The following is a 56,557-nucleotide window of genomic DNA, read 5'->3' on the forward strand; positions in this document are numbered from 1 at the left end:
TGCTGGTTGCCGCTGCGCTGATCGTCAGTCTCAGCGGCTGCGTGATCGTGCCGGAACACCGTCATTGCTGCTGGCGTTACTACGGCGCAGTGGACGCGCCCAGCCATGCTGTCATCGGCTAGCTGGCCGCCGCCATGCCCGTCACACGACCTCTCGTCTGCTGCCTCGGCAAGCACTTGACTCCCACCGTCGATCACACGACGCTCTGGGCACTTAGCCATCATTCGAGCCATCCACCATGAGCATCGCCCCTCCGAGCCAGCCCGACAGCGACGTATACCGCACGCTGCTGGAGTCGACCAAGGCCATCCCCTGGCGTATCGACTGGCAGACCATGACCTTCAGCTATATCGGCCCGCAGATCGAAGCGCTGCTGGGCTGGACCCCGCAAAGCTGGGTCAGCGTCGATGACTGGGTCTCGCGCATGCACCCGGACGACCGCGAATACGTGGTGAATTTCTGCGTGTCGCAATCCCGTGCAGGGGTGGACCATGAGGCGGATTACCGGGCGCTGACGGTGAACGGCGACTACGTGTGGATTCGCGACGTGGTGCATGTGGTGCGCAAGGACGGTGAAGTCGAGGCGCTGATCGGCTTTATGTTCGATATCAGCGAACGCAAGAAGACCGAAGAACACCTGGTGCGCCTGCAAAAGCAACTCGAGGAATATTCCTATCAGGACGGCCTCACCGGCATCGCCAACCGGCGCATGTTCGACACCGTGCTGGAGCGCGAATGGGCCAGCGCCCAGCGCAGCCAGTTGCCACTGTCATTGATCATCCTGGATATCGATTTCTTCAAGCAGTACAACGACCACTACGGCCATATCAAGGGTGACGAATGCCTGCGCGAGGTCGCGCGTACCCTATCACTCGCCGCCAACCGGCCCCGGGACTTCATTGCACGTATCGGCGGTGAAGAGTTTGTGTGGTTGCTGCCGGAAACCGATGCAGCCTCGGCCAAACAGGTGGCACAGCGCTGCCTGCACCTGATCTGCCAGCAACAGATCGAACATGGCTTTTCAGCAGTATCCAACCTGTTGACCCTGAGCCTCGGCGTGGGTACGCGCATCGTCAAACCCGACAGCCCGATGCTGGGTTTTGTCGAAGATGTCGACAAGTTGCTCTACCAGGCCAAACGCAACGGGCGAATGCGCGCAGAGTTTGCAGACGGGGAAGTTTGATGCCGGGTCAAATCGCAGGCAAAAAAAATCCCAAGTAGCTGATGGAAACTTGGGATTTAAAAATGCATAAACCGTGGGAGGTGAACGCCCGGCTATAGTAACGAGTGTAAAAAGCTGTAACAAGAAAATTTTATATCCTTTCGTCGGATTAGAAGCGGTGTAAGTCCTTCAATAACCACATGTTTTTTAAGGTAACGAAGTATATAAGTGCCACTTTTTGGTGCAACTACCGCCGTTATTCCCACTTATAAAAAAGGGTTATAAGTTACGGCGGCGTGACACTCTTCGATCCGCCCTCGCTCAATTGCTTGCAGGTATCGCGAAGTTCGAGGCCACCGGATGTGGCCACACTGGCGACCCGCTCAACCTGTCGGCAAAGTGCCAAACGCTCGGCCGCTTCTTCGCGCTGGCGATCCGCCTTGGCGTTGAGTTGCACGAAATAGCCCCCCAGCACTACCGCAACGCACAGCACGCCGACCGCGAGGGAGCGCAAGCTGGTGGACGATGGGCGGGCTGCCGGGCTCATCGGCTTACCCTGCCCTGCTCTTCTGGTAGCGAACGTCGTCACCCTCCACCCGCTCCACCACCGACCAGCCCAAGTGCCGGTAGAAACCGTTGGCGCGGATTTCGTCGCGGCCGTCGGTGATCAGGAACAGCCTGTCATGGTGTTCAAACAGCGCCGCTTCGGCGACCGCCATCAGTTGACGGCCCAACCCGAGGTTCTCGTGACTCGGCAACACGAACATCGCAAATACCTCACCTTCAGCCAGGTCGACCATGGCGAAAGCGACTGGCTGGCCATCCACTTCGGCAATCCATACGCAGGGCGCTTCACGCATGCTATCGGCCAGCAGCTGCGGCGTGATGCCCAGTTCAGCCATCTGCTCAATACTCAAATGGTTTTGGATCACCGATGTGCGGATCTCGAACAGCGTATCGACATCGTCCTGCGTCGCCGCGCGAATTAGCGTTTGCATACCGGCCCCCCCTTAGTGAAGGACGCAATTGTATGCAAATTGAAACACAGTGAATGTCGTGGATTTGTAAGCGACGGCCTACCAGAACCCTGAGCCTGCACTCGCCGGCGTACGCACCTGCGGGGTACGGTCCAGCAGCCTCAATAGCGGCAGGCACGCCGCCTGGATCAGCAACATCCGGATCACCTGCATCGCGGTCACCAGCGTCACCGCCAGGCCCAGGGCCTCGGCGGTCAGGCTCATTTCCGGCGCGCTGCCGGGCATCATGCCCAAGGCCAGCGACAGCCACGGCATGCCCAGCCAGGCGCCAAGTCCCCACGCGGCGAGGGCCGTGGCAATTACCGAACCCGCCAACAACAGCAACACCTTCGACAGAAAACCCGGCGCCCGCAGGAAAAAACCACGGTCAACCGCAACGCCGAGCGCGCAGCCGATCAACAGCTGGCCGGTGCCACTGAGCCAGCCTGGCATGCTCATCGACAGGTTGTTGCAGCCCACTCCCACCGCGCAGATCAGGAACGGCCCGAACGTCCATGGGTTGGGCAGTTTGCAGCGCTGGAAGCCCAGGGCTGCCAGCCCGCTCATCGCCAGGATGAACACCAGCCAGGGCCAGATCACCGGCAACGGCACACGAACAGCCACGTGCGGCATTCCAAAGGTGGCGACGGCGGGCACCGCCAGCAGGATCAGCAGTAACCGAATGCTATGGGCCGCCGCGATAAACGATGTGTCCGCATGACGTTGGCGCCCCAGGTGCACCATCTCAGTGGAATTGGCCGGCATCAACGCGAAGAACGCCGTACCGAATGAAACGCCCCAGCGGTGCAGGATCAGTACCGAACACACGGCCAGCACCAGCGTCAGCATCACTGCCGTTACGATCAGGCCAAGATGGGTCGCCACTTGCTGCATCACCGGCAGGGTGAAATGACAGCCGATGGCCACCGCCACGATCAGTTGCCCGATCCTGCGCCCGTGGGGCACTTCCGGCACCCGCGCGCCGGCGCATCGGCTCAGCATCACGGCGACCAGCGAGCCAATCACCCAGGGCAACGGCCACCCCGCCCAACTGGCAACGCTGCCGCCCAAGGCGCCGATGATGAGGGTCAGGAGCCAATACTGGCGAAGGTTGCGCATTGTGATGAACCCGGCATGGAGAAGAATGCCGACAGGTTATAGACTTGACATCATCACAGAAAATATCCATTTGTTAAGCAAATCATCAACTTTTGTTATGCGATCCCGTATGAACCTGAAAGCCCTGGAATACTGCGTCGAAATCGCCCGCCAAGGCAGCTTCACCAAGGCCGCGCAGGCGCTGCATGTGGCGCAACCGGCATTGAGCATGGCAGTCAGTCGGTTGGAAGAGGAACTGGGTGTCGCCCTGTTCAACCGTGCTACGCGGCAAATCAGCGTGACTGCCGAAGGCCAATTGTTCCTGGCGCGCGCCGAAGCCTGCCTGGAAGGTTTGGCTGGTGCCCGCCGCGAGCTGCAGGACCTGACTCAACTGCACAGCGGCGAGATCCGCATCGGTGTGCCGCCTATGTACGGCATCCGCCATATTCCCGAACTGTTGATGCAATTTCGCGCGCGTTATCCCGGCATTGCCATGCATGTGGTGGAAGGCAGTGCCGATGACATCAGCGAACGCCTGGCCACACGGCAGATTGATGTGGCGCTGCTGGAGTCGCGACGGGTTGACCCGGACTGGGAGTCGGTGCTGCTCGGCAGTGATGAGATGGTGTTGTGCATGCACGAAAGGCATCCGTTGGCAGGGGCACCTTCGATCACGGCGGCGCAATTGCAGGACGAGCCCATGCTGGTCTTCGACAACACCTTCCTGCAACGCCACCTGCTGGATGCCTTTTGCAGCGATGCCCGCGTGCGTTTCAATATTGCCCTGGAAAGTAATTTCGTTCCGCTGGTGATTGCCGCCACCCGCAGCGGCATGGGGGTTTCCACCCTGCTGCGGTCAGTTCAAGAGCAGGAGGTCGGGCTCACGGGTGTGTCTTTCGAGCCTGCACAATTCATGCACTTCAACCTGTGCTGGCGCGCCAGTGAGTATTTGTCCCAGGCCAATCGGCGGTTTATTGAAACGGCAAAGGTGTATTTCCAGGAGGATGCCAGCTCGCCGCTCACACGCTAAGCGGGCTGGCCACTCATTTGCGTGCCACTTTGTAGCGCACGCAATCCTGATAGAAACTCTGGCGAATCGCTTCGGGCTTGAGCCGTGAACGACTGTCATACGTCTGTTCGGTGATGCCCATGGCCATCATGCGCATCCAGGACTTATTGAACTTGATGGTCTGGATCTTCTGCCGCGCGGCGTACAACGACACCCCCGACAGCTTGAGTTCCTGGGCCCTGGCAGCCGTGCCGGCGCCCCAACTGCACATGTACTTGTCACCCTCGCGCAGCTCCCGTGCCTGCACGGCAGCCGCGCCGCCGGCCAGGGAGCAGGCGATCAGCATGATTCCAACAGTGCGCATTTGCTTCCTCACCTAACCACCTGAAAATAAAAGCGATTCTGGCGAGAATTTTGTTACAAAGGGGCCACTAAATTGCCTTATCGGTGAAACCGAATGACAACTGATGGCCCTGTGATGAGCCCGCTTGTTGTGGCGAGCGAGCTTGCTCGCGCTGGGGCGCGAAGCGGCCCCCCCACCAATACACCTATGTGTATCAGAACGCGGTGCCTGGTTTTGGGGCTGCTTCGCAGCCCAGCGCGAGCAAGCTCGCTCACTACACAGGCCCAGGTACTTACCACTGGTAGGTGGCACTCGCCTGCACCGTACGCTGCGAGCCATACCAGCACCATGAGTACGAGTAGCACGACGCGACGTACTCTTTGTTCGCCAGGTTGGTAGCGTTCAGCGCCAGCCGCAGGTTGTCCTTGAGGTTGACGATGTTCTGGATGTCGTAGTGCACCGCCGCATCGAACAAGGTGTAGCCCGGTACTTTCAGCGTGTTAGCCGTGTCGCCCCAAGATGAGCCGACATAACGCGCACCGGCACCGGCCCCGAAGCCCTTGAGGTTGCCATCGTGGAAGGTGTAGTCCGCCCACGCCGACGCGGTGTGACGCGGCACCGCATAAGTGGTGGTGCCTTCGGCATTGATGGCTGGGCCTACGCCGATGTCGCTGATGGGCGCATAGCGCACGGTGTTGTTGGACTTGCTGATGCGGTTATCCAGGTAGGCATAGGCCGCCGTGATGTCCAGGTTGTCGTTGAGGCTGGCCTTGCCTTCGAGCTCAAAACCACGGGATTGCACTTCGCCGTCCTGGCTCTGGCAGCGACCGCTGCCGCACAAGTGGGTGGGGTCCGGGTCGGTGGTGAGGACGTTGGTCTGGCGCAGGTCGAAGATCGCAGCGGTGATAAAGCTGTTGCTGCCCGGCGGCTGGTACTTGATGCCGATTTCATACTGCTTGCCTTCGGTCGGCTTGAACACCGAACCGCCGTAACCGGTGCCCGACTGCGGGTTGAACGACTCCGCATAGCTGGCATACGGCGCCAGGCCGTTATCGAAGAGATAGACCAGGCCAATACGCCCGGTAAAGGCCTTGCTGTCCAGGGAGGACTGGCTCTTGGCCCCGGTGCGCAGGGTCTTGGTGGTGCTGTCGGTGCTGGCCCAGTCATAACGACCGCCCAGCAACAGCACCCATTTGTCCCACTTCATCTGCTCTTGCAGGTAGACCCCGGTCTGTTCGCTGCGCGACGTACCATCGGTGGTGTACGCCGGTACCGGCACGGCCGCGCCATAGACCGGGTTGAAAATATCCAGTGTCGGCCCGGCGGTATACGTCCCTGAGCCCAACAGGGTGTCGGTGCTGGTGTTCTGGTAGTCGAGCCCCATCAGCAGGGTGTGTTGCAGTGGGCCCGTGTCGAATTTGGCCTGCACCTGGTTATCGAGGGTGTAGGCATCCATGTCGACGTCACTGGCAATGGTGGAACGTCGGATGGTGCGGTAATCCGCCAGCAGGTAGTTGCTGTAGAGGCTGCGATAGCGTCCTTCGCTGCGCAGGTAACGCGCGTTCTGGCGCACCGTCCACACATCGTTGACGTGATGCTCGAAGGCCCAGCCGATGGAGTAGTACTCGCGATCGCTTTTCTCGAAGTTCTTTTCGCCGTCGTAGAAGTCCACGTCGATGCTGCGCCCGGTCGGGCTGTGCAATACCGAGCCCCAGGCCGGCACCGAACCGTAGGACGCGCCCTTGGGGTCCTTCTGGAAATGCCCGAGCAAGGTCAGCGAGGTGTCTTCGTCCGGCCGCCAGGTGAACGCGCTGGACAACGACTGGCGACGGGTTTCGGTGTGATCGACCTGGCCATCGGCATCGTCGAACAGCCCCGCGACGCGGTAGGAATACACGCCTTGATCGTCAATCGGCCCGCTCAAATCGAAGGTGGTGCGCTTTTTGTTAAAGGTGCCGTATTCGACGCCCACTTCATGGAACGGCGTATCCAGCGGGCGCTTGCTGACCATATTGATCACCCCGCTCGGCGTGCCCTGCCCGTACAGCACCGACGCCGGACCGCGCAGCACTTCGACGCGCTCCAGGTCGAAGGCATCCTTTTACGGCAAGGCATCACGGCTCGACGGCATGCGCAGGCCGTCCAGGTAAGTGGCCGGGGCAAACCCACGGATGGTCAATTGGTCGAGACGCGACGCCGTGGCGCCGCGGGTTTCCGGGATGACCGCGGCGCTGTAGCGCAGGATCTGGTTGAGGCTCTCGGCGTTCTGTGCGCGCATCTGGTCTTTGGTGACGATGGAGATCGACTGCGGGGTCTCGATCAGCGCGGTATCGGTCTTGGTGCCCGACAAACTGCGCGTAGCCACATAACCGGACACCGGCCCGGTAGGGCTTTCGGCCTGGTACGCGCCGCTGATGGTGGTGGCCTGCAGCTGCATGGCGCCGCCGTTATCCGGGATGGCTTCCAGGCGGTAGCGGTCGGCCGAGAGCTTCAGCGCCTGCAGGCCGCTGCCGGCGAGCAACTGGGTCAGCGCCACGTCGGTGGCGTACTGCCCGCTCAAGCCGTTGCTGCGTTTGCCGCGTGTCAGGCTCGCATCAAACGCCAATACCAGGCCCGCCTGCTCGGCCAGGCTATTGAGCGCCTGGCTCAAGTCACCGGCCGGAATCTGGAAGCCGCGTACAGCGCTGCGGCTTTCTTCGGCGAAGGCGGATTGGACGTTCAGCAACGGCACGGCGGCGAAAGCCAACGCCACTGACAAGGCCAGTGGGTGCAAGGGGCGAGCAAGGCGCGACATGGGAAATCCTGGGTAATAGAGGTTCTATTAACCATGACGGCCAGGTCGGCAAATCGGGCAAGAATGAGAGCAGTTTTTATTTGGGCGGCGTAGATCGGTGTGTTGTGTTTCCCTCATTAACCCCACGCCACCACCAACAACCCCACCCCCAACACCAGGCACAACGGCGAATAGAACCACGTATCCCACCGCGCAAACCGTGACCCGCCGACCTTCTTGAAAAAACCCACCAACTCCGAATCCCCAATCGCCCTGGCAAACATCAGCAGGGCGATCGCGCTGATTCCCCATTGCAGCGCCGCATGGGAGACCGCCGAAAAGTACAGCCCGGCCCGCAGGCACACCAGCAGCGCAATGCCGACCAAGCCCATCGCCACCAGAAAGGTACCCAGCGCCGAGGGCTTGAATGCAGGGCGAGGCCCGCTGGCGAATTCGCCGGGCAGTTGGGGGATGGCGGCGAGGCTGCCGAGTTTGCCGCCGGCAGCCCAGTACAAGTGCACCATGCTGATGCAGGTAAAAACGCCGACGATCCATCGTGCGATGACAAAGCTCATGGCGGGTTCTCCCTGAAAGGTGCGAAACAGGATAGTCGCCCTGGGATTTTTTGCAGGCATTTCGTCGGCGGCTGATGGTAAAGTGCCGCCCCATGAAAATCGCCCGTGCCGACCGCTCGCTCATTGCCTGGATGCTCTATTGCTGCGTCCTGTTCAATGTATTCGCCTGCAGTATCGGTCACGGGCAGATGGTGGGGATGCAGCTCAATGGCATCGGCGGGCAGTTCTGTACCGTCGACCCGCGTACCCAGGCGCCCAAGCCGTCCAACTCCACCGATGAGAGCCTGCCGACGCTGTCCAAGGCGTTTGGTTGCCCGCTGTGCTCCACCGGCGGCATGGGCCCGGCGCTCAGTTCCAACCTGAATGTGGCGGTGGTGCCACAACCCCATGCACCGCCGCCGGCCGTCGTGCTGGCCGCTGATATCCCTGCCCGCTTCACCTGGCCCACGGCTAACCCGCGCGCGCCCCCCGCCTTCGCCTGATCCCTTTGCTTTCCAATCTGCACTGACCACCGGTTCCACACGGAATGACGGACGGTCGTGCGTTGTTTTCAAGCCAAGTTTTTCAGGATTCAACCATGAAACATCTACCCCTGTTGGCGGGCCTGTTCGGCTGCCTGCCTGCCTGCGCCTGGGCCATCGAACTGGCTCCGACCACCATTGATGGCGAATCAACTGCCGAACCCGGCCTCACCCTGGATCAATCCAGCGGCGTGGCGTCGCGTCTGGGACTGAGCGTGCGGGAAACCCCAGCGTCGGTTGCCATTGCCAACCGCAGTGACATCGAGCGCCATGGTGCCAAGACGTTCCGCGATGCCGCCAACACCCTGCCCGGCGTCAACGCCAGTGCGCCGCCGGGTTTTGGCGGGTTTGTCTCTTACCGTGGGTTTACCAGCAGCCAGATCACCCAGATGTTCAACGGTATCAATGTCGCCACCGGCCTGGCCCGCCCCGTGGATGCCTGGATCTATGACCGCGTGGAACTGGTGGGCGGCCCCTCCTCCCTGATCAACGGCGCCGGCTCCGTAGGCGGCTCGCTCAACTATGTGACGAAGCTGGCCACCCGTGAGGAGCAGGCCGCCGAAGGTCAGCTCACCTATGGCAGCTACGACACCACCGGCATGGCATTCGGCGTCAATCACGCGCTGACCGAGCCCGGCGCCGAGGTGCAGCATTACGCGCGCCTGGATGTGAGCCGCAACACCAACCACAGCTACATCGACCGCGACCAGCGTGAGGCCTGGAGCCTGGCGTTTTCCCTGCTCAGCGACCTCACTCCCGACCTGTCCCATACCCTGGCCCTGGAATACCAGGATGAACAGGAAGACAGCCCTTACTGGGGCACGCCGGTGCTCAACCCCAAGGCCGGCGAGCTGAAGATCGACAAACACAACCGTTTCAATAACTACAACGTCGCCGACGGCCGTTACGAGCAGCGCACGATCTGGGCGCGCTCGATCATCGACTACCGGGTCAACGACAGCACGACGCTGAAAAATACGCTCTACCACCTCGATAGCCAGCGTGATTACCGCAACCTCGAAACCTACCAATACAACGCCGACAACAGTGCGGTAAATCGCTCGACCGCCTACCAGGTGCGTCACCAGGGCGAACAGCACGGCAACCAGTTCGAGCTGCGCCATGACGACCGCCTCTTCGGCCTGTCGACCACCTGGTCCGGTGGTTTTGAGTACAAGGTCAACAGCACAACCAACACGCCGCTGAATGTGCCGGGTAACAGCACGGTGGACCCGAACGGCTTCGCCCCCGGGTACTTCTACGACATCCCGCGTACCCGGGAGAACTTTGGCAAGGACAAGACCAATGAGGTCACCACCAAGGCGTTGTTCGTGGAGAACCGCCTGGGCCTTACCGATAAACTCTCGCTGCTGAGCGGCCTGCGTTACGACGCCATCGACCTGGATGTGACCAACCACCGCGAGGTCACGGCCACCAACCCACGGCACTTCAAGCGCCGTTGGGAACCGGTGACCGGTCGCGTCGGCCTGACTTACCAGTTCATCCCATCGGCCAATGTCTACGTGCAATACAGCACCGCCGCCGAGCAACCGAGTACGACCACCCAGGTGTTCGATGTGTCGACCGGCAAACAATGGGAGGTGGGCAGCAAGTTCGACTACCTGGACGGCCGTGGCTCGGCCACCGTTGCTGTCTATAAGATCGAACGCAAGGACTTTGCCGTAACCGACCCGCAGGACCCGACCACGAGCATCCCGGTCGGCGCGCAGTCATCGAAGGGCATCGAGCTGGCCAGTTCATTGCGCATCACGCCCAGGCTGCTGGCGGAAGGCAACATCGCCTGGGTGGATGCCGAATACGATGAGTTCAACGAGAAAATCGCCAGTGGCGCGGTGGTCTCGCGCAAGGGCAATACACCGACCAACGTGCCCAGGCGCATCGGCAACCTGTGGTTGACCTATGACTTTACCGAGGACTGGCAAGGCGGTGTGGATGCACGCTATGTCGCCGAGGTGTATGCGGACAATGCCAACACCCAGACAGTGCCGGCCTACACGCTGTTCGGGACGTTCCTGCGCTACCAGGTGGATTCACACATCTCGGTGACCGGCCGGGTGCGCAACCTGACCAATGAGGTGTATGCCGAGTTTGCCCATGTGTCGCCAGCGTATTACCTGGGAGCGCCACGGACATTCGAGCTGGCGGTGCAAACCAAATTCTGAAGCGACAGTGCAAACAACATGTGGGAGGGGTGTAGCCCCCTCCCACATTATTTTTGATCTCCGCTCGGCAATAAGCGCCGTGTTTACTTCAAGCTGGCTTCGACCTTCTGCGCCACATCCTCGGTCAACCACGCCTTCCACACCTCAGGATGCTCCTTGAGGAACGCCTGGGCCACCTCCCGGGGCGCGGTGTGGTTCTCGCTCATGGTCGCCAGGGCTTTATTCAGCGGCTCGATCGGAAACTCGACCTTCTGGAAAAACCCGGCAATCTGCGGATGTTCCTTCTGGAACGGCGTGGACACGCCAATACTCAGCTTGGACGCCAGCGACCGCGTAGGCTTCGGATCGGGGTTATCCGCATCCGTCAGGGTCTTCCAGGCCTCGGCATCGAACGGTGGCTCCTCCAGCTGGATCAGCTTGTAGCGCCCCATCAACGGCGTCGGTGACCAGTAGTAGAACAACACCGGTTTGCCGCGACGGATGGACGAGGCAATTTCGGCATCCAGTGCAGCTCCCGAACCGCTGCGGAAGTTCACGTAGCTGTCATCCAGGCCATAGGCCTTGAGCTTCTGTTTATTGACCACTTCCGAGGTCCAGCCGATGGGGCTGTTGAGGAAGCGCCCCTTGCCGGGAGACTCCGGGTCCTTGAACACGTCCTTGTAGCGCGCAAGGTCCTTCACGCTCTTGAGGTCCGGCGCCAGGGGCTTGATACCTTTGGCCGGGTCGCCCTTGACCACATACTCCGGCACCCACCACCCCTCGGTGGCCCCCTTGACCGTATCGCCCAGGCCCACCACCTTGCCTTCGGCCTCGGCCTTGACCCACACCGGGCTGCGGCCGGCCCACTCTTCACCGATGACCTGGATGTCGTTCTTGGCCAGGGCGGTTTCCAGGGTGATGGTGGTACCGGGCAAGGTGTCGGTGGGCAAGTCGTAGCCCTTCTCGACGATGACCCGCAGTATTTCGGTGATCAGGCTGCCGCTTTCCCAGTTCAGGTCGGCAAAGTGCACCGGCGCTGGCGCGGCCGAAACTGGCAGTGAAGCCACCGATAGACCCAGGGTCGTCAGCGATGCAGCCAACAGCGTTCTCAATCCTTTCATGCCCATGCACCTCGCGATGTCGCAGCAAACAACGAACGGCTTTGCTGTCTATGCGCGAAGCCTCTGAATAGTTAAGTCAACTCAACTGTAGTAGAGGTTCCGGGAGATAGGAGATGTTCGCAGTATTTACCGATTATTCACTGGCCTTGAACGTCACCAGCTCACCCTTGCGCCATTTGGCGGCCTTGCCGGTCACGGCCTTGAGGGTCTTGGTCAGGCCTTCCTGCAGTTGTTCATGGGCCGCAAACACCAGCATCACACTGTGGCCTTCCTTGAAGACGATGCCCTGGCCCTCGGGCGAGGACACAAAGGCATAGTCGCCCAAACCATACACCGTCAACTTGATGTCGCGGAACTTGAGTTCGAACTTGCCACCTTCGCGACTGGGCAATACCGCAGCACGGAAATGGTCGCCCACCTTGAGTTCCAGACGGGGTTTGTCATCCACAACCATTGCCGCTTCGGTATCGATTTCGGCGATGTAGATGCCTTCCGGCGTCTGCTCGGTGATGTAAACAAAACGGGATTGAAACTGCTTGACCAACTTTGCGCGCAAATCACCCAGCACGAACAACGCGTGCATATCCAGATTACTGACTGCCAAGGAAACGCCCCCACATCGAAATAAAGCACTGACCGCCAGAGCGGGCAGCACAAAGAAACGGCCATCTCGGCACGATCACACAACACATTCATGGAAAAACTGAAGAAGACCCCGTTGCTGCGCCCAAAGCCCCGGACAGGCATGCACGATGGGCCTTGCGCAGGGACATCAGGCATCGCAGGAGATCACAGGTTCAATAACCAGAGAATACCGGTCGACCCGCTTCAGAGAATAACACTATTAAAAACGCAGTTTCCGACAGCTCATACAAACAAAAACACCTCGGCGTGGAACCAGATGCCGACTGCCGACGACAATACTAAAACAGCAACACGGGTCAAAACCACCTGTAACGCCGCTGGTGGGTCAACAAGATCGATCGACAGGAGCTGACCATGCAACGACGCCAATACGACGCTATGTCTCCCCGCACTCGTTCATCATGTCAGGACGAACAGCAATACTACTGCTTACGCAGTCCCAACGGGTACCCCGATTCCGTTCTTTACCAAGTTGTACCCGCCGGAAGAAACTTCTTCCATATCCGCGAAGTCACCAGTGGCAGGATCAAAGGCTTTCGCAGCGACCACATCGAGGCCTGTGAACTGGCCAAGCGGCTGGAGGCCTCACTGCACGGCGGAATCGTTTCGTCACCCGGATGACTTTACTGCGCCGCCGCCCTTCAACAACTGCCATACTGGCCTGTCCATTGGAATTTGCTCCCTCACGGGCCAGGTTTCATCAGTGCTGTTGGTTACCTCGAAGGGAAGGCGATACGTGACGGAATTTGATATTGGCGAATTTTTCATCCATGGCGACGCAAGGGAAGTAGACGGTGAGTTTCAAGCAGTGATCGTGATGCGCGCCAAGCCGCCGTTGACCACCGTCACCACGCACCAGGTCGAAAAAGACCGTTGGTTCAAGACCCTCGACACTGCCGCCAGCGCCGGAAAAGAATCCGCCCAGGCACTCAAGGCCGCAGTGGATTCAGGGGCACTGACCTCCTGACAATCCGATCGAACTCTACCGCGCCACAAGCCTCCCATGCATAACGATCCCGAAACCCGCACGGAGACTGACATGGACGCGCCAATACCGACACTCGAAACCTTATTTGAACAACTGGGCCTGGACTCAACCCCCGAAGCTATCGACGCCTTTATTGTCGCGCACCCGTTGAGTGACGACGTCAAGTTGATCGACGCGCCGTTCTGGACGCCGCAACAGGCACAGTTCCTCAAGGAAGAACTGCGTGAAGACGCCGATTGGGCCATGGCGGTGGATGAGCTGAACCAGCGCCTGCATCAATCGCAGTAACCCACTCAATGCCGGCTGCCTGAGCGCAATAGCGCTTGCCAGGCAGCTGGTATTTCCCCGCCTCACAGACAACAACAATCCCTAGCGCGCAGCCTTCGCCCCCTCCGGCTTATACCCCAGGCGCAAGCCACCCCAATGCCGCCCCCGGACCATGATCGGCACCGACAAGTCGTGCATCAACTCACCGGTATCGCGGGTGTAGGTCTGCAATAACACCGCTTGCTGGTGGCTGCCGCAGCGGATGCCGGTGCGGTCTTCGAACTTGCGCTTGGTGCGGTTCTGCACCGCGTCGATCTGGGCATCGCCGGTCAGCGCCTGGGAAAATGCCTTGTTGTGCGTTGGCACATAGCCCTGGGGCGTGCAGGCAATGGCAAACACCAAGCCTTCATGGCGTGGCAGCAGTGCTTCCTGGATGGCCGGCAGCACCTGGTCGGTGTAGCCATCGAACCGGCTGTGGTACTTGCTCGGGCTGGTGTTGGGGATCAAGGTGTAGCTGCGGTCGAACAAGTCATCCAGGCTGATGCGGTTCTGCTGTACATCGGCTTCGAATTGCGCGGCAATCCGGCTCGCGCCTTCGCGCGCCAGGTCGTAGATGCGTTGGTGATAGTCATCCAGCCCGACTTCCGCCAGGCGCTCACTGATCGTTTCGGCCTGCCCTTCCATCTGCACAGCGGCATCGGCCAACTGGCGGGTCTGCTGGTCGCTCACGATAAGATCGCTGCGCATTTGCTCCACGGCATGGAACAGGCTGTCGAGTTGGGCGCGGTTGGTGTCGGTGCCCTGGGCGATTTCATTGACCTGGCCTTCCACACCCGCCGCCAGGCCGGCAATGTTCTCCAGGTGCTCGCCGGCGTGCTCCACCTGCTCGACACCGGTGTGCAAGTCTGCCGAGAGCTGGCGAATCTGCTCAACCACCTGGGCAGTGCGTTGCTGGATATCCGCCACCATCACCCCGACTTCATCGGTGGCCGTGGCTGTGCGGCCCGCCAGCCCACGCACTTCATCCGCCACCACGGCGAACCCGCGACCGTGCTCACCGGCCCGCGCCGCCTCAATCGCGGCGTTGAGCGCCAACAGGTTGGTCTGGCTGGCGATGGACTGAATCACCAGGGTCACCCGCTGGATTTCTTCACTGCGTTGGCTCAGGGCTTCAATCAACTCCCGACTGGCATTGGCGCGCTGGCTGAGCTGGTGCATACGAATGATCGACTGGGCCAGCACTTCACGGCCTTCAGTGCTGCGCTGATGGGCCTGGCTGGCCGCCTGAAGGGCCTCGCGACTGAGTTGAGAGGTGACCTTTTCAGTGCTGATCATCACTTCGGCACTGCTGACGATCTGCTTGGCCGCGCCCAATTGCGATTGCACTCGAGCCGCCAGTTGCTTGACTGAATAGGCGACGCCGGCAGCGGACAGTGCGTTGTGGCTGGTGGTATAGGACAGATCGCGGGTCAGCTCGCCAATGGCATCGGCAGTGACGGGCGGTGCCGTGCGGGAGGTGCGGTTCATAAGGCCTGGCAGCCAGATCACCAGCAAGGCAATGGGCAGGCAGAGGTATATCGGCAGGCTGGCAAACGCCAGGCCCAGCAGTACCAGCACCAGGGCGGCGCTCTGCAGGAGCGGCATCAACCAGCCGGGCAACACGCGCACCACCGGTTGCGGTGGCACTGCTGCGCCCATCAGAGATCCGTCTCCAGCCATCGTCGTTACCCCACTGTTTGTCATTTTTGTCCCTGCATTAAACGCCACTATCCAGCCATTATCCATGGGCCTTTAGTGGGGTAGCCTGCAGCAGATCAATAGACGGGGCGTAACGGGTCTTTCTCCGGGGAACCGCCCAGGCGATTCCCCAGCTTCAGCGCATCAGGCTTGGCGCTGGTGCTTGTCGATCTGCTCGTGGCGCTCTTGCGCTTCGATGCAGTACTTGGTGGTCGGGCTGATCAGCAGGCGCTTGAGGCCGATAGGCTCGCCGCTGTCATCGCACCAGCCGAAGGAATCTTCCTTGATGCGTTCCAGTGCACGCTCAAGCTGCGGCAGCATGCGCTGGTCGCGGTCGATGGCATTGACCAGCCAGGTGCGCTCTTCTTCAACGGAAGCGGCGTCGGCAGGGTCGGCCGGGGTGTCCAGGCTTTCAATGGCGATGCGGTTCTGCTCAATGCGCTCGTGGTGTTCCACCTTCATGTCCTGCAGCAACTTCTCGAAAAAAGCGTGCTGTTCGGCATTCATGTAGTCATCCGCCGGCATGGCCAGCAACTTTTCCTTTGTCATTGATTTCTCTATAAAAAATACGTGCATTAAGGCGAATAAGGGAGCGTTCCGGTCGACCTCTGCAGGTCTCGGAAAGGCGCCATCCATTCCAAGCGCCACCCGGCACTCAATTTACGAGGGGCGGCAGTCTAAGGCCGACTTGAGGGCACAGCAACTGAAATGACAGGCATTTTTACCGATATAACCCCCAAAGGCACCAGGACGGGCTTGGCGAATGGTCATCGGAGTGCGTTTATAGCAGGAAAGTTCGTAGAGCAGCTATAAGCCGCAGGCTGCAAGCGACAAGCTGTAGAGCTCATCGGACTTGCAGCTTGCAGCTTGAAGCTCAGCGCTTGAGCTTGCGCTTGTTGCGGTACTGGTCGATCACCACCGCCACCACGATGATCAGGCCCTTGATGATGTCCTGGATATACGCATCCACCCCGACAAAGGTAAACCCGCTGGCCATCACTCCGAGGATCAGCGCGCCGATCACGGTGCCGGTGATACGCCCTACCCCGCCAGCCAGGCTGGTGCCGCCGATTACCGCGGCGGCAATCGCATCCAGCTCATAGGACATGCCCATGCCGGCCTGGCCGGTGGCGGCGCGTGCCGAAGCCACCACGCCGGCCAGACCGGCGAGCAACCCGGCAATGCTGTAGACGATGATCAAGTGGCGCTTGACGTTGATCCCCGACGTCCGCGCCGCCTGCATATTGCCGCCGATGGCGTAGGTGTACTTGCCGTACTTGGTGTAGCGCAGGGCGATATGGAAGATCACCGCCACCACCAGGAAAATGATCACCGGCATCGCGCCATGACCGATGGCCGTGTAGGAGTCCGAGAGCATGCTCACCGGCTGGCCTTCGGTGTAGTAACGCGCCAGGCCACGGGCCGAGACCATCATGCCCAGGGTCGCGATAAACGGCGGAATACCCGTGACGGCGATGATGCTGCCGTTGATCGCCCCCGCCAGCAGCCCCACACCCAACCCCATCGCCACCGGAATCCACACCGGCAAGTCCGTCAGCGAAGGGAACACCGCCCGGGAAAAGTCGGAAGTTTGCGCCAAACTGGCGGCAATCATCGCCGACAGCGCCAGCACCGACCCCGAAGACAGGTCGATACCCGTGGTGATGATCACCTGGGTCACCCCGATCGCCAGCAAGCCGATGATGGACACTTGCAGGATCATCAGCACCAGGCGCTGGGAGTTCATCAGGAAGCTCTGGTCTCGCACGATCCAGCCAAACAGCTCAAACACCAGGCCGATGCCGATCAGCACCAGGAAGATGCTCAGCTCGGTGGGCAAGCGCCGACGGTGCTTGACCGGGGCCGTGGCAGGCTTGTTGTCTGTTATTGCGTTCATAGCCAATCACCTTCTTATTCTATGGCGCGGGCCAACCGCAGGCCCGCGCGGCTGTTCGTCAGTGGACTGCGGTCATACCGGAAGCCAGCTGCATGACTTTTTCCTGGGTCGCATCCGCACGGTCCAGGGTGCCCATCAGTTCGCCTTCGTGCATCACCATCACCCGGTCGCTCATGCCCAGCACTTCAGGCAGCTCGGAGGAAATCATGATCACCGCCATGCCTTCGCTGGCGAGGAAGGAGATCAAGCGATAGATCTCGGCCTTGGCGCCTACGTCGATGCCCCGGGTCGGTTCATCGAGGATCAGCAAGCGTGGGTTGGTCATCAACCAGCGCGCCAGCAGGGCTTTCTGCTGGTTGCCGCCGGACAAGGTGTCGATGCACTGCTCCAGGGATGGCGTCTTCACCCGCAGTTTCTTGCACATGTCCTCGCACAGGGCGCGCAGGGCTTTCTGCTGGATAAAACCGTTGCCCGAATAGTGCGGCAGCACGGCCATTTCCATGTTTTCCAGCACCGACAGGCAGGGGAACAGGCCACTGAGCTTGCGGTCCTCGGTCAACAGCGCAAAGCCTTTTTCGATGGCCATGTGCGGGTCACTGATGCGCACCGCCTCGCCATCCAGGGTGATCTGCCCACCGCTGCTGGGGGTGATGCCGAAAATGGTTTCCGCCACATTGGTGCGCCCCGAGCCCATCAGCCCGGCGATGCCGAGGATCTCACCGGCATGCAGGTCGAACGACACGCCCTGGAACACCCCGTCCAGGCGCAGGTCGCGCACCGACAGCAGCAGTTCGCCGATGGGCGTCTCGCGCACCGGGAACAACTGGCTCAGCTCGCGACCCACCATCATCGAGATCAGGCTGTCGCTGTTCATGCTGTCGGCGCGTTGCAGGCCGATGTACTGGCCGTCGCGGAACACCGCCACTTCATCGGCAATGGCGAACACTTCGTTCATTTTGTGCGTGATGTAGACAATGCCTTTGCCCTGGGCCTTGAGGTCGGCAATGATCGAAAACAGGTGGGCCACTTCCTTCTCGGTAATGGCCGATGTCGGTTCATCCATGATCAGGATGTCGGAGTCGTAGGACACAGCCTTGGCAATTTCGACCATCTGCCGCTCGGCGATGCTCAGGTTACCCACGTGTTCCTCGGGGTCCAGGTTGATGCGCAGGCGCGCCAGCAACTCGGCGGTGCAGCGGTGCATTTCGCGGTGGTTGACCATGTGCAGGCTGTTGAGCTGCTCGCGGCCGATCCAGATATTCTCGGCGATGCTCATGTGCGGCATCAGGTTGAGCTCCTGGTGGATCATCGCAATCCCGGCCTTCTGCGCCGCCAGCGGCGTGTCAAACACGATGGGCTTGCCGCGCAGGCGGATTTCACCGGCGTCGGGCTGGTAGATGCCGGCGATGATTTTCATCAAGGTCGACTTGCCCGCACCGTTCTCGCCCATCAGCGCCAGCACCGTACCGGGGCGTACACGCAGTTGTACGTCGGCCAGGGCCACGACGCCGGGAAAGCCTTTGCTGATGTTGACGATTTCCAACAGGTAGGGTTCGTCCAGCGGCAACGGCTGGATACCGGGAGGCTGCGAGACAGCGGCTTGAGCGAGCATAAGACGGTACTCCATCAGCAGGGCGGGCACGACCGCCCTGCCGGTTCATTGTTGTTATGTCAGGGCTACTTGAACGTGGCGACGTTTTCCGGGGTGATCAGCTGGAACGGGATGATCACGTTCTGCTCGACCGGTTCCTTCTTGGCCATCTTGCGCGCCGCTTCCACCGAGCCCACTGCCTGGCCCTTGGCGTCCTGGAACGCGGAGGCGGCCATGTCACCCTTGGTGATCGCATTCAAGCCATCCGGCGTACCGTCGACCCCCGCGATCAGCACACTGCCCTTTTCCTTGCCGGCCGATTTCAGCGCCATGGACGCGCCGATGGCCATCTCATCGTTGTTGGCCAGTACCGCATTGAACTCGCGGCCCTGGGTCAGCCAATCGTTGACCAGGGTCATGCCCTTGTCCCGCAGCCAGATACCGGTCTGTTCCTGTTCGATCTTGATGTCCGGGTACTTGGCCAACACTTCCTTCACACCCTTGGTGCGGTTGGTGGTGGAGTTGTTCGCCAGGTCGCCCAGCAGGATCACGATCTTGCCCTTGCCGCCGAGCTTCTCAGCGATGTATTGCATTTGCAGCTTGCCGGCCTCGACGTCATCGGAGGTCACGGCCACCACGTCCTTGGGCAAGTCCTTCTGGTCGGGACGGCGGTTGACGAACACCAGCGGGATGCCGGCCTTGGTCGCGGCATTGATGATGTTCTTGGTAGAGGCTGTGTCGACCGGGTTGACGATAATGGCGTCAACTTTCTGGCTGATGAAGTTCTCCACCTGGCTCAGTTGCTTGACCACATCGGCGCGGGCATCTTCGAACTGCAGCTGCACGCCGTCACCCTTGGGATAGGACTTGGCCTGCTTGTCCATGTCTTCGCGCAGGTAAGTGAGGAAGGTGTCATCGAAGGCGGACATGCTCACGCCGACCTTGATGTCGGCGGCACTGGCAACACCGCTGGCCAGCAGCATGGATAAAGCCAGCGCGGTAAAACGGATCGGGGTCTTCATGAACGGTCTGTCTCCACTTTCTTGTTGGTTTTTTGGACGTTGCGTTTATCAGAGCTCGGCAGGCACGCGTACGACCGGTGCGCCTGGAATGCAGCAGACCAGCGCGCCCTGGTTTTCGACGCACAGCACATTAAGGAAGGAGAAGTAGAACGGCCGGGCGCGGGGCAGGCCGCGGGGCGTGTGGGCAGGGCGTAAAACTCGCAGTACAGCGTTGAAGATTTTCATCTGACGGTACCTGGTTGTTTTTGATCTTGTTTTTGTTGAGTCGTGCGAATCGAGTCCGAACGTACTTTATGCAACCTGGAAAAGACTTTATTGGAAAATAATTTCCATATCAACCTGTTTTAGAATTTTATTCTATTTTTGTTGAAACCACCTGCTGGCGCTCGGCGCTGAGGCGTGCGGCGTCCAATATACGCGTGGTTTCCAGCGCGTCATAAGCGTCCACGGGCAACGGGCCCTGCCCGTTTACCGCCGCTTGCAACTGGCGATAGAACTGGGTCCAGCAGCCCTTCTCCGACGGCACTCGCTCACGTTCCGGCCCCTGTTCGAACCAGCCCCAGCGGCGATGTTCTTCTGCGCCCCAGTGTTCGCCTTCGGTTTTCGGTGACTTGCCGGCCATCAGCGCTTCTTCCTGGCCGTCCAGTCCGTCCACGGTGTAGCAACCCAAGGTGCCACTGACGCGAAAACGCGGAGCCTGGCTGTTCTGCAGGGCGTTGCCCCACAAATGGGAAACCACCCCGTTGGCGTGGGTCAGGGAGACGAAGAAGCCGTGGTCGACAGTGGGGTATTCAGGGGTGAACTGTAACTGCGCAAAGACCCGCTCCACCGGACCGAACAGTTGCAGCGCCTGGTCCACCAGGTGGCTGCCCAGGTCGCGCAACCAGCCGCCGCCGCTGGCATTGCCCACGGCCTGCGGGCTGTAGCGCTCGACGCGGGATTCAAAGCGGGTGATCTCGCCCAGGGCACCGGCGTCGATCAATTTGCGCAGGGTCAGGTAGTCCGAGTCCCAGCGCCGGTTCTGGTAGACGCTGAGCAACACCTCATGGCGCTCGGCGGCCGTGATCAGCGCCTGGGCCTGTTCAGCGTTGGCGGCAAAGGGTTTGTCGCTGACCACCGCCACGCCGTGCTCGATGGCTTCCAGCACCAGCGCCGGACGGCCCTTGAGGGTGGTGGAAATCACCAGGGCATCGACGCCGGCTTCGACGATCTGGCCGATGCTGTCAAAGGCCTTCACACCTGGAAGATCGGTACTTAATTGCTGGCGGCGCTCGGGTGAGCGCGTCACCACGCCGACAAACGTCGCCCCCGGCAAAGTTGCAATCAGCGGCGCATGAAAAAAGCGCCCTCCGTGGCCGTAGCCGACTAGTCCGATTCTCATGATCAACTCCTGAATTGAATTGGAAACCAATCAACTGTGGGAGGGGGCTTGCCCCCGATAGCGGTGGGTCAGATAACAACTGGTTGACTGACACACTGCCATCGGGGGCAAGCCCCCTCCCACATTTTTAACAGAGTTCCTTCAGTGATTTAGCCGTAGAAGTGTGGGCGATCCGGCAGGCTGACCTTCACAATCTGCTCACTGCCCTGGGCCTCGATACACGCATCCGCCGCCACCGCCGCCGCAAAGCCATCCCACGCCGACGGCCCACCGACCTGACCAGCACGCACGCTATCGATGAAGGCCTGCAACTCCACGTCATAGGCCCCGATAAAACGGTCCTTCCAATCCATCAGGATCGCATTCGACAGCTTGGCATCGCTGCGCAGCTGTACCTGGGACGGCTCCGGCAATTTGGCGATGCCGGTCTCCCCCACCACTTCGCACTGGATGTCGTAGCCGTACTGGCAGTTCACAAACACTTCCACGTCGATACGAGTGCCCTTGGCGGTTTCCAGCAGCACGATCTGCGGGTCGCGCAGATGGGCCAGGGCCTTGCTGGTCTTGCGCGGGAACACCACCTGCACCGACACGTAGTCGTCGTTGAGCAGCCAGCGCAGGACATCCAGCTCGTGGATCAGGGTGTCGGTGATCGCCATGTCGGTCTTGTAGTTCTCGCCCACCGTCGGGTTACGGTGCGCGCAGTGCAGCATCAACGGCTCGCCGATCTGGCCGCTGTCGATCACCGCCTTGAGGGCGCGATAACCTTCGTCATAGGGGCGCATAAAGCCCACTTGCACCAGGCGCTTGCCGTAGGCCACTTCGGCGTCGACGATCTTGCGGCAGCCTTCGGCCGTCACCGCCAGGGGCTTCTCGCAGAACACCGGTTTGCCGGCGGCGATGGCGGCGAGCACGAACTCCTCGTGGCTCGGGCCCCAGGACGTGACCAGGATCGCCTCGACCTGCGGCGAGTTGATCAGCCCATGGCCGTCCGCGTACACCTCGGCGTCCAGCTTCAACTCCGCGACCACCTTGGCGGCCTGCTCAAGGTTGATGTCGGTCACCGCCACCACCTGGCTGTTGAGCAGGGTCTGGCTGCACCGACGAATATGATCGCGGCCAATGGCGCCGGTACCGATTACACCAAGCTTCAAAGACATACAAACGCTCCTCTAGTTATTAGTACTGCCGGGCCTTGGCCAGGTGTTCATTGAGTTTTTTCGCCGCCGCGTTGGTGCGCTCGCTGGTGGACACCTGCGCCACCCCCACCCGCCACCACGACAGGTAGCCGTGGACCATGGTCTTGGGCAGGACCTTGATGTCGATCAGGGTCGAGACGCTTTGCGTGCGCGCATCGGCCAGGGCCGCCTCCAGCTGCTCCACCGTGCTGACCTTGTAGGTCTTGCAGCCATAGGCCGCCGCACTCATGGCGAAGTCCACCGGCACCAGGCCGCCGTCGAGCTTGCCGCTCTCGGGGTTGCGGTAGCGGAACTCGGTGCCGAAGCTGTCCATGCCGTTGCCGATCTGCAGGTTGTTGATGCAACCGAATGCCATGTTGTCGAGCAGCACCACGTTGATCTTGCGGCGTTCCTGGATCGAGGTGGCCAGCTCCGAGTGCAGCATCATGTAGGAGCCATCGCCGACCAGCGCATAGACCTCCTTGGAGGGCTCGGCGAGCTTCACGCCGAGGGCGGCATTGATCTCATAGCCCATGCACGAATAACCGTACTCGACGTGGTAGGTGTTGACGCCCTTGCTGCGCCAGGCGCGCTGCAAGTCGCCGGGCAGGCTGCCGGCGGCAGCGACGATGATCGCGTCGTCTGCCAGGCGCTCGTTGAGTACGCCGAGCACCCGGCTCTGGGTCAGGCACGAGCCGGTCAGTTCGATGAATTCACGCAGCACGGCGCGGTCGAGGTGGTCGTCGACTTCCGGCACAAAATCATCGCCGTGGTATTCGACCTGATGGACACGGTCCACTTCGGCGTCCAGTTGCGCCTTGGCGTCGGCGATCTGCTCGCCCCAGCCGGAACGGTAATCACCGAGGGCATCGGCCAGCGCTTCGAGGGCGACCTTCGCGTCGGCCAGCACCTGCACGCCGTCGAGTTTCAAGGCGTCGCAGGGGCTGATATTGAGGTTGAGAAACTTCACCTCGGCATGCTTGAACAGCGATTTCGACGAGGTGGTGAAGTCGGTGTAACGGGTGCCGATGCCGATGATCAGGTCAGCCTCGGGCGCCAGCAGGTTGGCAGCCAAACAGCCGGTTTCGCCGATGCCGCCCACGTTCAGCGGATGGCTGGAGACCACGGCACTCTTGCCTGCCTGGGTTTCGGCGAAGGGAATATCAAAACGCTCGGCAAAGGCTTGCAGCGCGGCATTCGCACCGGAGTACTTCACGCCGCCACCGCAGATGATCAGCGGTTTGCGCTTGCCCCGGAAGGCGGCCAACCCATCGCCGATCATCGCGGCGGTGGCCGGGCGGCGGTCGATACGGTGCACCCGTTTTTGCAGGAAGTAGTCGGGGTAGTCCCAGGCTTCGGCCTGCACGTCCTGGGGCAGCGCCAGGGTCACCGCGCCGGTTTCGGCGGGATCGGTGAGCACGCGCATGGCATGAATCGCCGCCGTCATCAGTTGCTCGGGGCGGTTGATGCGGTCCCAGTATTTGCTCACGGAACGGAAGGCATCGTTGGTGCTGATGCTGAGGTCGTGGAACTGCTCGATCTGTTGCAGCACCGGGTCGGGCTGGCGGCTGGCGTAGACATCGCCGGGCAGCAACAGCAACGGGATACGGTTGGCAGTGGCGGTCGCCGCAGCGGTGAGCATATTCGCCGCACCTGGGCCGACAGAGGCGGTGCAGGCGTAGATCTTGCGGCGCAAGTGCTGCTTGGCAAAACCGATGGCGGCATGGGCCATGCCCTGCTCGTTACGGCCCTGATGCACCACCAGGCCGCCGCTGTCCTGTTCCAGGGCCTGACCCAGGCCCAGCACGTTGCCGTGGCCGAAAATAGTGAACACGCCGGCGACGAACTTGCTCTGCACGCCATCGACTTCGATGTACTGGTTATCCAAAAACTTCACCAGGGCCTGGGCCATGGTCAGTCGGGTGGTGGTCATGTCGCGCCCCTTATCGTTTCTGCAGGTGGGCGATGCTTGCCCCCAATGCCTGCTGGATATCCGCCAGCTCGTGCACGCTTGTCGCAAACGGTTCGAACGACAGGTAGCCGCTGTAACCGCTGCTGAGCAAGGTGTCGATCTGCGCGGTATTGCCGAGGATATCGCCCTCGCCCACCAGCACGCGGTGGCCGTCGCGGATCGAATTGAGCGGCGCCTCGGCATCTTCCACGCCGGAGATATGCACCAGCCCGGTCAGTTCCGGGAAGAACTCATGCTCGCTGGCCAGGTGGTGGTGGAAGGTGTCGTGCACCAGGCGGAATACATCCAGGCCGCCGATGGACTGGATCGCATCCACCGCCACGCGCTTGCGGCGCATGGCACATTCTTCAAAGCCCAGGGGCTCGATAAACCCGAGAATCCCGTACTCGCGCAGGATCGGCGCCAGTTGGCTCAACGCGGTGCGCAAACCGGCGGCGCGCTGGGCTTCGTTGCGGGTGTCGCCGGGTTCATTGAACGGGCACATCACCAAGCCTTGCGCACCACATTCGCGGGCATAGGTGGCGAGCGCTATCGCCTGGGCGCGGCGCTCGTCATTCCACACATCAAAGGGGTACAGCGCGTTGATCGACAGCACCGTGATGCCCTGGGCCGCGCACAATTCGCGCACGCGGCCGGCCGGGGTGCCGTATTCGATCTGGCGATCCTTGAGGTCGTTGCGAATCTCGATGGCATCGCATTTCAAGGCCACGGCCAGCTGGATGAAATCCGGCAGGGACAGGTTGGGCGCGACCATACGGTTGAGGGCAAAGCGTAGAGGCGACTTCATTGTTGTTCTCCGTCCAACACCGTTTAAAGGTCCAGCAGCCAGCTGTGCTGCGGGTCGTTGTGGAAATGCCAGGCGCGCTTGGGGCCCGCCATCACGTTCAGGTAGTAAGACTCGTAGCCATACGGCACGCTGACCGGGTGATAGCCCTTGGGCACCACCACCAGATCACTGTTTTCCACGGCCATGGCCTGGTCGATGCTGCGGTCGTCGGTGTACACCCGCTGGAACACGAAGCCCTGGGGCGGGTTGATCTGGTGGTAGTAGGTCTCTTCAAGAAAGCTCTGGTGCGGCAGGTCGTCGGTGTCGTGCTTGTGCGGCGGGTAGCTCGACGAATGCCCGGACGGCGTGCGCACTTCCACCACCAGCAGCGAATGGGCCGGGTCGGTATCCGGCAGGATGTCGCACACGTAGCGGGTATTGGCGCCTTTGCCGCGTACGCTGCGCTTGCACTGTTCAGGACGGATCAGGCGTGGCTCGAAACCCGGAGCACCCGGTGCGGCGCACACGGCAATCTGCACGTCGCTCAACGCCGTGACCTGGGCATCGGTACCCGGCGGCAGATAGGCGGCGAACGGCGATTTGTCCTCGAACACCGACTGGCGATCACCGAGGTTCTGCCAGTTGAAGCCCTCGCCTTCGATATTGACCCGACCGCTGAGCAGCACCAGGCACAGCTCCTGATCGCCGGCAGTCACCGGCAATGTTTCGCCAAGGCTCAGGCGGTAGGCGGCAAAGCCTACGTATTCCAGGCGGCCCTCTTCCAGGGCGACCATGGTTTGTCCGCGTTTACTGCTCTTTACCAGCAAGCTCATGGTTGGGTCCTCTCATCGAGAAGCGCACGCAATGTGTCATAGCCCTTTTTCGCATAGACGTAGCTGGGCGCCACGGCCGGATCCTGCTCGGCTTCTACCACCAGCCAGCCCGCGTATTTCGCGGCCATCAGCACATCGAGCAACTCGGCAAAATCGATATCGCCATCCCCGGGCACGGTGAAGGTGCCGTTGACGATGCAATCGGGGAAGCTCCACATCTGGTTGCGCGCCAGTTGCACCACGGCTTTGCGCACGTCCTTGAAATGCACGTGGCAGACGCGGTCGATATGCGTGCGCAACACCTCGATGGGTTCGCCGCCGCCCATGTAGCAGTGGCCCGAATCGAACAGCAGGCCGACTTCCGGCCCGGTACGGCCCATCAACTGATCGATGTCTTCAGGCGATTCGACATACGCGCCCATATGATGGTGGTACGCCAGGCGCACGCCCTGGGACAGGGTGAAACGCGCCAGCTCCGTGAGTTTGTCGGCGTAGTCCTGCCAGGCCTGTTCACTCTGAAACCGAGGACGCTCGATCAGGCGAATGCGCGAGCCCTGGATCGAATCGGCCACCTCGCCGTACACCAGCACCTTGGCGCCGTTTTGTTTCAGCAGTTCGACGTGGCCGGCGATGGCTTCGATTTCTTCGGCCACCGAGCGACGGGCCAGGCGACTGGAGTACCAGCCGGAGACCAGCGCCAGGTCATAGGGGCGCAGGACGTCGCCGACGCCCTTGGCGTCCTTGGGGAATTTGCCGTTGAGCTCGAAACCTTCGTAGCCGATTTCCTTGCCTTCGCTCAGGGCGGTGCTCAGCGGGGTTTCACCGCCGAGGGCCGGAAGGTCGTCGTTGCTCCAGGAGATCGGGTTGATGCCAATTCGGATTGCGGGCATGGCTGCACCTTTATTATTTTCTGGTATCACTGAGATCTGCTTTCTGTGGGAGGGGGCAAGCCCCTCCCACATTGGATTGCATTTCAAATTAAGAACTTGGTTCAGCCTCGGGCACTGCGCCAGGCGTTGATCAACTGCTCAAAGGTCGCCTGGACCTGCTGGATCAACGTCTCATCATCGATCTCCCCCGCCATCCACAAACGGCTCGGCTCCTGGAAAATCGTGCGGCCCACGGCAAACCCGCGGCAGGTGCTGCTCTGGCTGGCTTGCTGGAAGCCGGCGGACAGGCATTCGGCCGAGGCGTTCAGGCCCAGCAACACCACGCCACGGCAGTACGGGTCGCGTTCCTGGATCAGTTCGTCGAGCTTTGTCCAGTCCTCGGCCGACTGTGCCTCGATTTTCCACCACGCCGGGTAGATACCCAGGTTGTACAGGCGCTTGAGGCTGCGATAGAGCACGTCCGGGTAAGTGGACGGATGATCCTTGGGCGGGATGACTTCCAGCAGCAGCTCATGGCCGCTGGTCACCGACGCCTCGTACACCGCCTTGAGCTGCGCTTCCTGTTCCAGGCGCAACATGGGCTCGTCGTCGGGGTGGTATTGCACCAGGCACTTGATGATCTGTTCCTGGGGCCAGGCAATCAGGTTGCTGCCGATCGAGCGGCCATGTTCGAACGCCAGGGGCCGCGAGTTCTGCACCTCCACCGGACGCGCGATCCACCAGCCGCGACCGCTGGCGGCATTGAGCGCGTCCTGGCCGAAGCGCTGGTCGGCCAACAGGCCCACATCGGCCTCGACGCCCTGCTCGGCGAGCTTTTTCTCCACGCGTTCGATGGCCTGGATAAACAGCTGCTTGATCTCGCTGATCCGGGTCAGGTCCTGGCCGCCGCGTTGCGCCAGTTCCACCAGTTGCCAGCGGTGATCGAAGGCAAAGATGAACAGCTGCTTCCAGGCCTTGCGCGGCACGGTGACGCGGTGCAGGCGTTGCAGGGTCGCGTCCTGGTCAGGCCGGGTGATCGGCACCGGGCTGTTGAACAGGTAATCCAGTTCGGCCGGGGTCGGCATGGCCGGCGCACAGGCGTGGCGCGAGACCACGAGACCACCGCAGGCATTGGCCAACTGGCTGCAACGCTCATCGCTGGCGTCATTGATCCAGCCGCTGAGGAAGCCCGACATAAAGGCATCGCCGGCGCCCAGCACGTTAAGCACTTCAACACGCACGCCAGGGTAGATGGCGCCCTCTTCCAGGCGCGCCGGGATTGCACCGTGGATCACCGTGCAGCCTTGCGGGCCGAGCTTGACCACCAGGGTCGCCGGGGTCAGTTCACGCACGGTGCGCAAGGCGGTGAGCAGATCTTCGCTGCCGCCGGCAATCAAAAACTCTTCTTCGGTGCCGACGATCAGGTCGAAACGCGGCAGGATTTTCTGCACATGCTGGCTGACGTTCTGGTCGGCGACAAACCGGGTTTCGCCGTCGGCCTTGCCCGCCAGGCCCCACAACACGGGGCGGTAGTCGATATCCAGCACGCGCTTGACGTTGTGCTTGGCCGCATAGTCCAGGGCCTGGATGCTGGCCTTGTACACGCCGTCGGTGGAGAAATGCGTGCCGGTGATCAACAAGGCTTTGCTCGAGGCAATAAAGGCTTCGTTGACGTCTTCGGCGCGCAGGGCCATGTCGGCGCAGTTTTCGCGGTAGAACACCAGCGGGAAGGTTTCGCGGTCCTTGAGGCCCAGCAGCACCATGGCGGTGAGGCGTTCCGGGTCGACCTTGATGCCGCTGACATCGCAGCCTTCGCGGGCCAGGGATTCCATCAGGAAACGGCCCATATGGTCGTCCCCCACCCGGCTCAACATTGCCGACTTGAGCCCCAGCCTGGCAGTGCCGAACGCGATATTGGCGGAGGAACCGCCGAGGTATTTGGCGAAGCTGGACACGTCCTCAAGCCGCGCACCTACTTGCTGTGCGTAGAGGTCGACGCCCAGGCGCCCGAGGCAAATCAGATCCAATTGACGCCCACTGGCAAAACGAGTCTGGCCCATGCTGGCTCCTGTTATTTTTATCAGCCTGCGTTGTGCCGTCGTGGCGACGGCAAACGCTCTTGGTGGGAGCAGACTAGAACGTCCGGCGGCGGCAATCAATATTTATTCCAGAATTATTTTTAGTGGAATATTTTTTCCAATACGTCAGCATAGGGGCATGCCAGCTGCCGTGCATCGTTTCAGCAGGCCACGCGGGCCGTGATGCCGGGGTATTTTTTTACGCCTACCCTGTAGACTTGCGCCACCCACCAGCGCATCAGAAGAACACGCCAGAAGGATTGCCCATGTCCCGCACCGATCCCGAGACCACCCTGGAAGACACCATCGCCAGCCCTCCGATCAATGCCGAACGCCTGTTGCAGCTGATCACCGACGAGTACGAAAGCCTGCCGCGCCAGCTCAAGCGCATCGCCAGCTACATGAGCCAGCAGAGCGACCGGATCATGGTCGACCGCATCAGCGACATCGCCCGCGAATGCGAAGTGCACCCCTCGGCGATCGTGCGGTTTTCCCAGCGTTTCGGCTTCAGTGGGTTCAGTGAGATGCAGGCGCTGTTTCGCGAGGCCTACACCCACAAGACCACACCGGTGCAGAACTACCAGCAGCGCATCCGCAGCATGATCGCCAACAAGTCGCAGAAAGCCAGCGGCGGCGACCTGGCCCGCGAGTGCGTCAACGCGACCCTCTCGGGTATCGAGCGCCTGGGGCTGGAACTGGATGATGTGGCCTTCGACAAGGCCGTCGACCTGGTGGTCAACGCCGACAATATCTACGTGGTTGGGGTGCGCCGGTCGTTCGCGGTGGCCGATTATCTGGTCTACAACCTGCAGCACACCAACAAGCGCATCCACCTGATTTCCGGTTTGGGCGGCAGCTATCGCGAGCAGATGCGCAGCGTGCGCGCCAATGACCTGGTGATCGCCATCAGCTTCACGCCCTACGGCAAAGAGACCCAGCACTGCCTGCGGATCGCCCAGCACCATCAGGCCAAGACCCTGATCATCACCGACAGCAACCTGTCGCCCCTGGCCAAGCGGGCCAACGCGGTGCTGCTGGTGAATGAAGGCTCGTCGTTTGCCTTCCGTTCGTTGAGCGCCACCTTGTGCCTGTGCCAGGCGTTGTTTATTGCCGTGGCGTATCGCCTGGAATTGAAGGTGGACGAAATTCACGAGCAAGTCGGGTTTGATGACTGACTATCAAACAATGCAAATCAAATGTGGGAGGGGGCTTGCTCCCGATAGCGGAGTATCAGTCGCCGGATCGGCCGACTGACACTCCGCTATCGGGAGCAAGCCCCCTCCCACAATGGACCGAGACAGGCTCGGGATCAGTGCATGAAAATTGCGATCAAAATGATCACCGGGATCGGCACGCCGAGGAACCACAGAAGTAATGAGCGCATGGTGTTCTCCTTGAATTAACGAACGTAGGTTTCGGTTTCGACGTACACCACGGCATCGCGGCGACGACCACCAAAGGTTGCAGCGAAGCTGGCAAAGAAGGCGCCGATCAACAGGGCGACAAAGGTCCACAGCGAGGTATAAGCGGCGACTTTGGCGGCCGTTTCAGCGGCTTGCTTGGCCTTGAGCTTGGCGTCTTCGACGGCTTTACGCGCGTCGCCGTAGACTTTGTCGATACGCGCTTCGGCATCGGCCTGGCTGAGGTTGGTGCGCTGGCTGATCAACTGGGCCAGGTAGGCACGGTCTTCAGCGGCGAGTTGGCCGTCGTTGCTCAGGGTGCGGGTAAAAATGCGCGCAACCACGCCATGGGCAGCGTCATCACTGACGGCAACCGGGCGATCGTCACGAAACAGGCTGTCGACGTAGTAGTCAAAATCGCCGCCGTTGACGCCTTTGGCTGCGCTGCCTGCGGCCTGGGTGATACCGCTGGCCGCACCGGCTGCCACGCTGGCACCGGCTTTCACGCCGCCGGTGACCACACTGCTGACCGAACCGACCACCAGCACGGCAGTGATCAGCGTGGCGACGGCCCAGGCCAGGAAACCATGGGCGGTGTCGCGAAAGTACACTTCATCGCCATGCATATTGGCCCACTTCACCCGCAACCGGCCGGCGATGTAACCCCCCAGGCCCGAGGCGACGATCTGGGTAAAGGCCAGCCAGACAATCGTGGAAATGCCAAGCCCCTTGGCGCTGATGCCGCTGTCGGCCCACGGCGACACCGCCGAGAAACCCAGGCCGAAGCCCAGCAATACCAGAATCAGGGATAACGCAGCCGCCGCAGCGGCCCCGGCAAAGATAGCCCCCCAGGAAACCCCGGAGCGCGCGCTCGACTCTTGCAGCGTGGATGACGATGTGATCATTGTTATGGTGCTCCCGGCAGGAAAAATAGTGTTACAAGTCTCAAAAGGGACAGTGCAGGCAGCATGCCAGTCGTGCTTAAAATTAAATCCGTTGTATTTCAACAGGTTAAGTAAATTGAACTTGCCTGAACCATGCAACTTGCAAGAAATGATTGTTGCAGGCGGGCGTAATGCATTCCCTGTGGGAGGAGATTGCTCCCTGGCCGGTACCCGTCATGAAAGTTGTGTCAGTTTTGCCAACATGAAGTTTTATTTAGGAAGCGTTCAGCCGTTTCTTGGCAAAATGCCCCCACTTCTAGTGTGAATCGCTCACCAGGTAATCCTATGACCCGCATTTTGACCATCGAGGATGACGCCGTAACGGCCCGCGAGATCGTCGCCGAGCTGAGTAGCCATGGACTGGACGTAGATTGGGTGGACAACGGCCGCGAAGGCCTGGTCCGCGCCGTGAGTGGTGATTACGATCTGATCACCCTCGACCGCATGCTGCCGGAACTCGACGGCCTGGCCATCGTCACCACCCTGCGCACCATCGGCGTATCGACGCCGATCCTGATGATCAGTGCCCTCTCCGACGTCGACGAGCGCGTGCGTGGCCTGCGCGCCGGCGGTGATGACTACCTGACCAAGCCTTTCGCCTCCGACGAAATGGCCGCCCGCGTCGAAGTGCTGCTGCGCCGCAAAAGCACGGTCAAGGAATTCGAAACCGCCCTGCGCGTGGCCGACCTGGAACTGAACCTGATCAGCCGCGAAGCCAGCCGTGCCGACCAGCCCCTGAGCCTGCTGCCCACCGAATACAAACTGCTGGAATTCCTGATGCGCAACACCGGGCAGATCCTGTCGCGGATGATGATCTTCGAGGAAGTCTGGGGCTATCACTTCGACCCGGGCACCAACCTGATCGACGTGCACATCGGCCGCCTGCGCAAGAAAATCGATCCACCGGGCCTCCCGCCGCTGATCCGCACGGTACGAGGTTCCGGTTATGTCATTGCTGAACCCCTCTAAGGGCTGGCGCTCATCCAGCAGCCGCTTGCTGGCGCTGTACAGTTCGTTGTTCGTGGCCTGGAGCTGCATCCTCATGGGGGTGCTGTATTACGAGGTCTCGGGTTACCTGAGTGACCTGTCGCGCCATTCGCTGATGCAACGCCAGCACCTGTTCCAGCGCTTCGACGGCGAAGAACTGGTGGAAGCGTTGACCACCAGCATGACCTTCGACATGAAGGGCGTGGACGCCTACGGCCTGTTCGATGAGCAGTTCCGCCCCTTGAGTGGGCCGATCCGCGCGATTCCCCCCGACCTGCCGCTGGACGGCAAGATCCACGCCCTGGCCAATTGCGTCGACTCCGACGACCCCAAACTGCCCAAGGACAGCTGCGACGCCGTCGCCAGCCATACCGACGACGGCCGCTGGCTGGTACTGGTGCGCGCCAATGGCTCGCTGTTCGGGGTGACGCGGATCATCTGGCATGCCCTGCTATGGGCGCTGTCCCTGACCATTATCCCCGGCGCCGCCGGCTGGCATCTGTTGCGTCGCCGCCCGCTGCGCCGGATCCGCGGGATCCAGGCCAGCGCCGAAGCCATCGTCGCCGGCGACCTCACCCACCGCTTGCCGCTGTCCAACCGGCGTGACGAACTGGACATGCTCGCGGCCATCGTCAACGCCATGCTCGATCGCATCGAGAAGCTGATGAACGAGGTCAAGGGCGTGTGCGACAACATCGCCCACGACCTGCGCACCCCATTGACCCGCCTGCGCGCGCAGCTCTACCGCATCCGCCAGGAGGCCGAGCAGGACTCCGGCTACGCGGTGAAACTGGACGACGCCATCGCCGAGACCGACACCCTGATGGCGCGCTTTCGCGGGCTGCTGCGTATCTCCGAGCTGGAAGACCACCAGCGCCGTTCCGGTTTCCTGGTCATGGACCCGCTGCCGCTGCTGCGCGAGTTGCATGACTTCTACCTGCCCCTGGCCGAGGAAGGCGAATTGCAGTTGCGACTCGAAGTCCCCGAGTCCCTGCCATGGATCACCGGCGACCGCGCCCTGTTGTTCGAAGCCCTGGCCAACCTGCTGAGCAACTCCATCAAGTTCTCTCCAGCGGGCGGCGCAGTGATCCTGCGGGGACTCAACGATGCCGGCAGCACGCGCATCGAAGTGCACGACTCCGGGCCCGGCATACCGGCGGCGGAACGCGATGCGGTGTTCCAGCGCTTTTATCGGGTGGATGAAGGCGACCAGCAAGGCGGGTTTGGGTTGGGCCTGTCGATCGTGGCGGCGATCATCAACCTGCATGGGTTCAAGCTGGAAGTGGGCACCAGCGAGCAAGGCGGCGCGCGCCTGGTGCTGGAGTGTCGCCAGCAGCTGATGCCCGAAGCCTGATCCATAAGCCAGTGAGGTCAAACTGTGGGAGGGGGCAAGCCCAAATGCCAGTCAGTAAGCGTACATCGCCTCCTGTAGGAGCGAGCTTGCTCGCGAAAAACGTCAACGATAACGCGTGCCTCCTGAATAAACGCGGCGCCTGTGAGTTTTTCGCGAGCAAGCTCGCTCCTACAAAAAGCCTTAACTGACGGGCATTAGGGCAAGCCCGCTCGCCACAGGGGAATTCGCCAGTCTCTGAAAGTCGTGTAGATACCTTGTTGCCGGGTAGATCGAATCAGGCCGGGAAGTTGGCGCGCAACGCCTCGACCCCGCCTTTGTAAACCCCGGCAAACAGCTCTTCCACCGCCGCCTCCGTAGTACCCGCCGCCGGGGTAAACACACCGGACCAGGTCACTTTCGCCGACGAATCACTCAACGCCTCAACCTGCACGGTCGCAAGATAGGCACTCACCGGAAACGGCGACTCTTCAATGGTGTAGCTGTAAGTACGCCCGACGTTATCGAAGGTCTGCAAACGCTCGACGATCACACCGCCGTCGGCGGTCGTCAGATGGCGCACGCGGCCACCTTCACCGGGCTCGCTCTTGGCGATAAACGGAAGCCAGTCCGGCAGGCTGTTGAAGCCACCCACCAAGTGCCAGACCGTCTCGGCCGATACCGGGATTTCAATCACTGCAGATGCTGTTGGCACGCTAAATCTCCAAAAGTCGTAGTAAAACGTCGTGCACAGCCTGCCACGCCCCGGGCTTCAATGCATCAATTCCCGCAAGCGATGCCACGCCATTCCCAACGCCAGCAGCGGCGAGCGCAACGCCTTGCCGCCCGGAAAGGTCATGTGCGGCACCTGGCTGAACACATCCAGGCCCTGGCTGTGGCCCGCGTGTATGCCTTCGGCCAGCAGCCGCGCGCACCAGTGGGTCACGTTGAGCCCATGCCCGGAATAGCCCTGGGCGTAGAACACATTCGGGTATTGCTTGAGCCGCCCGACCTGGGGGAAGCGATTGGCGGTGATGCCGATCCTGCCGCCCCACTGGAACGCGATGGCGGTGTCGGCCAATTGCGGGAACACCTTGAGCATCTTGGGCTGCATATAGGCCGCGATATCTTTGGGATCGCGCCCCGAGTAATGGCAGGCGCCGCCGAACAACAGGCGACGGTCGGCGGACAAGCGGTAGTAATCCAGGCCGACTTTCTGGTCGCACAGCGCCAGGTTCTGCGGGATCAACTGATTGGCCTGTGCAACCGACAGCGGTTCGGTAGCGATGATGTAGCTGCCCGCCGGCAGCACCTTGCCGCTCAGGCGCGGTTCCAGTTCTTCCAGGTGCGCATTGCAGGCCAGTACCAGGCTGGCGGCCCGCACCGTGCCGCCAGCGCAACGCACCTGCACCGTGTCGCCGTGGATCAGTTCCAGCACTTCGGTGTGCTCAAAGATCCGCACCCCAAGGGACTCGGCCACCTGCGCCTCGCCGAGCACCAGGTTCAGCGGGTGCAGGTGCCCGGAGCCCATGTCCACCAAGGCGCCGGCATACTGCGTCGAATCCACCACGTCGCGGATGTCTTGCGGGCCCACCAGGCGGGTTTCATGCACATAACCCAGGCGCGCCAGGCTGTCCTGCTCGCCCTTGAACGCAGCGAACTGCGCCGGGGTGTTGGCCAGCTCGGCAAACCCCCAGCGCAAGTCGCAGTCGATCCCATGCTCGCGAATGCGCTCGCCCACCAGGGCCACCGACTCGATCCCGGCCCGTTCCAGGTAACGCACGCCCTCCTCGCCCACGTACTTGGCGAACCCCGACACATCGTGGCCGATTCCGCGAATCAACTGCCCGCCATTGCGCCCGCTGGCGCCCCAGCCGATACGCCGGGCCTCCAGCAGGATCACCGAGAGCCCGCGTTGGGCCAGTTCGATAGCGGTGTTGACCCCGGTAAAACCAGCGCCGATCACACAGACATCGGCGCTCAGGTCGGCGCCCAGTGCCGGGCGCTCCGGCATGGCATTCGCCGACGCAAGGTAGTAGGAACGGGCGTGGTCGCTGGATGGGGTCATTTGTTGGTCTTCACTTTGCTCCAGGCGCGCGTCATCAGGCGCATGGTCGCCGGGGTCGGCGTGGTGGAAATATAGAGTTTGTCGAGCACGGCCTGGGACGGGTACACCTCGGGGTTATTCACCAGTTCCGGGGCCATGAACGCCTTCGCCGCCGGGTTGGCATTGGCGTAACCGACCGAGGCGCTGACCTTGGCGATCACTTCAGGGTCGAGCAGGTAGTTGATGAAGGCATGGGCCTCTTTCGGGTGACTCGCATCGGCCGGGATCGCCAGCAGGTCGAACCACAGGTTGGAGCCTTCCTTGGGAATCGAGTAGGCGATATTCACGCCGTTCCTGGCTTCCTTGGCGCGGTTGGCGGCCTGGAATACATCACCGGAATAACCGAACGCCACGCAGATATCGCCGTTGGCCAGGTCCGAAATATACTTGGAGGAATGGAAGTAGGTGATGTACGGCCGCAGCGTCAACAGCTTGGCCTCGGCCTGCTGGTAGTCCTCGGGGTTCTCACTGCGCGGGTCCTTGCCCATGTAGTTGAGGATCGCCGGGAACAGCTCATCCGCCGAGTCGAGGAAGGCCACGCCGCACTGGTTGAGCTTCTTGAGATTCTCCGGTTCGAACAGCACCGCCCAGGAATCGATATGATCGATACCCAACACCTGCTTGACCTTGTCGACGTTGTAGCCGATGCCGTTGGTACCCCACAGGTACGGCACCGAGTGCGCATTGCCCGGGTCGTTTTTCTCCAGCAGCTTGAGCAGCTTGGGGTCGAGGTTCTTGAAGTTGGGCAACTGCGAACGGTCGAGCTTGAGGAACGCGCCGGCCTTTACCTGGCGCGCCAGGAAGTGGTTGGAGGGCACCACCACGTCATAGCCGGTGCGACCGGCGAGCAACTTGCCCTCCAGGGTTTCGTTGGAATCGAACACGTCGTAGATCACCTTGATCCCGGTCTTGGCCTGGAAATCCGCCAGGGTGGTCTCGCCGATATAGTCGGTCCAGTTGTAGACGCTCACCGTCGGCGCGGCTTGGCCGGCACCGCTGAACGCGGCCACCAGGGCCAGCGGAAGAAGCTTGTTCACAAGACGCATATCGACACCCCTTTTGTGTTTTTTAGACGCTCAACAGCAGGAACTCACGCTCCCAGGAACTGATCACCCGCTTGAAATTCTCGTGCTCGGCGCGCTTGACCGCAACGTAGCCGCGCACGAACTTGTCGCCCAGGTACTGCTTGACCGTGTCGCAGTCCTCCATCCGCGCCAGGGCGTCTTCGAGGGTGAACGGCAGGCGCAGGTTGCGGCGCTCATAGGCGCGGCCTTCTACCGGGGCGCTGGGTTCGATCTGCTCGATCATCCCCAGGTAGCCACACAGCAGGCTGGCGGCAATGGCCAGGTAGGGATTGGCATCGGCGCCCGGCAGGCGGTTTTCCACGCGCATCGCATCCGGGCTCGAGGTGGGCACGCGCAGGCCGACAGTACGGTTTTCTTCGCCCCACTCCACATTGACCGGCGCCGAGGTGTCCGGCAGGAAGCGGCGGAACGAATTCACGTTGGGCGCGAACATCGGCAACAGCTTGGGGATGTACTTCTGCAGGCCGCCGATATGGTGCAGGAACAGCGGGCTCATGTTGCCGTCGGCGTCGACGAACACCGGTTTGCCCGTGGCGATCTCCACCACGCTCTGGTGCAGGTGCATGGCGCTGCCCGGCTCGTCGGCCACCGGCTTGGCCATGAAGGTGGCGGCCACATTGTGCTTGAGCGCGGCTTCGCGCAGGGTGCGCTTGAACACGGTGATCTGGTCGGCCAGGTCGAGGGCATCGCCGTGGCGGAAGTTGATTTCCATCTGCGCCGGGCCGTCTTCATGGATCAGCGTATCGAGGTCCAGGCCCTGGGCTTCGCACCAGTCGTAGACGTCTTCGAACAGCGGGTCGAACTCGTTGGCCGCATCGATGGAGAACGACTGGCGCCCGGTTTCGGCACGGCCGGACCGGCCAATCGGGGTTTTCAGCGGCAGGTCCGGGTCTTCGCAGCGCTGGGTCAGGTAAAACTCCATTTCCGGCGCGACAATCGGCTGCCAGCCCCGGTCGGTGTAAAGCTGCAGGACTTTCTTCAGCACGTTGCGCGGCGACAGTTCGATGGGGTTGCCATGCTTGTCGAAGGTGTCGTGGATCACAATCGCGGTGGGCTCGATGGCCCACGGCACCACGTAGGTCGCGTTGGCCACCGGGCGGCAGACCATATCGATGTCGGCCGGGTCCAGCAGGTCGTAGTAGATCTCGTCGTCGACAAAGTCCCCGGTTACCGTTTGCAGCAACACACTCTCCGGCAGGCGCATGCCTCGCTCATGCAGGAACTTGTTGGTGGGCGCAATCTTGCCGCGTGCGATGCCAGTCAAGTCACTGATCACGCATTCGACTTCGGTAATCTTGTGTTCTTTCAGCCAGGCGGACAGCTGATCGAAGGGGGCGTTCATAAGGACCTCATCATGGGGTGGGTGCTGCGCCGGCTTGTACTCGCGGCGCATTGAGGTCTATCTTGGGCCAGCCTTCACAGGCCATCTATCCACTTTGCACGCAGCACAACGCACCAATAGAGTGCGCACGGATCACCCATGACCCAGGCAACCGCTTTGCGCGTACAGGCCTTCACCACCGCTGATGTGGCCGCCCAATGCCGTGCGACACCCGGTTGGGTGCAGCAGTACCAGCAGATGTCCCCGGGGCATTTTGCCGGGCGCGTCCGCTACCTCGACCTGCACGGTGTGCAGGTGTACGAAGAGAGCATGAACACCCGTGTGGAGCAGCACTTCAACGCACCGCCGGGCGCGCTGGCGTTCTGTTTCGATGGCAGCGACAACGCGCTGTATCTGCTCAATGGCGAAAGCCGCAACACCTGGATCACCCCGGAAAACTACCGCGAAGTGGCGGTGGTGTTCGGGCCGCAATTCGTGCAGCGCCACGGCCTGGATGTGGAGACGCTGGAAGGCCTGTTCATGGCGCCGCTGACCTGCCAGCAGAACGCGCTGTTCAGCCGCTGGCTGAGTGGCACCCTGACGCGCTTGTCCACGGTCATCGACCCCGTTTCCCTCACTCAGCAACTGCTCGACGACTGCCTGTTCATCCTCGACAACGCCTGCGTGTGCCTGGATCGCAGCTCATTGCAAAAGCGCAGTGAAGAACGCCGGTTGATGGCGCGCATAGGCGAGTGGGCGGCGGATGCGCCGGACGAAAACGTCAACCTGTTGGAACTGGCGCGGATTGCCGGCGTACCGCTGCGCCAGTTGCAACAAGGGTTCAAGACCTACACCGGGATGAGCCCGGCGCAGTGGTTGCGCCTGCGCCGGTTGAACGGGGCACGGCGGGAATTGTTGAGCGGTGCCGGAACGACCGTGGCCGAGGTGGCGATGAATTGGTCGTTCTGGCATTTGGGGCGGTTCTCTAACAGCTATCGAGCGTTGTTCAAAGAGCTGCCGAGCGAAACCCTCAAGCACTCACTTTGAAATGCATCTGAAAATGTGGGAGGGGGCTTGCCCCCGATGGCGATGGGTCAGTCAACATCTCTGTATCTGAACTACCGCAATCGGGGTGTAGCCCCCTCCCACATTGAATTGCATTTCAAGGTTGGGATTTCAGGAAGGTTGAGATTAGTTGGTTAACCCGCTCCGCCGCCTCCAACTGCACCATATGCCCCTGCCCCGGCAGAATCTCCACCTGGGCCTCCAGCCCCTGGGCATGGCCGGCCGGGATGATTGCATCGTCACTGCCCCAGATCACCAGGCTCGGTTGCTCCCCCACTACGTTGCGCAAATCCAGGCGCTGGCGCCCATCCTCAAACAACTGGGCATTGAGCTGACGAAGCGCCTGGTCCACCCCTTCCAACCGCTTGAACTTGAGCATGTCCTCCAGCATCTGCCGCGTCACCAGCGCCGGGTCGCTGAACAGTTGCACCAGTTGCGGCTTGAGCGCGTTACGGTTATTGGCTTCGGTGAAACCTTGCAGGTAATCGCCGTTGATATCCGCCCCCAGCCCGGCGCTGGCGATCAGGGTCAGCGAGGCAACGCGCGCCGGAGCCTGACGGGCGACCGTCAGGCTGACCAACCCGCCCATGGAGTGCCCGGCCAGGTGCACGCGGTCGAGCTTGAGGTGATCGAGCAAGGCCAGCACGGCCTGGCTCAGCTCCTCGGCGTCACCGGTTTGCAGATGCTTGCCCGACTCGCCATGCCCCGGCAGGTCCAGGGCGATCACCCGGCGCTCGGCGGCCAGGGCCGGTTGGTTGAACAGCCAGTTGTTCAAGTCGCCGCCAAAGCCATGCACCAGCACCAGCGGCGTGCCGCCCTCGCCCAGGTCGAGATAGCGCAGCAAACGCCCGCCCACCTCGACCTTCTGCGCACTCGGCCCGGTGGCTTCGGCTTCGGCGCTGCTTGAGACGAACCCGGCGTTGAAGCTTTCGATCACCGCATCGATCTCCGCCTCGCTGGCCTCACCTTCCACCACGACCCCCAGCAGCGCGCCCACCGGCAAGGTCTCGTCGCTCAGCGCCAGTACGCGGCGCAACACACCGCTGAACGGCGCCTCGACGCTGCTGGAGATCTTGTCGGTCTCGACGTCCAGGACTTCTTCGCCCTTCTCCACCCGGTCGCCGGGCTGCTTGAGCCAGACGTCGATGCGGCCTTCGGTCATCGACAGCCCCCACTTGGGCATGGTCAAGGTATGGATCATGCGGCATTCCTCTTGTCGGCGATCTTCAGCACCGCAGCCTCGATCTTCGCGGCGTTGGGGATGTACAGGTCTTCCAGCGCATCGGAAAACGGCACCGGCGTGTGCGGCGCGGTGACCATCTCGATCGGCGCACGCAGGAACGAGAAGCCCTGCTGGGCCACCAGCGCACTGATGTCGGTGGCGATGGAACAGCGCGGGTTGGACTCATCGATCACCACCAGGCGCCCGGTTTTCTCCACGCTCTCGAGGATGCTGTCTTCGTCCAGCGGGCTGGTGGTGCGCAGGTCCAGCACTTCGCAGTCGATGCCCTGGCGTGCCAGGTTGGCGGCGGCTTCCAGGGCGATATGCACCATGCGGCCGTAGGTCACCAGGGTCACGTCGCGGCCTTCGCGCACAAAGTTGGCTTCGCCGAAGGGCACGGTGTAGAGCTCTTCCGGCACCTCACCTTGGAGGCTGTAGAGCATCTTGTGTTCGAGGAAGATCACCGGGTCGTTGTCGCGGATCGCCTGGATCAGCATGCCCTTGGCGTCATACGGCGTGGCCGGGCACACCACCTTGAGCCCGGGAATGTGCGTCCACATCGAGGTGAGCATCTGCGAGTGCTGGGCGGCGGCGCGCAGGCCGGCACCGTACATGGCGCGCACCACCAGCGGCGTGGTGGTCTTGCCGCCGAACATGTAGCGAAACTTGGCGGCCTGGTTGAGCAACTGGTCGAGGCAGCAGCCGATAAAGTCGACGAACATCAATTCGCACACCGGGCGCATGCCACGGGTGGCGGCGCCGACGGCCATGCCGACGTAGCCGACTTCGGACAACGGCGCATCGAGTACGCGGTCCGGAAACTCCGGGTACAGGCCCTTGGTCACGCCGAGCACACCGCCCCAGGCGTCCTGCTCGCCGGGGGAACCGGTGCCGCCGGAGACGTCCTGGCCGATAATGAACACGCTCTGGTCGCGGCGCATTTCCTGGGCCAGGGCTTCGTTGATTGCCTGCTGATAGCTGATTTTGCGAGCCATGAAATTCTCTCCGAGTCTTGTAGTTATTAGCGGTAGGCGACGTAGACATCACTGAGCAGGTCGGCGGCCTGGGGCTTGGGATCGGACTTGGCCAGGCGCACGGCGTCGTCGATCAACTGCGCGACCTCGCCGTCGATACGTTCGAATTGGGCCGCGTCAAGCCAGCCTTCGGCATTGCAGCGCTGGCGGAACAGTGCGAGGCAGTCGTGGGATTCGCGCAGGTTCTTCACCTCGTCCGGGCCACGATAGGTTTGTGCATCGCCTTCGAAGTGGCCGTAGAAGCGACTCAGCTTGACTTCCACCAAGGTCGGCCCGTCGCCTTTGCGTGCACGCTCCACGGCCACGCCCAACGCCGCGTGTACGGCAAAGAAGTCATTGCCATCGACAATCACCCCCGGCATGCCGAAGCCCACCGCCCGCTCGGCAATGTCCTTGCACGCCACCGACCAGCCGGAACCGGTGGCCTCGGCATAGCCGTTGTTCTCGGCAACGAACAGGCACGGCAGTTTCATGATCGACGCCAGGTTCATCGCCTCGAACACCGCGCCCTCGTTGGAGCCGCCGTCGCCGAAAAATGCGACCGCCACGCCCTGGCTGCCCTTGAGCTTGGAGGCCAGCGCGGCGCCCGCCGCCAACGGCGCACCCGCCCCGACAATGCCGTTGGCGCCGAGCATGCCCTTCTCCTGATCGGCGATGTGCATGGAGCCGCCCTTGCCTCCGCACACGCCGGTTTTCTTGCCGTAGATCTCGGCCATCATGCCGAACACATCCACGCCCTTGGCGATGCAATGGCCATGGCCACGGTGGTTTGAGGCGATGCAATCTTCATCGTTGAGGTGGGCCATGACCCCCGCTGCGCTGGCTTCCTGGCCGGCATACAGGTGCACGAAACCGGGGATCTCGCCGGTGGCGAATTCCACATGCAGGCGTTCTTCGAAATCACGGATGGTGCGCATCACGGTGTAGGCATGCAGCAATTGATCGGTGGACAGGTGGGTGGACATCTTGTTGTTCTCCAGGTTGTCTCGACACACAAAAGGCTGGCTGCGGCCAGCTGCAAGCGGTTCAGCACAGCCTGTGCCAAGGTGCGATGAAACCTGGCAAAGCCTTGATCCAGAGCAGTGCCGTGCGGTTGTGCCGGGACGGTATGCCTGTGCAGAATGAGACGGTGCATTGCACTGTGCAGGCGGCGTCTCGGCCGGAATGAGACGCCGCGTCTCACGCGGGGCTGTTGGTCAGGTCGCCCTTGTCCCCTCGCGCCCACGGGCGCTTAATGGCGGGCATAACAACAAAGATCGAGAACCGGAGGCCTTATGCTCGCCGCGAACTCCAGGGAGCACGTCGACTGCGTCAGTCGCGTGGTCCGCAATGCCGATCGCCTGCCCCAGGCGCCGGTGCCGTCGCTGATTTTCGATTCATGGCGGCGTTCCATGGAACAACACCACCTCGACCCCGGCTCGCTGCAGGGGCCCCGTATCCTCACCGAACCCTTGCTCAAGGAATGCCGCGAGCGCGCCGAACTGTTCATGCGCATCGCCAGCGAAGAAGTCGGGCAACTGCACCACCGGGTGCGCCACGCCGACTACTGCGTGATGCTCACCGACGCCCAGGGCCAGACCATCGACCACCGCGTCGACACCGCCATTCGCAGCGACTGCCGCAAAGCCGGCCTGTACCTCGGCACCTGCTGGTCGGAAGCCGAGGAAGGCACCTGCGGCGTGGCCACGGTGCTGACCAACAAGGCCGCAGTGACGGTGCACAAGCGCGACCACTTCCGTGCCGCCTTTATCAGCCTGACCTGCTCCGCCGCGCCGATCTTCGACCCCCAGGGCAACCTGCTGGGGGTGATGGATGCCTCGGCGCTCAAATCCCCGGATGACCGGCGCAGCCAGCACCTGGTGCGGCAGATGGTGGCGCAGAGTGCGCAAGCCATCGAAAACGCCTTCTTCATGCACAGCGCCCGCGAGCATTGGGTACTCCAGGCCCACAGCACACCGGGCTATGTGGACAGCCAGCCCGACCTGCTGCTGGCCTGGGACCAGGATGGGCGCCTGCACGCGCTGAACAGCAAGGCGCGCCAGGCACTGCGCCGGCGTTTCGGCCAGGTGCCGGAGCATATCGGCGAAGTGTTCGACCTGGATGCGTTGCGCTCGGCCACCGATCAATCAACCCAACACCTGCAATGGCTGGGCGAACCTGGCATGCTGCACGTGCGGGTCAACGCGCCGCGCCGCAAACCGTCACGGCCCGTTGCGCACACCCAGGTCGACCCACGGGTGGAAGAACACCTGCGCCTGGCCGTGCGCGTCAAGGACCGCAACCTGCCGGTGCTGGTGCAGGGGGAAACCGGCGCCGGCAAGGAAGTTTTCGCCCGCCAGCTGCACGAACGCAGCGCCCGGCGAACAGGGCCCTTTGTGGCGGTGAACTGCGCGGCGATCCCCGAGAACCTGATTGAAAGCGAGCTGTTCGGCTACGTGGCCGGGGCCTTTACCGGTGCGTCCAGCAAAGGCATGCCGGGGCTGTTGGTGCAGGCCGATGGCGGCACCCTGTTCCTCGATGAAATCGGCGATATGCCGCTGGCGTTGCAGACGCGCCTGCTGCGGGTGATGGCCGAGGGTGAAGTCGCGCCCCTGGGCGGGGCCAAGACCCGCACGGTAGACATTCAGGTGATCTGCGCCAGCCACCGCGACCTGGCCGTGCTGGTCGGCGACGGGCGCTTTCGCGAAGACCTGTACTTCCGCCTCGGCTGCGCACGCTTCTACCTGCCGCCGCTGCGCGAGCGCAGTGACAAACTGGCATTGATCAACCGGCTGGTGAAGCAGCAAGCACGCGGCAGCGGCGTCTCGGTCGGCATCGGCCAAGCCGCGCTGGAACGCCTGCTGGGCTATGCCTGGCCGGGCAATGTGCGCCAGCTGCACCACGCGCTGGCGTATGCCTGTGCGGTATGTGAAGGCGGCACCATCCAGTTGGCGGACTTGCCGGTGGAAGTGCGTGGGGAGCAGGTTTCGCCAGCCGCGGAACCTAGCGTGAGCCCGGAACGCCAGGTGGTACTGGACGCGTTGATCCGGCATCGCTGGAAGCCGTTGCCGACGGCGCAGGCGTTGGGCATTTCCCGAGCCACCCTCTACCGCCGAGTCAACCAACTGGGCATCGACATGCCCGGCAAGCACTGACACAACGGGGGTCAACAATGTGGGAGGGGCGGTGCGACGATTCGACTTGCCCCCGATCAGCATGGGTATCTACACAACTTCAATAGAAATAGTGCGTAGCAGCTGTCGAGCCTTGGCGAGGCTGCGTCAGGCGCGCGGCCGATTCAGGCTCGAGGCGCGGCCGACGCAGCCTCGCTTGCGCTCGGCAGCTGCTACGGATTTGCGTGGTGTTGGATAAGGCGGTATCTACGCAGAAGGCTCGCTCAAGTTGTGTAGATACCCATGCTGATCGGGTGCAGTCGAATCGTCGCCCCCCCCCTCCCACATTTAATACCGTCGGCCTTGGGAGATCAGCGGTAAACCAGCCCGCCATCGATCAACGGCGCCTGCCCGGTCATGTAATCCGCGTCCGGTCCCGCCAGGTAGGCCACCAACCCCGCCACATCCTCCGGCGTTTGCGCACGGCCCAAGGCAATCCCATCCACGTACTTCTTATACGTCGCACCCACTTCAGCCCCGGTAATCTTGGCCATGCGCTTGTCGATCTCCACCCACATATCGGTGCCCACTACGCCCGGGCAATAGGCGTTGACCGTGATCCCGGCACTCGCCAGTTCCTTGGCCGCCGCCTGGGTCAAGGCGCGCACGGCGAACTTGGTGGCCGAGTACACGCCCAGCAGCGCAAAGCCTTCATGGCCGGCGATGGAGCAGGCATTGATGATCTTGCCCTTTTGCTTGAGCGCCTTGAATTTCCTGCCGGCAGCCTGGATGCCCCACAACACGCCCTGCACGTTGATGCCCAGGGTGCGCTCGACCTGTTCCGGGCTGACGTCCAGCAGCGCGTCGATCTGCGCAACCCCGGCGTTGTTGACGATAATGTCGAAGCCGCCGAGGGCCTGGTGTGCGTGTTCAACCGCCGCCACCACCTGGTCGCGCTTGGACACGTCGGCGATAAACACCGAGGCCTTGCGCCCCAGGGCCACGACTTCGGCAGCCACGGCTTCGAGCTTGGCGCCATTGATGTCGACCAGGGCGATGTCGGCACCGTCCTGTGCCAGGCGCAGGGCAATGGCCCGACCAATGCCCTGCCCGGCGCCGGTCACCAGCGCAACTTTTCCAGCGATACTCATGACAATCTCCTGCAACGATGAGAGAACGTTGTCTATCGCAGGTACGCGCACGGGCTGTCGAGGCGCAACGGGTTTGGCATAGGCGTTGAGACGCCCTGTCTCAGCGCACGCCCGTGTACCGAACGCTTGTAAAACCTGGCCGTTATGCCTAGCTTATGCGCCCCCCGCCCTGCGCTTTAAGGCCCTCCCCCATGGTTTTGCGTTTTCGTCCTGTCGTCAGTACACGTTTCGCCCTCGGCCTGCTGCTCAGCGGCGGGATCGGCAACAGTTGGGCGGCACAACTCGAGCTGCCGGCGGTGCAGGTCCAGGGCGAGGACGCGTCAGGCTATCGCGCAGACACCGCTTCGGTCGGTGGCTTCAATGAGGCGCCGCTGCTGGACACCCCGGCCTCGATCACGGTGATCAATGCCGCGCTGATCAAGGACCAGCAAGCGCGCCTGCTCAGTGAAGTGCTGCGCAACGACGCCTCGGTGGGCGACAGCTACGCCCCCATCGGCTACTACGAAAATTTCGTGGTGCGCGGTTTCTCGCTGAATGCGGCGAGCAGCTACAAGATCAACGGGCGCACCATCACCGGCGAGCAGAATGTCGCCCTGGAAAACAAGCAGCAGGTGGAAGTGCTCAAGGGCCTGGCCGGTTTGCAGAGCGGGATTTCCGAACCCAGCGGCGTGATCAACTACGTGACCAAGCGCCCGGAAGATGTGCGCTCGGTGACGGTGTCCACCGATGACCGCGGCAGTGGCTATATCGCCACCGATGTGGGTGGCTGGTTTGGCAGCGAGCAGCAATTCGGCCTGCGCGCCAACGTCGCCCATGAAGACCTTAATTCCTATGTGGAGCACGCCAACGGCCAGCGCGACTTCGTGTCCCTGGCCTTCGACTGGAACATCAGCCCCGACGCGGTGCTGCAACTGGACGCGGAATACCAGAACAAGCAACAGCGCTCGGTACCGGGCTACCAGTTGCTGGGCGGCATCGAGGTGCCCCACGACGCCTCGCCGAAAAAACTGCTGGGCCACCAGAGCGGCTCCAGGCAGGTCGGCATCGATTCGCTGAACCTCAACGGCACCTTCGAATACCGCTTCAGCGACCAGTGGAAAGGCAGCGTCAGCGCCGCGCGCAGCAAGGTGGTGATCGATGACTACAGTTCGTTTGCCTGGGGCGGCGACACCAACGGTGTCGGCAACCACTTTACGCCCGCAGGCAACTACGACGTCTACGACTACCGCAGCCCCGACGATACCCGCCGTGACGATGAAGTCCAGGCGGCGATGACCGGCCTGTTCGACACCGCCGGCATCGGCCATGAACTGACCTTCGGCACCAGCGCGTTTCGCCGGGTGATCGACAAGCGCAAGTCCGTCAACGAGTACATCGGCACGGCCAATATCGACGCTGACGCGCCGACGTTCACGCCCACCGACAAGCCGTTGAACGACAGCCATCGCACCCTCGACAGCCGCCAGTACGGCCTGTTCGTCACCGACCGCATCCGCTTCAACGAGCAATGGCAAACCATCCTCGGTGGCCGCGAAGTGCGCCTGGATGAAAAAGCCTTCGACGGTGTCACTGGCAACCAGGCCCGCCATACCCAGCAATACGTGTTTCTGCCCCAGGCGGCATTGATCTACAAACCCGTAGAAAATATCTCGCTGTACACCAGTTACAGCAAAGGCCTGTCCCTGGGCGGCACTGCGCCGTGGTTTGCCAGCAACGCCGATGAAACCCTGGCCCCTACCACCTCGCGGCAAATCGAGGCCGGGGTGAAATACGACTGGCGCCGCATCAGCTTCGCCGCCGCTGTGTTCCAGACACGCCAGGCCTACCAGTACGCCAGGCCGGATGGCGCCGCTACCTTTACCTATGTGCAACAGGGCGAGCAGAAGAACACCGGCGTGGAGTTGTCGGCCAACGGCTGGGCCACCGACCGCCTGCAGATTTCCACCAGCGTGGCGGCGATTCGTGCACGGGTAAGCGGCAGCGGCACACCGGAATACGAAGACCACCAGGCGATCAACGTGCCGAAGCTGCGCGCCAGTGTGTACGCCGATTATGCGTTGCCGTGGGTCAATGGCCTGGCGGTGCTCGGCGGCGTGCAATACAGCGCCAAGAAGTACGCCAACCGCAGCGGCAATGTGGAGGTGGGGGATTATGCGGTGGTCAACATCGGCAGCCGCTACACCACCAAGGTCGACGGCTACGAGACGGTGTTGCGCCTGAGCGTCGACAACCTGTTCGACAAGCGCTACTGGCGCGACGCGGGCGAGTACATGGGCGATGACTATCTGTTCCAGGGCGCGCCGCTGACGGCGCGCCTGAGTGCTTCGGTGAACTTCTGACACTTACTGCTGTGGCGAGCGGGCTTGCGAATCGTCGCACCGCCCGCGCTGGGGTGCGAAGCGCCCCTGATGAAGACGAATGGGGTATATCAGGCACTCCTCTGCGCCTGGTTTTGGGGCTGCTGCGCAGCCCAGCGCGGGACAAGCCCGCTCACCACAAAAGAGCCGTCTTCAACCGCCTTATTCAGGCATCTTGCGGAAACCTACCGCGAGGCGATTCCAGCTGTTGATCGTGGCGATGGCCACGCTCAGGTCGACTTGCTCCCGGGCGCTGAACTCGGCGGCGAGCGCGGTGAAGTCTGCGTCCGGGGCATGGGTCTGGCTCAGCAGCGTCAGGCTCTCGGCCCAGGCCAATGCCGCGCGCTCACGCGGAGCGAAGAACGGCGTTTCGCGCCAGGCCGACAAGGTGTACAGGCGACGTTCGGTCTCGCCACCCTTGCGGGCATCGGCGGTGTGCATGTCCAGGCAAAAGGCACAGCCGTTGATCTGTGAGACCCGCAGGCGGATCAGCTCCAGCAATGGCAGTTCGATGGACAGTTTGCCGACGGCGGCTTCCAGGGCGAGCATGGCTTTCATGGCGTCTGGGGAAGCAGTGTAGAAATCGGTACGGGCTTGCATGCGGAACTCCGGAACGGTGGGAAGTGGTGGCTAGGTTAGCCACCGGGCCGTAGGGGAGAAATAGCCAATTGCGGGGAAGAACAGGTGACCAATGGAGCGGTGTGCGATCAACCCGGCAATGGAATCACCCGCAACGGTCGCACCGACTTATAGGAAAAACTCGAATAAATCTCCTTGACGCACGGCAGCGTCTGCAACACCTCCCGCGCAAACTCGCCGAACGACTCCAGATCCCTGGCCACCACTTCGAGCAAAAAGTCATAGCGTCCCGACACGTTATGACAGGCCACGATTTCCGGAATATCCAACAGGCGTTGCTCGAACGCCCGGGCGATTTCCTGGGTGTGGCTCTCCATCATGATGCTGACAAACGCCGTCACCCCGTACCCCAGCGCCTTGGGCGAGAGGATCGCCTGGTAGCCGCTGATCACCCCGCTTTCCTCCAGGTTCCTGACCCGTCGCCAGCACGGTGAAGTGGTCAGGGACACGCGCTCGGCCAGCTCGGCCACGGTTAAACGGGCATTGCCTTGCAGGGCGTTTAATAACGCCTTGTCGGTGCGATCCAGCGTGATGGGCATGACGTGCCTCTGTTTATTGTTTTTAGCGAGTTTTCATCCCAGGACAAGGGATTTCTCGGCAAAGTTTGGAAAATCCAGCCGTGGTTATAAGCATAGCATTGTAGGAAATAAGGAGTGCCCGACATGAACACTAAACACAATGCATTCGGCTTTTCCACCCGTGCCATCCACCACGGCTACGACCCCAAGGACCACCACGGCGCACTCGTGCCGCCGATCTACCTGTCGGCCACGTTTGCCTTTCCCACTGCCGAATACGGCGCCGCCTGTTTTGCCGGTGAGGCCGGCGGCCATTTCTATACGCGCATTTCCAACCCGACCCTGGCGCTGCTGGAGTCCCGCATGGCCAGCCTGGAAAACGGCGAAGCGGCGGTGGCGTTCAGTTCGGGCATGGGCGCGATTGCCGCGACGTTCTGGACCCTGCTGCGCCCAGGCGATGAGGTGATCGTCAGCCAGACGCTCTACGGCTGCACCTTCGCCCTGCTGCATCACGGTATCGGCGAATTCGGCATCAAGGTGCGTCACGTGGACCTCACCGACCTGGCGGCCCTGCAAGCGGCACTCAGCCCCGCCACCCGCATGGTCTACTGCGAAACCCCGGCCAACCCCACCCTGCAACTGGTGGACATCGCCGCCGTGGCCGCCCTCGCCCATCAACAGCCGAACGTCACCGTGGTGGTGGATAACACCTACTGCACGCCGTACCTGCAACGGCCCCTGGAACTGGGCGCCGATGTGGTGGTGCACTCGGCCACCAAGTACCTCAGCGGCCATGGCGACATCACCGCCGGCATTGCCGTGAGCAACCAGGCCCTGGCCCAGCGCATTCGCCTGCAAGGCCTCAAGGACTTGACCGGCGCGGTGATGTCGCCCCAGGACGCCTCTCTGTTGATGCGCGGCCTCAAGACGTTGGCCCTGCGCATGGACCGCCATTGCAGCAACGCCCAGGCCGTGGCCGAAGCCTTGCAGGCGCATCCCGCCGTGGAGTGGGTGACGTATCCGGGGCTGCGCAGCTTCGCGCAATACGCATTGGCGGCGCGGCAGATGAGCCAGGCCGGCGGCATGATCGCCTTCGAACTCAAGGGCGGGATCGACAGCGGACGACGCTTCATGAACGCCCTCACATTGTTCACCCGCGCGGTGAGCCTGGGCGACGCCGAGTCACTGGCCCAGCACCCGGCGAGCATGACCCATAGCACCTACACCCCTGAAGAACGCGCGCATCACGGTATCAGCGAAGGCCTGGTGCGTTTATCGGTGGGGCTTGAGGACGTCGCCGACCTGTTGGCGGACGTGCAGCAGGCGCTGGCCAAGTGCACCCGCGCCGTGTCACGCCAAACGCTCAAGCCTCTCGCGCCTTCACCTTCAGATGCCGCGCATACCAGGGCCGCTTCGGCACGCGCTTGAACAGGCCCTGCAACAAGTTCTCGTCCTCGCCAAAGGTAATGCGCAAGGCGAGCTTCATGGTCTCCGGGTCCATCTCCATCGACTTGCCCATCTGCAACCCCGGGGTGGTACTGCAGCCATGGGTGTCCGGGCCCAGCCACGGGTCGCCGACTTCGACCCAACGTCCCGGGGCGAACCAGGCCACGCCGTTGACGTCCAGGCGCCTGACTTCGCCGGGGTTGAAGCGTTCGTGGGCGCGGTACCAGTCCTCGATACGGTCGTCGATCCAACCGTGGAAGTGCCAGAACACCGGGTTTACATGGGATGAAAACGGGTCGCCGAGGAAGTCGTTTTCCGCCGCGTACCAGCGCGGGGCAAAGTCTGCCGGGTCGCGGGCCAGGGGTACCGGCGCGCCGTTGGACGGGTCGCGGGGCACCGAGGCCCAGCGCATGTGCAGCCAGTCGTGCAGGCCCAGTTCCATCTCGGAGCCGAGTTGGCCCAAGGTCAGTCTGGCCAGGTAGCGCGGGTCGCGGTACTGCGATTCCCAGACCTGGAAGTTGCTGTGGTAGGTCTCGGCGGCCTTGATGTCGCTGACCCACTGGGTGTATTCGCTGTCGTCCGGGGCTGACCAGGTGGGCGGCAGCGCGAAGCCGTCGTGGTTGTCGAAGTAACGCAGGAAGCCTAGGCGATCGCGCTCCAGCGCCGGTTGCGGTTCGGGGAATGCGGGCCACGAGGGCAGATCCTGCATGGAACGCGCGGTGCCGAGCATATGCCGGTGCATGAAGAAGAAATCGATGCCCGAGCCGTTGCGGTCTTTGTGTTTGCCACGGGCGTCACGCTCCTTGCCGCGCGGGCCGGGTTGCCAGCCGATGCCGCGCAGGGCGTTGCGTTTTTCTTCGGAGAGTTTGTGCCACTGGTCACGGGTGGCGTGCCACAGCTGGTGAAACAGGCGGTGCTTCGGGGCAATCAGCCAGGCCAGCAGGTTCGGGTTGAGGCCGATGCGTTGGCGGGCTTCGGGAAACAGCTGTTTGTGGGCGATAAAGCGGTTGTCACGTTCGGTCAAGGCCAGGGGCCGATCCAGGTCGAGGATGTGCCCGCTGAGGGTGCTGCTGCCGGCGTTGGCGAAGTCGGCCCAGACTTCATCGAGGGTCATCTTGAACTCATAGGCGGGCCGGCCGTCGAGGGCATCGCGGTCGATCAGACGCCAGTAGAGCAAGGCGCCCTCGCCCGTCAGCAGGTCACCGAGCACGCGGTAGCGCGGTTCGCCGTCGGCGCGCAGGTTGGCGGCGGTGTCCAGGTAGCCGCGCAGGCCACGGCCACGGGGGGCGATGTCGAGCAGCAGTTCCAGGCCGTGCAGCGGCAGGCCCTTGAGGCCGGCGTCGCGGCCTTCCAGGCGCAGGCTCCACACCCCGCGCAAGGTGTTGGCCAGGTGCTGCCCGGCGGTGTCGGCCAGGTCCACGGTGGCTTCGCCGGGAGTGATGGGGAATTCTTCTTCGCGCGTCAACTCGCGATGGGCATAGAAGGCGGCAGGCACAGCCGCGCCGGTCAGCGCCAGGCCTGCGATGAACCCACGTCGAGAGATGGTCATTGTCTACCTTAGGAAACGGCTTTATCAGAGCTAGAACGTTTGCAGGCCGGGGAAATTTACCGCCCTGCCCGTGCCGCCTAAATTTCCCCGCGCACCACTCGTTCTTCCCTGATAGCGAAGGCCTCAACTGACTGAGATGGCAATGACAAAACCACGTTCGAAAAAGGCGCTGTACATCGGCTTGCCGCTGGCACTGGCCATCGGTGCCGGCGCAGGCTTCCTGGCCTGGGATCATTGGTTCAAGGGCAATGCCGGCTACCCATTGGCCGTGATCAAGCAGGCCAATGAACTGCAGGACCGCTTGCTGTCGTTCGACAGCCATATCACCGTTCCCATGGATTTTGGCACCGCCGGCAACGAGGCGGACAAGGACGGCAGCGGCCAGTTCGACCTGGCCAAGGCGGCACGCGGTCGCTTGTCCGGCGCAGCCCTGACGATCTTCGGCTGGCCGGAAATCTGGAATGGCCCCAACGCCCCGCACAAGCCTACTGACGGCTTTGTCGAGGAAGCCCGCCACGAGCAGGAGGTGCGCTACAAGATCATCTCCGGCATGGTGCGTGACTTTCCCAATCAAGTCGGCATTGCCTATACCCCGGATGACTTTCGACGCCTGCATGGCGAAGGCAAGTTCGCGATCTTTATCAGCATGCTCAACGCCTACCCGCTGGGCAATGACCTGAATCAGCTGGACCTGTGGGCCGCCCGGGGCATGCGCATGTTCGGTTTCAGTTATATCGGCAATAACGCCTGGTCCGACTCATCGCGCCCACTGCCGTTTTTCAATGATTCCGTCGATGCGCTCGAAGGCCTGTCGGACATCGGCAAGCAAGCGGTGCAGCGCCTCAATGACCTGGGGGTGATCATTGACGTGTCGCAGATGTCGACCAAGGCCCTGGAGCAAGTCGCGCAGCTGAGTCGCACGCCGATGGTGGCGTCCCACTCGGCACCGCGCGCGTCGGTGGACATCCCGCGCAACCTCAGCGACAAGGAACTGCAACTGATCAAGAACAGTGGCGGCGTGGTGCAGGTGGTGGGCTTCCCGGCCTACATACGCCCCCTGAGCCAGCCGACCCAGGACAAACTCAACACCCTGCGCGCGCGTTTCGACCTGCCGCCGCTGCCCAACCTGGCCATGGCCCTGATGCCGGGGGACGCGATCATCGCGGCATGGCCGGAGCAGAAGTTCGGCCAGTACGCCCAAGGGCTGTACGGGATTCTTGAGGAGGAACCCAAGGCCACGCTCAAGGACTGGGGCGACGCCGTCGACTACACCGTGCGCAAGATCGGGATCGATCACGTCGGCATCGCTTCGGACTTCAACGACGGCGGCGGCATCGACGGCTGGAACAACGTCGGCGAAATCCGCAACGTCACCGCCGAACTGATCCAGCGCGGCTACTCCGAAGCCGACATCGCCAAGCTGTGGGGAGGTAACTTCCTGCGGGTCTGGGACCAGGTACAAAAAGCCGCCAAACCCTTGGCCAACCGCTAATCACCTAGAAGCAAGTCCATGACTGACCGCCGTACGTTTCTCAAGCAGGCCGGGATATTCGCCGCCAGCCTGCCATTGGGCGCTGCACTCATCCCGCAGGCACTGGCTGCCACCACCACGGATGCCCCATGGACGGTGTTCAAGCAGCTGTTCAACCAGGACCCGGATTACCTGCACTTCTCCAACTTCCTGGTGGCCTCGCACCCCAGGCCGGTACGCGAGGCCATCGAGCGTTACCGCGCCCAGATCGACCGCAACCCAGGGCTCGCCATGGACTGGGACCTGGAGGAAACCTGGAAGCGCGAAGGCCAGGTACGCGAATGGGCCGGCCGCTACCTCAAGGCCACCCCGGCGCAGATCGCCCTGACCGGCAGCACCTCCGAAGGCCTGGCGATGATCTATGGCGGCATCAAGGTGCGCCCGGACCAGGAAATCCTCACCACCGTGCATGAGCATTACGCGACCCAGAACGTGCTGGATTTTCGCGTGCTCAAGGAAGGCACCCAGGTTCGCCGGATCAAGCTGTTCGAGCGGGCCAGCCAGGTTTCTGCCGACGAGGTGCTGGCCAATATCCAGCGTAATATCCGCCCCAACACCCGCGTGCTGGGCATGACCTGGGTACAGTCCGGCAGCGGCGTAAAACTGCCCATCGGCGAGATCGGCAAGCTGGTGGCGGCGCACAACCGCAACCGCGATGACAAGGACCGCCTCCTCTATGTGGTGGATGGCGTGCATGGTTTCGGCGTGGAAAACCTCGACTTCCCAGACATGCATTGCGACTTCTTTATCGCAGGCACCCATAAATGGATGTTCGGTCCGCGCGGTACCGGGCTGGTGTGTGCGCGCAACCCTGAAAACACCTACGTCACGCCCATGGTGCCGACCTTCTCCGAAGACAAGGACTTCGCCACCATCATGACCCCCGGCGGCTATCACGCTTTCGAGCATCGCTGGGCGGCGGATGAGGCCTTCAAGCTGCACCTGCAACTGGGCAAGGCGCCGGTCCAGGCGCGCATCCATGGACTGAACGCCGAACTCAAGGAGCAATTGCTGGCGCACCCGCAGATCGAACTGGTCACGCCGCGCAGCCCAGAACTGTCTGCCGGCTTTACCTTCTTCCGGGTCAAGGGCCAGGACAGTGATCGGGTGGCAGCCTACATGCAGAAGAACCGCGTGGTGATCGACGCGGTGGACCGCGACGTCGGCCCGGTGATCCGCACGGCGCCCGGCCTGCTCAACAACTCCGACGAAATCCAGCGTTTCATGACCCTGCTCAGCCAGCGGTTGTGACGCGCCTTTTTCCCTTTGCACGAGAGGCCCCTATGACGCCACTGCGACTCAACCCCCTGACGACCCTGGCACTGACCGCCCTGTGCGGCGCGCTGCTGCCGGGCCTGGCCCAGGCCGCCACGCCGCAACCGGGCAAAGTGTTCAAGGACTGCAAGGACTGTCCGGAAATGGTGGTACTGCCCGCCGGCACCTTCACCATGGGGACGCCGGAAGACGAAGTCGGCCGTGAGCCGGACGAAGGCCCGATGCATGACGTGACCTTCGCCAAGCCGTTCGCCATGAGCCGCTTCCACATCACCGCCGGCGAATGGGACAGCTATATCCGCCAGACCGGAGTGAAGATCGCCGACGGCGACACCCGCCCCGGCCGCGAATGCATCGCCAGCAAGCCACGCTATCCCCAGGGCCCGCGCCAGCCGGCGGTGTGCATGGACATGGACGACATCAAGCACTATGTGGCCTGGCTGTCGAAAAAAACCGGCCAGCAGTACCACATGGTCAGCGAGGCCCAGCGCGAATACGCCGCGCGCGCCGGCTCCGCCGGACCATTCCCATTCCCGTTCGACGAGGGCAAGGGCTACAGCATCGCCAAGCATGCCAACACCTACGGGCCGGCGGACGGGTACAGCTATTCTTCGCCGGTAGGCAGCTACCCGCCGAATGCGTTTGGCATGTACGACATGCATGGCAATGTCTATGAGCGGGTGGCCGACTGCGAGCACCCCAACTATGTCGGCGCACCGACGGATGGCAGCGCGTGGATGGAGCCGAACTGCGAGGGCTACCAGATTCGTGGCAATGACTGGGGCGAAGCGCCGGTGTTTTCACGCTCGGGCAACCGCAACAACATCTACCCGCAAACGCGGGGGGATTGGATTGGCTTCAGGGTAGTGCGCGATCTCTAAAGCTGACGGGATTTAATGTGGGAGGGGGCTTGCTCCCGATGGGGTGCGGCAGTCGACATCGCCATTGACTGATACTCCGTCATCGGGAGCAAGCCCCCTCCCACAGTCAAATCGTGCGCGGCTTAGCCCCCCTTCTGCGCCAACAACTCCAAACCTTCATGCAGCGCCGGGAACAGGCTGTTGTTGAAGTTGTTCCAGCGCAATTCGAGGATGGTGTCGTCCGGCGAGATCTCGGTCTTGAGTACGTCGTGGAACACCTCGCCGGAGTCGATGCCGTTGTCCACGTAGTGGAACGAGGCGCCGGTGAGGTACAGCGGTTCACACGGCTGCGCCTGCTTGGTCGCCCAATCCACCACGGCTTGTCCGCGGGCACCGTACAAGGCATTCCAGGTGGCGTAGGCACCCCGGCGTTCATAGGGCGATTCGATACGGGTAATACCGGGGTGAATGTTCATGATCCGACGCGCAAACGGTGCGCCCGGACGCACCAGTTCATCGAGGATCACCAGCAGGCCGTCCAGCACCACGATATCGGCCTTCAACTCCACCAGGGTGTCGTGCAGGCGCCGTTCGAAATCCTGCTTGCCAGCGACGTGTTCCGCGCTGCCCCGAGGCAGGC

Annotated in this window: 51 protein-coding genes and 1 pseudogene (2 of these 52 only partly in view); 18 read left to right on the forward strand and 34 right to left on the reverse strand. The window is 62.1% G+C overall.

Annotation, left to right across the window (positions count from 1 at the left end):
- Together V3W40_RS27555 and V3W40_RS27560 are read left to right on the forward strand one after the other, a co-directional pair.
- A protein-coding gene (locus V3W40_RS27555; RefSeq protein ID WP_162844259.1) for a hypothetical protein crosses the window boundary here: on the forward strand, positions 1 to 122 show its 3' portion. 19 nt of this gene lie to the left of the window's left edge; the window shows 122 of its 141 coding nt (coding positions 20-141); the start codon falls outside the window, past its left edge; its stop codon occupies positions 120 to 122.
- 116 nt (positions 123 to 238) lie between these two features.
- Positions 239 to 1,183: a GGDEF domain-containing protein gene (locus V3W40_RS27560; protein ID WP_330216046.1), complete on the forward strand. Its 945-nt coding sequence runs from the start codon at positions 239 to 241 to the stop codon at positions 1,181 to 1,183.
- Between the two features lie 265 nt (positions 1,184 to 1,448).
- Here V3W40_RS27560 and V3W40_RS27565 read toward each other — a convergent pair whose 3' ends face one another.
- From V3W40_RS27565 to V3W40_RS27575, 3 genes are all read right to left on the reverse strand, one after another.
- Positions 1,449 to 1,709, reverse strand: a complete 261-nt coding sequence (locus V3W40_RS27565) for a hypothetical protein (protein WP_065927933.1) — start codon at positions 1,707 to 1,709, stop codon at positions 1,449 to 1,451.
- A gap of 4 nt (positions 1,710 to 1,713) precedes the next feature.
- Complete coding sequence (locus V3W40_RS27570; protein WP_330216047.1) at positions 1,714 to 2,160, reverse strand: GNAT family N-acetyltransferase; 447 nt, start codon at positions 2,158 to 2,160, stop codon at positions 1,714 to 1,716.
- Between the two features lie 78 nt (positions 2,161 to 2,238).
- Positions 2,239 to 3,297, reverse strand: a complete 1,059-nt coding sequence (locus V3W40_RS27575) for an AbrB family transcriptional regulator (RefSeq protein WP_330216048.1) — start codon at positions 3,295 to 3,297, stop codon at positions 2,239 to 2,241.
- Positions 3,298 to 3,406: 109 nt separating this feature from the next.
- Between V3W40_RS27575 and V3W40_RS27580 the strand changes: the two genes are divergently transcribed.
- Positions 3,407 to 4,306 carry a LysR family transcriptional regulator gene (locus V3W40_RS27580; protein WP_065927936.1) on the forward strand — a complete coding sequence of 300 codons (900 nt, stop codon included), beginning with the start codon at positions 3,407 to 3,409 and terminating at the stop codon, positions 4,304 to 4,306.
- Positions 4,307 to 4,319: 13 nt separating this feature from the next.
- Here the strand turns inward: V3W40_RS27580 and V3W40_RS27585 are convergent, their stop codons facing one another.
- The 3 genes and pseudogenes from V3W40_RS27585 to V3W40_RS27595 form a co-directional block, all read right to left on the reverse strand.
- On the reverse strand, positions 4,320 to 4,649 hold the full coding sequence (locus V3W40_RS27585; RefSeq protein ID WP_026136677.1) for a hypothetical protein: 330 nt from the start codon (positions 4,647 to 4,649) through the stop codon (positions 4,320 to 4,322).
- Positions 4,650 to 4,920: 271 nt separating this feature from the next.
- Positions 4,921 to 7,422 (reverse strand): annotated as a pseudogene (locus V3W40_RS27590) (TonB-dependent siderophore receptor).
- 116 nt (positions 7,423 to 7,538) lie between these two features.
- Entirely contained in the window at positions 7,539 to 7,976 is a 438-nt protein-coding gene (locus V3W40_RS27595) for a DUF3995 domain-containing protein (protein ID WP_137212906.1), read from the reverse strand.
- A gap of 92 nt (positions 7,977 to 8,068) precedes the next feature.
- On the opposite strand from V3W40_RS27595, the gene V3W40_RS27600 reads away from it, so the two are divergent.
- Together V3W40_RS27600 and V3W40_RS27605 are read left to right on the forward strand one after the other, a co-directional pair.
- Positions 8,069 to 8,458 (forward strand): DUF2946 domain-containing protein, encoded by a 390-nt coding sequence (locus V3W40_RS27600; protein ID WP_074846374.1) that lies wholly within the window; start codon positions 8,069 to 8,071, stop codon positions 8,456 to 8,458.
- 95 nt (positions 8,459 to 8,553) lie between these two features.
- Positions 8,554 to 10,680 (forward strand): TonB-dependent receptor, encoded by a 2,127-nt coding sequence (locus tag V3W40_RS27605; RefSeq protein ID WP_330216049.1) that lies wholly within the window; start codon positions 8,554 to 8,556, stop codon positions 10,678 to 10,680.
- 83 nt (positions 10,681 to 10,763) lie between these two features.
- On the opposite strand, the gene V3W40_RS27610 is transcribed toward V3W40_RS27605, so the two are convergent.
- Together V3W40_RS27610 and V3W40_RS27615 are read right to left on the reverse strand one after the other, a co-directional pair.
- On the reverse strand, positions 10,764 to 11,780 hold the full coding sequence (locus V3W40_RS27610) for an ABC transporter substrate-binding protein (protein ID WP_065927978.1): 1,017 nt from the start codon (positions 11,778 to 11,780) through the stop codon (positions 10,764 to 10,766).
- Positions 11,781 to 11,913: 133 nt separating this feature from the next.
- Complete coding sequence (locus tag V3W40_RS27615) at positions 11,914 to 12,363, reverse strand: hypothetical protein (protein ID WP_051429370.1); 450 nt, start codon at positions 12,361 to 12,363, stop codon at positions 11,914 to 11,916.
- A 416-nt stretch (positions 12,364 to 12,779) separates the two neighbouring features.
- On the opposite strand from V3W40_RS27615, the gene V3W40_RS27620 reads away from it, so the two are divergent.
- From V3W40_RS27620 to V3W40_RS27630, 3 genes are all read left to right on the forward strand, one after another.
- The gene (locus tag V3W40_RS27620; protein WP_330216050.1) at positions 12,780 to 13,046 is read left to right on the forward strand and encodes a hypothetical protein; all 267 of its coding nucleotides are present in this window, start codon (positions 12,780 to 12,782) and stop codon (positions 13,044 to 13,046) included.
- Positions 13,047 to 13,161: 115 nt separating this feature from the next.
- Entirely contained in the window at positions 13,162 to 13,392 is a 231-nt protein-coding gene (locus V3W40_RS27625; protein ID WP_065927941.1) for a hypothetical protein, read from the forward strand.
- Positions 13,393 to 13,464: 72 nt separating this feature from the next.
- Positions 13,465 to 13,701, forward strand: coding sequence for a DUF2789 domain-containing protein (locus V3W40_RS27630; RefSeq protein WP_065927942.1), 237 nt, complete (start codon positions 13,465 to 13,467; stop codon positions 13,699 to 13,701).
- An 81-nt stretch (positions 13,702 to 13,782) separates the two neighbouring features.
- On the opposite strand, the gene V3W40_RS27635 is transcribed toward V3W40_RS27630, so the two are convergent.
- The 13 genes from V3W40_RS27635 to V3W40_RS27695 all read right to left on the reverse strand — a co-directional run bounded on the left by V3W40_RS27635 (position 13,783) and on the right by V3W40_RS27695 (position 28,986).
- On the reverse strand, positions 13,783 to 15,465 hold the full coding sequence (locus V3W40_RS27635; protein WP_442962869.1) for a methyl-accepting chemotaxis protein: 1,683 nt from the start codon (positions 15,463 to 15,465) through the stop codon (positions 13,783 to 13,785).
- 96 nt (positions 15,466 to 15,561) lie between these two features.
- Complete coding sequence (locus V3W40_RS27640) at positions 15,562 to 15,966, reverse strand: TraR/DksA family transcriptional regulator (RefSeq protein WP_003191666.1); 405 nt, start codon at positions 15,964 to 15,966, stop codon at positions 15,562 to 15,564.
- A 325-nt stretch (positions 15,967 to 16,291) separates the two neighbouring features.
- Positions 16,292 to 17,314 (reverse strand): ABC transporter permease, encoded by a 1,023-nt coding sequence (locus tag V3W40_RS27645; protein ID WP_024076018.1) that lies wholly within the window; start codon positions 17,312 to 17,314, stop codon positions 16,292 to 16,294.
- Positions 17,315 to 17,372: 58 nt separating this feature from the next.
- Complete coding sequence (locus V3W40_RS27650; RefSeq protein ID WP_065927944.1) at positions 17,373 to 18,926, reverse strand: sugar ABC transporter ATP-binding protein; 1,554 nt, start codon at positions 18,924 to 18,926, stop codon at positions 17,373 to 17,375.
- 65 nt (positions 18,927 to 18,991) lie between these two features.
- Positions 18,992 to 19,927 carry a sugar ABC transporter substrate-binding protein gene (locus V3W40_RS27655; protein WP_065927945.1) on the reverse strand — a complete coding sequence of 312 codons (936 nt, stop codon included), beginning with the start codon at positions 19,925 to 19,927 and terminating at the stop codon, positions 18,992 to 18,994.
- A gap of 48 nt (positions 19,928 to 19,975) precedes the next feature.
- Positions 19,976 to 20,152, reverse strand: coding sequence for a hypothetical protein (locus V3W40_RS27660; RefSeq protein WP_162844258.1), 177 nt, complete (start codon positions 20,150 to 20,152; stop codon positions 19,976 to 19,978).
- Between the two features lie 127 nt (positions 20,153 to 20,279).
- Complete coding sequence (locus V3W40_RS27665) at positions 20,280 to 21,308, reverse strand: Gfo/Idh/MocA family protein (protein ID WP_074846360.1); 1,029 nt, start codon at positions 21,306 to 21,308, stop codon at positions 20,280 to 20,282.
- 149 nt (positions 21,309 to 21,457) lie between these two features.
- Complete coding sequence (locus V3W40_RS27670) at positions 21,458 to 22,468, reverse strand: Gfo/Idh/MocA family protein (RefSeq protein WP_330216052.1); 1,011 nt, start codon at positions 22,466 to 22,468, stop codon at positions 21,458 to 21,460.
- A 19-nt stretch (positions 22,469 to 22,487) separates the two neighbouring features.
- On the reverse strand, positions 22,488 to 24,419 hold the full coding sequence (gene iolD / locus V3W40_RS27675; RefSeq protein WP_330216053.1) for a 3D-(3,5/4)-trihydroxycyclohexane-1,2-dione acylhydrolase (decyclizing): 1,932 nt from the start codon (positions 24,417 to 24,419) through the stop codon (positions 22,488 to 22,490).
- Between the two features lie 10 nt (positions 24,420 to 24,429).
- The gene (locus V3W40_RS27680; RefSeq protein ID WP_065927949.1) at positions 24,430 to 25,245 is read right to left on the reverse strand and encodes a TIM barrel protein; all 816 of its coding nucleotides are present in this window, start codon (positions 25,243 to 25,245) and stop codon (positions 24,430 to 24,432) included.
- 23 nt (positions 25,246 to 25,268) lie between these two features.
- Positions 25,269 to 26,057 (reverse strand): 5-deoxy-glucuronate isomerase, encoded by a 789-nt coding sequence (gene iolB / locus V3W40_RS27685; protein ID WP_065927950.1) that lies wholly within the window; start codon positions 26,055 to 26,057, stop codon positions 25,269 to 25,271.
- Positions 26,054 to 26,947: a myo-inosose-2 dehydratase gene (gene iolE, locus V3W40_RS27690; protein WP_330216054.1), complete on the reverse strand. Its 894-nt coding sequence runs from the start codon at positions 26,945 to 26,947 to the stop codon at positions 26,054 to 26,056. Before iolE ends, iolB begins: the two co-directional genes overlap by 4 nt.
- A 101-nt stretch (positions 26,948 to 27,048) precedes the next feature.
- Entirely contained in the window at positions 27,049 to 28,986 is a 1,938-nt protein-coding gene (locus tag V3W40_RS27695; protein WP_065947721.1) for a bifunctional 5-dehydro-2-deoxygluconokinase/5-dehydro-2-deoxyphosphogluconate aldolase, read from the reverse strand.
- A gap of 284 nt (positions 28,987 to 29,270) precedes the next feature.
- Between V3W40_RS27695 and V3W40_RS27700 the strand changes: the two genes are divergently transcribed.
- Complete coding sequence (locus V3W40_RS27700) at positions 29,271 to 30,179, forward strand: MurR/RpiR family transcriptional regulator (protein WP_010211026.1); 909 nt, start codon at positions 29,271 to 29,273, stop codon at positions 30,177 to 30,179.
- A gap of 224 nt (positions 30,180 to 30,403) precedes the next feature.
- On the opposite strand, the gene V3W40_RS27705 is transcribed toward V3W40_RS27700, so the two are convergent.
- On the reverse strand, positions 30,404 to 31,309 hold the full coding sequence (locus tag V3W40_RS27705) for a hypothetical protein (RefSeq protein WP_065927953.1): 906 nt from the start codon (positions 31,307 to 31,309) through the stop codon (positions 30,404 to 30,406).
- Positions 31,310 to 31,633: 324 nt separating this feature from the next.
- Here V3W40_RS27705 and V3W40_RS27710 point away from each other — a divergent pair, with 324 nt between their 5' ends.
- On the forward strand, positions 31,634 to 32,317 hold the full coding sequence (locus V3W40_RS27710; protein ID WP_027606536.1) for a response regulator transcription factor: 684 nt from the start codon (positions 31,634 to 31,636) through the stop codon (positions 32,315 to 32,317).
- Positions 32,295 to 33,689, forward strand: coding sequence for a sensor histidine kinase (locus V3W40_RS27715; RefSeq protein WP_065927954.1), 1,395 nt, complete (start codon positions 32,295 to 32,297; stop codon positions 33,687 to 33,689). The genes V3W40_RS27710 and V3W40_RS27715 overlap by 23 nt, the downstream gene beginning before the upstream one ends.
- Positions 33,690 to 33,963: 274 nt before the next feature.
- Here V3W40_RS27715 and V3W40_RS27720 read toward each other — a convergent pair whose 3' ends face one another.
- From V3W40_RS27720 to V3W40_RS27735, 4 genes are read right to left on the reverse strand one after another with little or no spacing between them, the layout of a single operon-like run.
- On the reverse strand, positions 33,964 to 34,380 hold the full coding sequence (locus tag V3W40_RS27720) for an SRPBCC family protein (protein ID WP_330216055.1): 417 nt from the start codon (positions 34,378 to 34,380) through the stop codon (positions 33,964 to 33,966).
- Between the two features lie 57 nt (positions 34,381 to 34,437).
- Positions 34,438 to 35,733 carry an NAD(P)/FAD-dependent oxidoreductase gene (locus V3W40_RS27725; RefSeq protein WP_330216056.1) on the reverse strand — a complete coding sequence of 432 codons (1,296 nt, stop codon included), beginning with the start codon at positions 35,731 to 35,733 and terminating at the stop codon, positions 34,438 to 34,440.
- Positions 35,730 to 36,818, reverse strand: a complete 1,089-nt coding sequence (locus V3W40_RS27730) for a polyamine ABC transporter substrate-binding protein (RefSeq protein WP_027606540.1) — start codon at positions 36,816 to 36,818, stop codon at positions 35,730 to 35,732. Before V3W40_RS27730 ends, V3W40_RS27725 begins: the two co-directional genes overlap by 4 nt.
- 22 nt (positions 36,819 to 36,840) lie before the next feature.
- Positions 36,841 to 38,199, reverse strand: coding sequence for a glutamine synthetase family protein (locus tag V3W40_RS27735; protein ID WP_065927979.1), 1,359 nt, complete (start codon positions 38,197 to 38,199; stop codon positions 36,841 to 36,843).
- A gap of 138 nt (positions 38,200 to 38,337) precedes the next feature.
- On the opposite strand from V3W40_RS27735, the gene V3W40_RS27740 reads away from it, so the two are divergent.
- Positions 38,338 to 39,225 (forward strand): helix-turn-helix domain-containing protein, encoded by an 888-nt coding sequence (locus V3W40_RS27740; protein WP_330216057.1) that lies wholly within the window; start codon positions 38,338 to 38,340, stop codon positions 39,223 to 39,225.
- Between the two features lie 115 nt (positions 39,226 to 39,340).
- Here V3W40_RS27740 and V3W40_RS27745 read toward each other — a convergent pair whose 3' ends face one another.
- The 3 genes from V3W40_RS27745 to V3W40_RS27755 are packed head-to-tail and all read right to left on the reverse strand — an operon-like array spanning position 39,341 to position 42,464.
- A complete protein-coding gene (locus tag V3W40_RS27745; RefSeq protein WP_330216058.1) occupies positions 39,341 to 40,444 on the reverse strand; it encodes an acetoin dehydrogenase dihydrolipoyllysine-residue acetyltransferase subunit in 1,104 nt (367 codons plus the stop codon).
- Positions 40,441 to 41,460, reverse strand: coding sequence for an alpha-ketoacid dehydrogenase subunit beta (locus tag V3W40_RS27750; protein WP_027606544.1), 1,020 nt, complete (start codon positions 41,458 to 41,460; stop codon positions 40,441 to 40,443). The genes V3W40_RS27745 and V3W40_RS27750 overlap by 4 nt, the downstream gene beginning before the upstream one ends.
- A 26-nt stretch (positions 41,461 to 41,486) precedes the next feature.
- Positions 41,487 to 42,464, reverse strand: a complete 978-nt coding sequence (locus V3W40_RS27755; protein WP_065927960.1) for a thiamine pyrophosphate-dependent dehydrogenase E1 component subunit alpha — start codon at positions 42,462 to 42,464, stop codon at positions 41,487 to 41,489.
- Between the two features lie 309 nt (positions 42,465 to 42,773).
- On the opposite strand from V3W40_RS27755, the gene V3W40_RS27760 reads away from it, so the two are divergent.
- On the forward strand, positions 42,774 to 44,633 hold the full coding sequence (locus V3W40_RS27760) for a sigma-54-dependent Fis family transcriptional regulator (protein ID WP_330216059.1): 1,860 nt from the start codon (positions 42,774 to 42,776) through the stop codon (positions 44,631 to 44,633).
- 329 nt (positions 44,634 to 44,962) lie between these two features.
- Here the strand turns inward: V3W40_RS27760 and V3W40_RS27765 are convergent, their stop codons facing one another.
- Positions 44,963 to 45,742, reverse strand: coding sequence for an acetoin reductase (locus V3W40_RS27765; RefSeq protein ID WP_330216060.1), 780 nt, complete (start codon positions 45,740 to 45,742; stop codon positions 44,963 to 44,965).
- Positions 45,743 to 45,933: 191 nt separating this feature from the next.
- Between V3W40_RS27765 and V3W40_RS27770 the strand changes: the two genes are divergently transcribed.
- Complete coding sequence (locus V3W40_RS27770; protein ID WP_330216061.1) at positions 45,934 to 48,081, forward strand: TonB-dependent siderophore receptor; 2,148 nt, start codon at positions 45,934 to 45,936, stop codon at positions 48,079 to 48,081.
- Between the two features lie 180 nt (positions 48,082 to 48,261).
- Here the strand turns inward: V3W40_RS27770 and V3W40_RS27775 are convergent, their stop codons facing one another.
- Both V3W40_RS27775 and V3W40_RS27780 read right to left on the reverse strand, forming a co-directional pair.
- Positions 48,262 to 48,699, reverse strand: coding sequence for a carboxymuconolactone decarboxylase family protein (locus tag V3W40_RS27775; protein ID WP_330216062.1), 438 nt, complete (start codon positions 48,697 to 48,699; stop codon positions 48,262 to 48,264).
- A 107-nt stretch (positions 48,700 to 48,806) separates the two neighbouring features.
- Complete coding sequence (locus V3W40_RS27780) at positions 48,807 to 49,277, reverse strand: Lrp/AsnC family transcriptional regulator (RefSeq protein WP_065947715.1); 471 nt, start codon at positions 49,275 to 49,277, stop codon at positions 48,807 to 48,809.
- A 123-nt stretch (positions 49,278 to 49,400) separates the two neighbouring features.
- Here V3W40_RS27780 and V3W40_RS27785 point away from each other — a divergent pair, with 123 nt between their 5' ends.
- Entirely contained in the window at positions 49,401 to 50,684 is a 1,284-nt protein-coding gene (locus tag V3W40_RS27785) for a methionine gamma-lyase (RefSeq protein WP_330216063.1), read from the forward strand.
- Here V3W40_RS27785 and pvdP read toward each other — a convergent pair.
- Positions 50,620 to 52,251 carry a pyoverdine maturation tyrosinase PvdP gene (gene pvdP / locus V3W40_RS27790; protein ID WP_330216064.1) on the reverse strand — a complete coding sequence of 544 codons (1,632 nt, stop codon included), beginning with the start codon at positions 52,249 to 52,251 and terminating at the stop codon, positions 50,620 to 50,622. The two genes, V3W40_RS27785 and pvdP, sit on opposite strands and share 65 nt — an antisense overlap.
- A gap of 142 nt (positions 52,252 to 52,393) precedes the next feature.
- On the opposite strand from pvdP, the gene pvdM reads away from it, so the two are divergent.
- The 3 genes from pvdM to pvdO are packed head-to-tail and all read left to right on the forward strand — an operon-like array spanning position 52,394 to position 55,938.
- Positions 52,394 to 53,743 (forward strand): pyoverdine-tailoring dipeptidase-like protein PvdM, encoded by a 1,350-nt coding sequence (pvdM, locus tag V3W40_RS27795; RefSeq protein WP_065927966.1) that lies wholly within the window; start codon positions 52,394 to 52,396, stop codon positions 53,741 to 53,743.
- 18 nt (positions 53,744 to 53,761) lie between these two features.
- Entirely contained in the window at positions 53,762 to 55,033 is a 1,272-nt protein-coding gene (gene pvdN, locus V3W40_RS27800) for a pyoverdine-tailoring periplasmic protein PvdN (protein ID WP_065947712.1), read from the forward strand.
- A 32-nt stretch (positions 55,034 to 55,065) separates the two neighbouring features.
- Complete coding sequence (gene pvdO, locus V3W40_RS27805) at positions 55,066 to 55,938, forward strand: dihydropyoverdine dehydrogenase (protein WP_074846332.1); 873 nt, start codon at positions 55,066 to 55,068, stop codon at positions 55,936 to 55,938.
- Between the two features lie 122 nt (positions 55,939 to 56,060).
- Here the strand turns inward: pvdO and V3W40_RS27810 are convergent, their stop codons facing one another.
- Positions 56,061 to 56,557, reverse strand: partial view of a N(5)-hydroxyornithine transformylase PvdF gene (locus V3W40_RS27810; protein ID WP_330216065.1) — the 3' portion only. Its footprint extends 334 nt past the window's final position; 497 of the gene's 831 nt are visible here — the last part of the coding sequence; its start codon lies beyond the right edge, outside the window — the gene reads right to left on this strand; it ends in the stop codon at positions 56,061 to 56,063.

The sequence above is a fragment of the Pseudomonas sp. AM8 genome (assembly GCF_036346475.1).
GTDB lineage: Bacteria > Pseudomonadota > Gammaproteobacteria > Pseudomonadales > Pseudomonadaceae > Aquipseudomonas > Aquipseudomonas marginalis.

Excerpts from the sequence above, each read along its gene's own strand:
- V3W40_RS27560 (WP_330216046.1), top strand. The coding sequence starts at position 239 with ATGAGCATCGCCCCTCCGAGCCAGCCCGACAGCGACGTATACCGCACG.
- V3W40_RS27565 (WP_065927933.1), bottom strand. The coding sequence starts at position 1,709 with ATGAGCCCGGCAGCCCGCCCATCGTCCACCAGCTTGCGCTCCCTCGCG.
- V3W40_RS27570 (WP_330216047.1), bottom strand. The coding sequence starts at position 2,160 with ATGCAAACGCTAATTCGCGCGGCGACGCAGGACGATGTCGATACGCTG.
- V3W40_RS27575 (WP_330216048.1), bottom strand. The coding sequence starts at position 3,297 with ATGCGCAACCTTCGCCAGTATTGGCTCCTGACCCTCATCATCGGCGCC.
- V3W40_RS27580 (WP_065927936.1), top strand. The coding sequence starts at position 3,407 with ATGAACCTGAAAGCCCTGGAATACTGCGTCGAAATCGCCCGCCAAGGC.
- V3W40_RS27585 (WP_026136677.1), bottom strand. The coding sequence starts at position 4,649 with ATGCGCACTGTTGGAATCATGCTGATCGCCTGCTCCCTGGCCGGCGGC.
- V3W40_RS27595 (WP_137212906.1), bottom strand. The coding sequence starts at position 7,976 with ATGAGCTTTGTCATCGCACGATGGATCGTCGGCGTTTTTACCTGCATC.
- V3W40_RS27600 (WP_074846374.1), top strand. The coding sequence starts at position 8,069 with ATGAAAATCGCCCGTGCCGACCGCTCGCTCATTGCCTGGATGCTCTAT.
- V3W40_RS27605 (WP_330216049.1), top strand. The coding sequence starts at position 8,554 with ATGAAACATCTACCCCTGTTGGCGGGCCTGTTCGGCTGCCTGCCTGCC.
- V3W40_RS27610 (WP_065927978.1), bottom strand. The coding sequence starts at position 11,780 with ATGAAAGGATTGAGAACGCTGTTGGCTGCATCGCTGACGACCCTGGGT.
- V3W40_RS27615 (WP_051429370.1), bottom strand. The coding sequence starts at position 12,363 with ATGCACGCGTTGTTCGTGCTGGGTGATTTGCGCGCAAAGTTGGTCAAG.
- V3W40_RS27620 (WP_330216050.1), top strand. The coding sequence starts at position 12,780 with ATGCAACGACGCCAATACGACGCTATGTCTCCCCGCACTCGTTCATCA.
- V3W40_RS27630 (WP_065927942.1), top strand. The coding sequence starts at position 13,465 with ATGGACGCGCCAATACCGACACTCGAAACCTTATTTGAACAACTGGGC.
- V3W40_RS27635 (WP_442962869.1), bottom strand. The coding sequence starts at position 15,465 with ATGGATAATGGCTGGATAGTGGCGTTTAATGCAGGGACAAAAATGACA.
- V3W40_RS27640 (WP_003191666.1), bottom strand. The coding sequence starts at position 15,966 with ATGACAAAGGAAAAGTTGCTGGCCATGCCGGCGGATGACTACATGAAT.
- V3W40_RS27645 (WP_024076018.1), bottom strand. The coding sequence starts at position 17,314 with ATGAACGCAATAACAGACAACAAGCCTGCCACGGCCCCGGTCAAGCAC.
- V3W40_RS27650 (WP_065927944.1), bottom strand. The coding sequence starts at position 18,926 with ATGCTCGCTCAAGCCGCTGTCTCGCAGCCTCCCGGTATCCAGCCGTTG.
- V3W40_RS27655 (WP_065927945.1), bottom strand. The coding sequence starts at position 19,927 with ATGAAGACCCCGATCCGTTTTACCGCGCTGGCTTTATCCATGCTGCTG.
- V3W40_RS27660 (WP_162844258.1), bottom strand. The coding sequence starts at position 20,152 with ATGAAAATCTTCAACGCTGTACTGCGAGTTTTACGCCCTGCCCACACG.
- V3W40_RS27665 (WP_074846360.1), bottom strand. The coding sequence starts at position 21,308 with ATGAGAATCGGACTAGTCGGCTACGGCCACGGAGGGCGCTTTTTTCAT.
- V3W40_RS27670 (WP_330216052.1), bottom strand. The coding sequence starts at position 22,468 with ATGTCTTTGAAGCTTGGTGTAATCGGTACCGGCGCCATTGGCCGCGAT.
- iolD (WP_330216053.1), bottom strand. The coding sequence starts at position 24,419 with ATGACCACCACCCGACTGACCATGGCCCAGGCCCTGGTGAAGTTTTTG.
- V3W40_RS27680 (WP_065927949.1), bottom strand. The coding sequence starts at position 25,245 with ATGAAGTCGCCTCTACGCTTTGCCCTCAACCGTATGGTCGCGCCCAAC.
- iolB (WP_065927950.1), bottom strand. The coding sequence starts at position 26,057 with ATGAGCTTGCTGGTAAAGAGCAGTAAACGCGGACAAACCATGGTCGCC.
- iolE (WP_330216054.1), bottom strand. The coding sequence starts at position 26,947 with ATGCCCGCAATCCGAATTGGCATCAACCCGATCTCCTGGAGCAACGAC.
- V3W40_RS27695 (WP_065947721.1), bottom strand. The coding sequence starts at position 28,986 with ATGGGCCAGACTCGTTTTGCCAGTGGGCGTCAATTGGATCTGATTTGC.
- V3W40_RS27700 (WP_010211026.1), top strand. The coding sequence starts at position 29,271 with ATGTCCCGCACCGATCCCGAGACCACCCTGGAAGACACCATCGCCAGC.
- V3W40_RS27705 (WP_065927953.1), bottom strand. The coding sequence starts at position 31,309 with ATGATCACATCGTCATCCACGCTGCAAGAGTCGAGCGCGCGCTCCGGG.
- V3W40_RS27710 (WP_027606536.1), top strand. The coding sequence starts at position 31,634 with ATGACCCGCATTTTGACCATCGAGGATGACGCCGTAACGGCCCGCGAG.
- V3W40_RS27715 (WP_065927954.1), top strand. The coding sequence starts at position 32,295 with ATGTCATTGCTGAACCCCTCTAAGGGCTGGCGCTCATCCAGCAGCCGC.
- V3W40_RS27725 (WP_330216056.1), bottom strand. The coding sequence starts at position 35,733 with ATGACCCCATCCAGCGACCACGCCCGTTCCTACTACCTTGCGTCGGCG.
- V3W40_RS27730 (WP_027606540.1), bottom strand. The coding sequence starts at position 36,818 with ATGCGTCTTGTGAACAAGCTTCTTCCGCTGGCCCTGGTGGCCGCGTTC.
- V3W40_RS27735 (WP_065927979.1), bottom strand. The coding sequence starts at position 38,199 with ATGAACGCCCCCTTCGATCAGCTGTCCGCCTGGCTGAAAGAACACAAG.
- V3W40_RS27740 (WP_330216057.1), top strand. The coding sequence starts at position 38,338 with ATGACCCAGGCAACCGCTTTGCGCGTACAGGCCTTCACCACCGCTGAT.
- V3W40_RS27745 (WP_330216058.1), bottom strand. The coding sequence starts at position 40,444 with ATGATCCATACCTTGACCATGCCCAAGTGGGGGCTGTCGATGACCGAA.
- V3W40_RS27750 (WP_027606544.1), bottom strand. The coding sequence starts at position 41,460 with ATGGCTCGCAAAATCAGCTATCAGCAGGCAATCAACGAAGCCCTGGCC.
- V3W40_RS27755 (WP_065927960.1), bottom strand. The coding sequence starts at position 42,464 with ATGTCCACCCACCTGTCCACCGATCAATTGCTGCATGCCTACACCGTG.
- V3W40_RS27760 (WP_330216059.1), top strand. The coding sequence starts at position 42,774 with ATGCTCGCCGCGAACTCCAGGGAGCACGTCGACTGCGTCAGTCGCGTG.
- V3W40_RS27765 (WP_330216060.1), bottom strand. The coding sequence starts at position 45,742 with ATGAGTATCGCTGGAAAAGTTGCGCTGGTGACCGGCGCCGGGCAGGGC.
- V3W40_RS27770 (WP_330216061.1), top strand. The coding sequence starts at position 45,934 with ATGGTTTTGCGTTTTCGTCCTGTCGTCAGTACACGTTTCGCCCTCGGC.
- V3W40_RS27775 (WP_330216062.1), bottom strand. The coding sequence starts at position 48,699 with ATGCAAGCCCGTACCGATTTCTACACTGCTTCCCCAGACGCCATGAAA.
- V3W40_RS27780 (WP_065947715.1), bottom strand. The coding sequence starts at position 49,277 with ATGCCCATCACGCTGGATCGCACCGACAAGGCGTTATTAAACGCCCTG.
- V3W40_RS27785 (WP_330216063.1), top strand. The coding sequence starts at position 49,401 with ATGAACACTAAACACAATGCATTCGGCTTTTCCACCCGTGCCATCCAC.
- pvdP (WP_330216064.1), bottom strand. The coding sequence starts at position 52,251 with ATGACCATCTCTCGACGTGGGTTCATCGCAGGCCTGGCGCTGACCGGC.
- pvdM (WP_065927966.1), top strand. The coding sequence starts at position 52,394 with ATGACAAAACCACGTTCGAAAAAGGCGCTGTACATCGGCTTGCCGCTG.
- pvdN (WP_065947712.1), top strand. The coding sequence starts at position 53,762 with ATGACTGACCGCCGTACGTTTCTCAAGCAGGCCGGGATATTCGCCGCC.
- pvdO (WP_074846332.1), top strand. The coding sequence starts at position 55,066 with ATGACGCCACTGCGACTCAACCCCCTGACGACCCTGGCACTGACCGCC.